This is a genomic window from Nocardia pseudovaccinii NBRC 100343 (assembly GCF_001613225.1).
In the GTDB taxonomy this organism is placed as follows: Bacteria; Actinomycetota; Actinomycetes; order Mycobacteriales; family Mycobacteriaceae; genus Nocardia; species Nocardia pseudovaccinii.
The window spans coordinates 1-57,671 of the sequence record NZ_BDBY01000184.1 but is presented as its reverse complement, the minus strand read 5'-3'; the positions used below and the strand labels follow the sequence as shown (position 1 = coordinate 57,671).

Annotated in this window: 53 protein-coding genes and 4 tRNA genes (1 of these 57 running past the window's edge); 15 read left to right on the top strand and 42 right to left on the bottom strand. The window is 66.0% G+C overall.

Going from position 1 to position 57,671, the window contains the following annotated elements; genetic code table 11:
• On the bottom strand, positions 1 to 26 hold the beginning of the coding sequence (locus NP3_RS23155; RefSeq protein ID WP_063043700.1) for an alkaline phosphatase family protein. It extends 946 nt beyond the left edge of the window; the window shows 26 of its 972 coding nt (coding positions 1-26); the start codon lies at positions 24 to 26; its stop codon lies beyond the left edge, outside the window.
• 215 nt (positions 27 to 241) lie between these two features.
• On the opposite strand from NP3_RS23155, the gene NP3_RS23150 reads away from it, so the two are divergent.
• The gene (locus tag NP3_RS23150) at positions 242 to 961 is read left to right on the top strand and encodes a metallophosphoesterase family protein (RefSeq protein WP_063043690.1); all 720 of its coding nucleotides are present in this window, start codon (positions 242 to 244) and stop codon (positions 959 to 961) included.
• 9 nt (positions 962 to 970) lie between these two features.
• On the opposite strand, the gene NP3_RS23145 is transcribed toward NP3_RS23150, so the two are convergent.
• The 8 genes from NP3_RS23145 to NP3_RS23110 form a co-directional block, all read right to left on the bottom strand.
• Entirely contained in the window at positions 971 to 1,597 is a 627-nt protein-coding gene (locus NP3_RS23145; protein ID WP_063043689.1) for an NUDIX hydrolase, read from the bottom strand.
• A 57-nt stretch (positions 1,598 to 1,654) separates the two neighbouring features.
• Positions 1,655 to 2,908: an adenylosuccinate synthetase gene (locus NP3_RS23140; protein ID WP_063043688.1), complete on the bottom strand. Its 1,254-nt coding sequence runs from the start codon at positions 2,906 to 2,908 to the stop codon at positions 1,655 to 1,657.
• Between the two features lie 224 nt (positions 2,909 to 3,132).
• Entirely contained in the window at positions 3,133 to 4,083 is a 951-nt protein-coding gene (locus NP3_RS23135) for a hypothetical protein (RefSeq protein ID WP_063043687.1), read from the bottom strand.
• 105 nt (positions 4,084 to 4,188) lie between these two features.
• A complete protein-coding gene (locus NP3_RS23130) occupies positions 4,189 to 5,148 on the bottom strand; it encodes an acyl-ACP desaturase (protein ID WP_063043686.1) in 960 nt (319 codons plus the stop codon).
• A 602-nt stretch (positions 5,149 to 5,750) separates the two neighbouring features.
• Positions 5,751 to 6,140: a DUF4345 domain-containing protein gene (locus NP3_RS23125; protein ID WP_281197479.1), complete on the bottom strand. Its 390-nt coding sequence runs from the start codon at positions 6,138 to 6,140 to the stop codon at positions 5,751 to 5,753.
• Between the two features lie 48 nt (positions 6,141 to 6,188).
• The gene (locus NP3_RS23120; protein ID WP_063043684.1) at positions 6,189 to 7,460 is read right to left on the bottom strand and encodes a hypothetical protein; all 1,272 of its coding nucleotides are present in this window, start codon (positions 7,458 to 7,460) and stop codon (positions 6,189 to 6,191) included.
• Positions 7,461 to 7,539: 79 nt separating this feature from the next.
• A complete protein-coding gene (locus tag NP3_RS23115; protein ID WP_157124472.1) occupies positions 7,540 to 8,817 on the bottom strand; it encodes a hypothetical protein in 1,278 nt (425 codons plus the stop codon).
• A gap of 56 nt (positions 8,818 to 8,873) precedes the next feature.
• Entirely contained in the window at positions 8,874 to 9,374 is a 501-nt protein-coding gene (locus tag NP3_RS23110; protein ID WP_063043682.1) for a winged helix-turn-helix transcriptional regulator, read from the bottom strand.
• Positions 9,375 to 9,454: 80 nt separating this feature from the next.
• On the opposite strand from NP3_RS23110, the gene NP3_RS23105 reads away from it, so the two are divergent.
• Positions 9,455 to 9,886, top strand: coding sequence for a nuclear transport factor 2 family protein (locus tag NP3_RS23105; RefSeq protein WP_063043681.1), 432 nt, complete (start codon positions 9,455 to 9,457; stop codon positions 9,884 to 9,886).
• Here the strand turns inward: NP3_RS23105 and NP3_RS23100 are convergent.
• The 8 genes from NP3_RS23100 to NP3_RS23065 form a co-directional block, all read right to left on the bottom strand.
• On the bottom strand, positions 9,857 to 11,437 hold the full coding sequence (locus NP3_RS23100; RefSeq protein ID WP_063043680.1) for an ABC-F family ATP-binding cassette domain-containing protein: 1,581 nt from the start codon (positions 11,435 to 11,437) through the stop codon (positions 9,857 to 9,859). The two genes, NP3_RS23105 and NP3_RS23100, sit on opposite strands and share 30 nt — an antisense overlap.
• A 273-nt stretch (positions 11,438 to 11,710) precedes the next feature.
• Positions 11,711 to 12,316: a DUF4291 domain-containing protein gene (locus NP3_RS23095; protein ID WP_063043679.1), complete on the bottom strand. Its 606-nt coding sequence runs from the start codon at positions 12,314 to 12,316 to the stop codon at positions 11,711 to 11,713.
• Positions 12,317 to 12,375: 59 nt separating this feature from the next.
• Complete coding sequence (locus NP3_RS23090; protein ID WP_063043678.1) at positions 12,376 to 12,948, bottom strand: adenine phosphoribosyltransferase; 573 nt, start codon at positions 12,946 to 12,948, stop codon at positions 12,376 to 12,378.
• Positions 12,949 to 12,985: 37 nt separating this feature from the next.
• Positions 12,986 to 14,692, bottom strand: a complete 1,707-nt coding sequence (locus NP3_RS23085; RefSeq protein ID WP_063043677.1) for an ABC transporter substrate-binding protein — start codon at positions 14,690 to 14,692, stop codon at positions 12,986 to 12,988.
• Between the two features lie 25 nt (positions 14,693 to 14,717).
• Positions 14,718 to 15,914: a protein translocase subunit SecF gene (gene secF, locus NP3_RS23080; RefSeq protein ID WP_063043676.1), complete on the bottom strand. Its 1,197-nt coding sequence runs from the start codon at positions 15,912 to 15,914 to the stop codon at positions 14,718 to 14,720.
• The gene (gene secD, locus NP3_RS23075) at positions 15,911 to 17,653 is read right to left on the bottom strand and encodes a protein translocase subunit SecD (RefSeq protein WP_063043675.1); all 1,743 of its coding nucleotides are present in this window, start codon (positions 17,651 to 17,653) and stop codon (positions 15,911 to 15,913) included. The genes secF and secD overlap by 4 nt, the downstream gene beginning before the upstream one ends.
• Before the next feature lie 115 nt (positions 17,654 to 17,768).
• Positions 17,769 to 18,116 (bottom strand): preprotein translocase subunit YajC, encoded by a 348-nt coding sequence (gene yajC, locus NP3_RS23070; protein WP_063043674.1) that lies wholly within the window; start codon positions 18,114 to 18,116, stop codon positions 17,769 to 17,771.
• A gap of 181 nt (positions 18,117 to 18,297) precedes the next feature.
• On the bottom strand, positions 18,298 to 19,788 hold the full coding sequence (locus NP3_RS23065; protein WP_063043673.1) for a flavin-containing monooxygenase: 1,491 nt from the start codon (positions 19,786 to 19,788) through the stop codon (positions 18,298 to 18,300).
• Between the two features lie 97 nt (positions 19,789 to 19,885).
• Between NP3_RS23065 and NP3_RS23060 the strand changes: the two genes are divergently transcribed.
• On the top strand, positions 19,886 to 20,536 hold the full coding sequence (locus NP3_RS23060) for a TetR/AcrR family transcriptional regulator (protein WP_245721073.1): 651 nt from the start codon (positions 19,886 to 19,888) through the stop codon (positions 20,534 to 20,536).
• A gap of 149 nt (positions 20,537 to 20,685) precedes the next feature.
• Positions 20,686 to 21,258 (top strand): DivIVA domain-containing protein, encoded by a 573-nt coding sequence (locus NP3_RS51160; RefSeq protein WP_063043672.1) that lies wholly within the window; start codon positions 20,686 to 20,688, stop codon positions 21,256 to 21,258.
• Positions 21,259 to 21,265: 7 nt separating this feature from the next.
• Here the strand turns inward: NP3_RS51160 and ruvB are convergent, their stop codons facing one another.
• From ruvB to NP3_RS23035, 4 genes are all read right to left on the bottom strand, one after another.
• Entirely contained in the window at positions 21,266 to 22,351 is a 1,086-nt protein-coding gene (ruvB, locus tag NP3_RS23050) for a Holliday junction branch migration DNA helicase RuvB (RefSeq protein WP_063043671.1), read from the bottom strand.
• A gap of 6 nt (positions 22,352 to 22,357) precedes the next feature.
• Positions 22,358 to 22,963, bottom strand: a complete 606-nt coding sequence (ruvA, locus tag NP3_RS23045; RefSeq protein ID WP_063043670.1) for a Holliday junction branch migration protein RuvA — start codon at positions 22,961 to 22,963, stop codon at positions 22,358 to 22,360.
• The gene (gene ruvC / locus NP3_RS23040) at positions 22,960 to 23,529 is read right to left on the bottom strand and encodes a crossover junction endodeoxyribonuclease RuvC (protein WP_063043669.1); all 570 of its coding nucleotides are present in this window, start codon (positions 23,527 to 23,529) and stop codon (positions 22,960 to 22,962) included. Before ruvC ends, ruvA begins: the two co-directional genes overlap by 4 nt.
• A 95-nt stretch (positions 23,530 to 23,624) precedes the next feature.
• Positions 23,625 to 24,110 carry an MmpS family transport accessory protein gene (locus NP3_RS23035; RefSeq protein WP_063043668.1) on the bottom strand — a complete coding sequence of 162 codons (486 nt, stop codon included), beginning with the start codon at positions 24,108 to 24,110 and terminating at the stop codon, positions 23,625 to 23,627.
• A gap of 177 nt (positions 24,111 to 24,287) precedes the next feature.
• On the opposite strand from NP3_RS23035, the gene NP3_RS23030 reads away from it, so the two are divergent.
• Positions 24,288 to 25,757: an alpha/beta hydrolase gene (locus tag NP3_RS23030; RefSeq protein WP_157124471.1), complete on the top strand. Its 1,470-nt coding sequence runs from the start codon at positions 24,288 to 24,290 to the stop codon at positions 25,755 to 25,757.
• A gap of 33 nt (positions 25,758 to 25,790) precedes the next feature.
• Here NP3_RS23030 and NP3_RS23025 read toward each other — a convergent pair whose 3' ends face one another.
• On the bottom strand, positions 25,791 to 26,786 hold the full coding sequence (locus tag NP3_RS23025; protein WP_063043667.1) for a GlxA family transcriptional regulator: 996 nt from the start codon (positions 26,784 to 26,786) through the stop codon (positions 25,791 to 25,793).
• Between the two features lie 70 nt (positions 26,787 to 26,856).
• On the opposite strand from NP3_RS23025, the gene NP3_RS23020 reads away from it, so the two are divergent.
• On the top strand, positions 26,857 to 27,804 hold the full coding sequence (locus tag NP3_RS23020) for an NADP-dependent oxidoreductase (RefSeq protein WP_063043697.1): 948 nt from the start codon (positions 26,857 to 26,859) through the stop codon (positions 27,802 to 27,804).
• A gap of 558 nt (positions 27,805 to 28,362) precedes the next feature.
• Positions 28,363 to 28,569, top strand: a complete 207-nt coding sequence (locus NP3_RS23015) for a DUF5988 family protein (RefSeq protein WP_040692396.1) — start codon at positions 28,363 to 28,365, stop codon at positions 28,567 to 28,569.
• Between the two features lie 293 nt (positions 28,570 to 28,862).
• Here NP3_RS23015 and NP3_RS23010 read toward each other — a convergent pair whose 3' ends face one another.
• Both NP3_RS23010 and pdxT read right to left on the bottom strand, forming a co-directional pair.
• Entirely contained in the window at positions 28,863 to 29,618 is a 756-nt protein-coding gene (locus tag NP3_RS23010; protein WP_063043666.1) for a YebC/PmpR family DNA-binding transcriptional regulator, read from the bottom strand.
• Positions 29,619 to 29,731: 113 nt separating this feature from the next.
• Positions 29,732 to 30,382 carry a pyridoxal 5'-phosphate synthase glutaminase subunit PdxT gene (pdxT, locus tag NP3_RS23005; protein WP_063043665.1) on the bottom strand — a complete coding sequence of 217 codons (651 nt, stop codon included), beginning with the start codon at positions 30,380 to 30,382 and terminating at the stop codon, positions 29,732 to 29,734.
• A 209-nt stretch (positions 30,383 to 30,591) separates the two neighbouring features.
• On the opposite strand from pdxT, the gene NP3_RS23000 reads away from it, so the two are divergent.
• Positions 30,592 to 32,283, top strand: coding sequence for an APC family permease (locus tag NP3_RS23000; protein ID WP_157124474.1), 1,692 nt, complete (start codon positions 30,592 to 30,594; stop codon positions 32,281 to 32,283).
• Between the two features lie 33 nt (positions 32,284 to 32,316).
• Here NP3_RS23000 and NP3_RS22995 read toward each other — a convergent pair whose 3' ends face one another.
• Entirely contained in the window at positions 32,317 to 33,138 is an 822-nt protein-coding gene (locus NP3_RS22995; RefSeq protein ID WP_063043664.1) for an acyl-CoA thioesterase, read from the bottom strand.
• Between the two features lie 110 nt (positions 33,139 to 33,248).
• On the opposite strand from NP3_RS22995, the gene NP3_RS22990 reads away from it, so the two are divergent.
• Positions 33,249 to 33,875, top strand: coding sequence for a nucleoside/nucleotide kinase family protein (locus NP3_RS22990; RefSeq protein ID WP_063043663.1), 627 nt, complete (start codon positions 33,249 to 33,251; stop codon positions 33,873 to 33,875).
• A 309-nt stretch (positions 33,876 to 34,184) separates the two neighbouring features.
• Here the strand turns inward: NP3_RS22990 and NP3_RS22985 are convergent, their stop codons facing one another.
• The 14 genes from NP3_RS22985 to NP3_RS22920 all read right to left on the bottom strand — a co-directional run bounded on the left by NP3_RS22985 (position 34,185) and on the right by NP3_RS22920 (position 49,832).
• Complete coding sequence (locus NP3_RS22985; protein WP_063824868.1) at positions 34,185 to 34,679, bottom strand: WKL family lipoprotein; 495 nt, start codon at positions 34,677 to 34,679, stop codon at positions 34,185 to 34,187.
• A 240-nt stretch (positions 34,680 to 34,919) separates the two neighbouring features.
• Positions 34,920 to 35,822 carry a pyridoxal 5'-phosphate synthase lyase subunit PdxS gene (gene pdxS / locus NP3_RS22980; protein ID WP_040692437.1) on the bottom strand — a complete coding sequence of 301 codons (903 nt, stop codon included), beginning with the start codon at positions 35,820 to 35,822 and terminating at the stop codon, positions 34,920 to 34,922.
• Between the two features lie 218 nt (positions 35,823 to 36,040).
• Positions 36,041 to 36,214, bottom strand: coding sequence for a hypothetical protein (locus NP3_RS22975; RefSeq protein ID WP_157124470.1), 174 nt, complete (start codon positions 36,212 to 36,214; stop codon positions 36,041 to 36,043).
• 110 nt (positions 36,215 to 36,324) lie between these two features.
• Positions 36,325 to 37,368 (bottom strand): NUDIX hydrolase, encoded by a 1,044-nt coding sequence (locus tag NP3_RS22970; RefSeq protein WP_063043695.1) that lies wholly within the window; start codon positions 37,366 to 37,368, stop codon positions 36,325 to 36,327.
• A 28-nt stretch (positions 37,369 to 37,396) separates the two neighbouring features.
• Positions 37,397 to 38,521 (bottom strand): glycosyltransferase family 4 protein, encoded by a 1,125-nt coding sequence (locus tag NP3_RS22965; protein ID WP_063043660.1) that lies wholly within the window; start codon positions 38,519 to 38,521, stop codon positions 37,397 to 37,399.
• Positions 38,518 to 39,516: a phosphatidylinositol mannoside acyltransferase gene (locus NP3_RS22960; protein ID WP_084508828.1), complete on the bottom strand. Its 999-nt coding sequence runs from the start codon at positions 39,514 to 39,516 to the stop codon at positions 38,518 to 38,520. Before NP3_RS22960 ends, NP3_RS22965 begins: the two co-directional genes overlap by 4 nt.
• 73 nt (positions 39,517 to 39,589) lie before the next feature.
• Positions 39,590 to 40,273 (bottom strand): phosphatidylinositol phosphate synthase, encoded by a 684-nt coding sequence (gene pgsA / locus NP3_RS22955; protein WP_063043659.1) that lies wholly within the window; start codon positions 40,271 to 40,273, stop codon positions 39,590 to 39,592.
• A gap of 1 nt (position 40,274) precedes the next feature.
• On the bottom strand, positions 40,275 to 40,874 hold the full coding sequence (locus NP3_RS22950; RefSeq protein WP_063043658.1) for an ATP adenylyltransferase: 600 nt from the start codon (positions 40,872 to 40,874) through the stop codon (positions 40,275 to 40,277).
• 69 nt (positions 40,875 to 40,943) lie between these two features.
• Complete coding sequence (gene thrS / locus NP3_RS22945) at positions 40,944 to 42,995, bottom strand: threonine--tRNA ligase (protein WP_063043693.1); 2,052 nt, start codon at positions 42,993 to 42,995, stop codon at positions 40,944 to 40,946.
• A 440-nt stretch (positions 42,996 to 43,435) separates the two neighbouring features.
• Positions 43,436 to 44,110, bottom strand: coding sequence for a (2Fe-2S)-binding protein (locus NP3_RS22940; protein ID WP_063824867.1), 675 nt, complete (start codon positions 44,108 to 44,110; stop codon positions 43,436 to 43,438).
• The gene (locus tag NP3_RS22935; protein ID WP_157124469.1) at positions 44,107 to 44,532 is read right to left on the bottom strand and encodes a TIGR02611 family protein; all 426 of its coding nucleotides are present in this window, start codon (positions 44,530 to 44,532) and stop codon (positions 44,107 to 44,109) included. The genes NP3_RS22940 and NP3_RS22935 overlap by 4 nt, the downstream gene beginning before the upstream one ends.
• A gap of 70 nt (positions 44,533 to 44,602) precedes the next feature.
• A complete protein-coding gene (locus NP3_RS22930; protein ID WP_063043655.1) occupies positions 44,603 to 46,858 on the bottom strand; it encodes a solute carrier family 23 protein in 2,256 nt (751 codons plus the stop codon).
• A 280-nt stretch (positions 46,859 to 47,138) separates the two neighbouring features.
• Complete coding sequence (locus tag NP3_RS22925) at positions 47,139 to 49,403, bottom strand: SulP family inorganic anion transporter (RefSeq protein ID WP_084508826.1); 2,265 nt, start codon at positions 49,401 to 49,403, stop codon at positions 47,139 to 47,141.
• Between the two features lie 357 nt (positions 49,404 to 49,760).
• Positions 49,761 to 49,832 (bottom strand) — tRNA-Val (locus tag NP3_RS22920).
• A gap of 518 nt (positions 49,833 to 50,350) precedes the next feature.
• Between NP3_RS22920 and NP3_RS22915 the strand changes: the two genes are divergently transcribed.
• The 4 genes from NP3_RS22915 to NP3_RS22900 all read left to right on the top strand — a co-directional run bounded on the left by NP3_RS22915 (position 50,351) and on the right by NP3_RS22900 (position 51,244).
• Positions 50,351 to 50,423, top strand: a tRNA-Gly gene (locus NP3_RS22915).
• A 44-nt stretch (positions 50,424 to 50,467) separates the two neighbouring features.
• Positions 50,468 to 50,538, top strand: a tRNA-Cys gene (locus NP3_RS22910).
• A 1-nt stretch (position 50,539) separates the two neighbouring features.
• Positions 50,540 to 50,614: transfer RNA gene (locus NP3_RS22905), tRNA-Val, on the top strand.
• 69 nt (positions 50,615 to 50,683) lie between these two features.
• The gene (locus NP3_RS22900; RefSeq protein WP_063043654.1) at positions 50,684 to 51,244 is read left to right on the top strand and encodes an SUKH-4 family immunity protein; all 561 of its coding nucleotides are present in this window, start codon (positions 50,684 to 50,686) and stop codon (positions 51,242 to 51,244) included.
• Positions 51,245 to 51,259: 15 nt separating this feature from the next.
• Here the strand turns inward: NP3_RS22900 and NP3_RS22895 are convergent, their stop codons facing one another.
• Positions 51,260 to 52,267 (bottom strand): MASE1 domain-containing protein, encoded by a 1,008-nt coding sequence (locus NP3_RS22895; RefSeq protein WP_063824866.1) that lies wholly within the window; start codon positions 52,265 to 52,267, stop codon positions 51,260 to 51,262.
• Positions 52,268 to 52,456: 189 nt separating this feature from the next.
• Here NP3_RS22895 and NP3_RS22890 point away from each other — a divergent pair, with 189 nt between their 5' ends.
• A complete protein-coding gene (locus NP3_RS22890; protein ID WP_245721072.1) occupies positions 52,457 to 53,707 on the top strand; it encodes a sigma factor-like helix-turn-helix DNA-binding protein in 1,251 nt (416 codons plus the stop codon).
• On the opposite strand, the gene NP3_RS22885 is transcribed toward NP3_RS22890, so the two are convergent.
• Complete coding sequence (locus NP3_RS22885) at positions 53,679 to 54,662, bottom strand: hypothetical protein (protein WP_245721071.1); 984 nt, start codon at positions 54,660 to 54,662, stop codon at positions 53,679 to 53,681. The genes NP3_RS22890 and NP3_RS22885 overlap by 29 nt on opposite strands.
• A 400-nt stretch (positions 54,663 to 55,062) precedes the next feature.
• On the opposite strand from NP3_RS22885, the gene NP3_RS22880 reads away from it, so the two are divergent.
• Positions 55,063 to 56,253 (top strand): hypothetical protein, encoded by a 1,191-nt coding sequence (locus NP3_RS22880; RefSeq protein ID WP_063043653.1) that lies wholly within the window; start codon positions 55,063 to 55,065, stop codon positions 56,251 to 56,253.
• A 5-nt stretch (positions 56,254 to 56,258) separates the two neighbouring features.
• Here NP3_RS22880 and NP3_RS22875 read toward each other — a convergent pair whose 3' ends face one another.
• Positions 56,259 to 57,209, bottom strand: a complete 951-nt coding sequence (locus NP3_RS22875; protein WP_063043652.1) for a LysR family transcriptional regulator — start codon at positions 57,207 to 57,209, stop codon at positions 56,259 to 56,261.
• Positions 57,210 to 57,671: the final 462 nt, after the last annotated feature.

Here is a 57,671-nt window from a genome sequence, read left to right as displayed (position 1 = left end):
GTGGTGGCTGCGGTTCGCGCGCTCATATCCCGAACGATCCGGTACGACAGTGCCTTTCGGTAGCGCACCGAGTGAGTGTTCACGGACGTTTCATCGGTCTCGCCATCGCCGGTCGCCTTGCTGAACAGCCATTGAACTCGCGATAGCCAATAGCTATTCATACTGCTCACGGGTGCGTATCGGTGAGGTGAACGGCAGAAGCCAGTTGACACGCCGTCCAGCGTGTGGCTGGCTGACCGCCATGTCCCCCGCTGCACCCCTTCGGATCGCCGCCGTCGCGGATCTGCATATGCGCGATGCCGTCGCAGGACGTTTCCGCCCTGACTTCCTACGACTGGACGCCGATGTACTGCTGCTCGGCGGCGATCTCACCGAGGGCGGTGGGCCGCACGAAACGGATCTGCTGTGCGCCGAGATCGCCGGACTCGCGATGCCGGTGGTCGTGGTGCTCGGCAATCACGATCACGATCGGCGGCTCGGGTACCGCATCGCGGCCATGCTCACCGCACTCGGCGTGCATGTGCTCGACGGCGATGCGATCACGCTCGAGCTGCGCGGGCGGCAGGTCGGAATCGCCGGGGTGATGGGTGGCAGCGGTGGATTTCCCGCATACCCGGGCACACCCGACGAAGGCAGCGCAGAGCACCGTGCCCGGATGCGGCGCGGGCCGCTCGACGCACTGCGGCTGCGTCAGGCACTGGATTCGCTGAAGTGCCGAACACGTATCGCCCTGACGCATTTCGCGCCGATCATCGACACGCTGGTGGGTGAACCGCCGAAGATCTATCCGGGGCTGGGCTGTCACGATCTAGGTGCGGCCGTGGACGCGGGCGGTGCGGTGCTGGCTATTCATGGACACGCGCACGGAGGCACGGAGTTCGGACGCACCGCGGGTGGTGTGCCGGTGCGGAATGTGTCCTATCCGGTGCTCGGACGCACATACGCGGTTTACGAAGTGTAGAGCGGTGCGTTATTCGCCGGGGGTGAAGGCCCAGACGGCGGCGGGGCGGCCGGTGGCCTTGACGCGGCGGCGTTCGGTGGTGCGTTCCAGGCCGGAGATGGCTGCCAGGGTGCGGTTCAGGTTCGCCGGGTCGGGGCGGGCGCCGAGAACGGAGGAGCTGAGTTCCACCGCGCGGGTCGCCGGGAATTCATCACCGGTCAGCGCTCTGGTGAACGCCATATCCTTCCAGAGCAGACGGGCCAGCAGGCCGCGAGCGGCATCGACGATGCGATTGTGGTCGAAGGCCAATTCGGGCACCGCATTGAACGAAACCCATTGCGCGGGCCCGTCATGCGGCCCTACCACCGCCCACATGGCAATCGACAGCGTCGGCCCGCGCGGGTCGCGATTGGGTTCGTCGAAGGTCACCAACTGCCCGACCGCCCCGATAGCCGCTTCCGGCACGCCCAACTTGGTGTGCACCGCACGCCGCGCCGCCGCGACCAACCGCTCCCCTCGCCCGAGCAGCACCCCCGGCAGCGCCAGCTGCCCGGTGAACGGCTCCGTCTCCCGCGGCGCGATACCCACGGTCACCCCGGCGTCGTCGGCCCAGAACCGCAATGCCACCACATCAACCGAAACCACGGATTGCTCCACGCCACCCCATCCTGCCGCACCCCGTCCGGCTTCGACCGAGTGGCACACCAACGAGTTCTAGGCGGCGGCAACGACCCTGGCCGGGATCCGGTTGCGACGGTCCGGGCCGTCCGCGGTAAGGACTATCGGGGTACCGAGTTGACATTCCAGCCAGGGCACCGGGTCGGCTGGCACGGCTGTCAGCAACGGATCGGCCGTGGTCAGCAGGGCGGTGAGGTCGCGTTGGTGGTCGAGGTCTTGCCAGCGGCCTGGTTCGATGCGGTCGATTACCCCGCGCGAAGTCGCGTATCCCGTTGCGGCGTAGCCGGTTCCGGGTGCGTCCAGGTGGGTGAGGGCCAGGCCGTCGATGCCGCCGGAGACCTCGATGGCGTAGCGGAGCAGGATGGGGTCGAGGTGGCCGCATCGGAAATGGCCCTGGTAGGCGCCGGTGGTGTTGTGCGGTTCGGGGATCGCCATGGTGGGGTCTTCGGTGGGGAACGGTCCCGCACCATGGCGGGTCATGTAGGTGCGGGTGACGCCGAGTGTGTAAGCGGGGGCGCCGATTTCGGCGAGTAGGGCGCGTGCGTTGCGCGGTTCGACGGTGGACCAGGTGGTGTGCGGATGGAAGCCGCGCCATTCGTCGAGAAGAACGCCTTGTGCGCCTTCGAAAATCAGGCGGCCGCGCTGCGCTAGGCGGGCGAGTTCGGTGCCGTCGGCGATGCGCACGGCAGTGGCGAATTCCCGGTACATATCGACCAGATCGCGAATCGCTTCGTATCGGTGCGTGCTCGGCGCGATCAGTGGCCCGTAGTGTGCCGCCATCGCCTGCAGCTTGGCGTGCAGCACGTCGGGGCGCAGGCAGTCCGAGACGGTCGGCGCATCGTATTCGAGTGCGTAACTTGCTGTTTCGCCGATGCCGCGGCCGCAGGAACCGTGCCGCGAGGAACCCCTCGCATCCTCGCGCGCACGGTTGGCGGCGATATGGATCGGGGTCGTGAGCAATGCGCGGCCGTCGATCCGCAAGAGCGACAGCGGATCCCGCACACCGAGTGCCGCAAGCTGCCGCGATTCACTCGCCAGCGCGATCGGCTCGACCAGCATGTGCCGCGAGAGCAGCGTCGGCACACCGGAAAAGGTTCCGGATCCGAACTGCGCGTAGGTGTGATGGCGACCGTCGGCGATGACATTGTGCGCGGCCTGCGCACCGCCGTTGAATCGCACGACCGCCGATACGTCCAGCCCCGTCTCCGGTGCGCACAGCCAATCGACCGTCGCCCCCTTCCCCGCATCCCCGAACCCCAGGTCGAGCACGATAATGTGCGACGGAATCACCTCTCACCCCTTACCTTTCCATTGATGCGTTCGAAAGCGCAGACATTCGACCCCCAGCCGCGCGGAGCATGCGCACCACGATTCGGCCCTGTGCATCGCCATCGGCGTGCCACTGCGACGTCGGCCACAGGCTCTCTGCGCTCCGGATCAGCAGCGTGCCCGCGCGATAGCCGTCCGGGGCCGAACGCCACATCGGAGCGGCAGCACTCCACCACTTGCCGGATTCAGCTCTGCCCCCGCGACAGGGCACGAAGACTCGGTCCCGCCTTGACGCCCAACGCCTTTCCGACCGAATCGGCCTCTGCCATCGACCCCACATCACGCAGATCCGCGAGTCCGGTATGCACGTCGACGCGGTCCTCCTCCAGCCCGATGGTGAGTGCGATGAGCTCGCAGACCGCGGCGGGATCGTCGAGCTTCATGAAGTTCTGGCCGAGCAACCCCCGCCAGTGTTCGGCGATCTCGAGATCGTCGAAGTAGTTCGACTGGTTCGGCAGGATGTAGTACACGTGCCAGCGCTGGGCCAGTTCCCGATAGATCGATGCGACCTCGATATCGGTGCGCACATGATCGCCGATGACGCCACGGATATGCCGCCCCGCCAACTTCGCCTTGTTCAACTCGTCACCGATGATGAACAGGTAGCCGCGCTTACCGCGCCGCTCCCATGCGTCCGTCGCGACATGGGTGGCCATGAAATACGCGGCCAGTTCATAACTTTCGGACTTCTGTCCGCCGCCGCCACCCTCCAGCAGGATATTGCGCAACTGCTCGTCCATCCGATTGTCGGATTCGAACTGCCCGACCTGCAGCGGCACGCGGTCGGTATCGGCGTCGCCGATGGCGCCGAACATGATCTGCGGATCCTCCGCATAGCCCTTGCGCCGCAGCAGACCGTGCAATTTGCCGAGCTTGTCCTGCATGATCCGCGGCACCCGCCCCATCGATCCGGTGACGTCGAACAGCACCGCGATCGGCAGCGAGTTGCCGTGCTCGGCCGAATCCCGGCATTCACGCATTGTGACCCCGAGCGGTTCGAGCGCGGGATGCGCCCGCCAATCCGAATACGGCTGCCCCCGCATCTGCGCGGTGTACCCGAAGTCGTCCAGACCTCGGCTGGCACGGAAGGTCTTGGCCGCGCGGTAGGCGGTGTCGTCCCAATGTCCGTATCCCATGTCATCACTTCCTCTCGTGAGCCTTGTTTTAGTGTATGAGACTAAAACTCGCCTCGTCAAGAGTCCGCTGGTCGCGACCAAGATCATCGATCCAGCGGGATCGGCTCAGGCGTCCTGCCACTCGCGCTTGCGCGCTTCGCGTGCCAGTGCCCGGTCGCGCTGTTCCTCGAACTTGAGCACATCTTTGCCGAGCTGCTCGAGGAATAAGCCGAGTTCCTCGCGCGCCTGTTCGCCGCGAGGCCCGAAGTCATTGCGCTCGAAGATATTCCACTTGCGCAGCACCGGTGTGACGACCTCCTCGAGGTGCTGGCGCAGATCGTAGATGCCGTGTTTGGCCATCAGCACGCTGTTACGACGCCAGTTCGGCATGCCCGCACCCGGCATCTGGAAGTTGCGGATGATCGCGGAGATCGCTACCAGCGCTTGGTCGGGAGCCAGATCTATGGCTGCACCGCAGAGGTTGCGGTAGAAGACCATGTGCAGGTTCTCGTCGGCGGAAATGCGCTGCAGCATCCGGTCGGCAGTCGCGTCGTTGCAGACCCGGCCGGTATTGCGATGGCTGACCCTGGTCGCCAGTTCCTGGAAAGTCACGTAGGCGACACCGGGCAGGAATCCGTTGTCGTCCACCCCGGTCGGGTGCTGCACCCCGGCCGTCATGCAGACCATTCGCGCATGTTCCAGCGCTACCGGGTCCACCCCGCGGGTGACGACGAGATAGTCACGCATGACGGTCCCGTGCCGGTTCTCCTCGGCGGTCCACCGCCCCACCCAGGTGCCCCAGGCGCCGTCCTGGGAGAAGGACTCGGCGATCAGTCGGTGATAGGACGGCAGATTGTCCTCGGTCAGCAGATTGGTGACCATCGCGGCTTTGGCCAGTTCACTCAACTGGGACTGCGCTGGTTCCCAATCGATTCCGCCCATCTCGGCGAAATTGCGGCCTTGGTCCCACGGCACGTAGTCGTGCGGGTGCCAGTTCTTGGCCATCGATAGGTGACGGTTGAGATTTTGTTCGGCAACGGGTTCGAGTTCGGTCAGTAACTCCAGCTGTGTCAAGGTACGTGTCACGATCGGATTCCTGTCATCGGATCAGGGGCTCCCTTCCAGAGTGCCCCGATTGCCGCGCCGCCGAAATCCCCTGCGGCGAATTCGTTTCGCCGGAGAACACAACGGCTCACTACTGGTTATCGCGAAGACAGGCCGACACGGTATCGCCACAGCGACAAATCGTCATCGACGGCGACCTGATAGTCCCGCCCATCCTGCAGGATGAATATCGTTTCCCCAGGTCGACCAATCGCACCTGCCGAACGATTGCCTCGATCGCGGCCTGCGCGGCGGCACGGAGCCCCAGCGTCGCGGGATAACGCGTTACCCGCACCGCGGCTTCAGTGCATCGGCGAGGCGTCACCGGCCATGACGATCAGAACCACCGCCGATGGCTAGGCGGCCGCGGCCCGTGGCGCGATCTTTCTTGTGCCTGAGCACGAAGATCCGATCCGCATCGACGGCTGAGGCTTCCGCGGCGCGTGCACGGCCGCGGCAGACATCATGGACGAGGGCTTCTGCACCTGCTGAGCCCGATCCTGTTTCCGCCGGTCCAGGCACCGCAGGGCGACGGGACGGGACGCTGACCGGATATGGGGTCAACCGCTGGTCCCGCGATCGGCTCAGGAGACCGACACCAGGGCAGCTGCGGCAACCGTCTCGACAATGCAGTAGAACCAGTTGGGATAGAAGGCGACGCGGTCATCGAAGACCGCGGATACGATGCGGCCGAATGCCATTCCGCCGAGTGCGACTCCGATGGTGATCATGATTCCGGTGCGCAGGGATCCGTCGTGGGTCGCCGCGACCGCCAGCATCGCCGCCATCGCCAGACCAAATCCGCCGTAGACGGCGCGGATCTCATAGCGCGCCTCGGGTTGTTCGAGACGAATCCCGAAGGGGCTGGTCAGTGCTGCGGGCGCCATGAGGGCATAGACACCCATCGCGAGGAAGAACACGCCCACGACGGTGTTGACGACAGTTGCCAAGGGAACCTCCTGTTCGAGTCGCACGGCCAGCATGCTCGACCGGAGCGGGCACCCGCTTCCACAAACGTGCGGTCAGTCGCCGTTGTACTGCAGCGAGCGCCAGGCCTCGATCGCCCAATCGAGTTGCGTCCCGGGAACACTGATCGTGACCAGCAGCAATTCACCATTGCGACGACTGGCGATCCCCTGCACGCCGACCTCCGCACCGTCCTCCGAGGGCAACCACCATCCGTCACCGGGACCGCCGCTGACGGGTTCGCCGCGATGACCGGCGGTCGCGTTGGCACCGTATTGCAGCATCGCCGCCGGTGGCGGCCCGGTTTTCGGGTCGCCGACACGCAGGATGGTGATCTCGATCTGGCGGGTGCCGTCCCAGGCCCACCACCGATCGCCATCCCAGCCGTAGGTGAAATCGCCGGGAATGCGCAGGCTCCACCCCGATACCGGTGTGGTGTGCACCGGGCGGCGGCGGTAGCCGAGCGGCACCTGGTCCGCCGCGACGGCCCGCGCTGGCAGATCGTCGGGCGCACCCGCCGCGGTGGCGGCCGAATCCGCGAGCAGCAGCCGTAATTCGTGCCAGGCCGCCCACGGCAGCTCCAGCGCCGCGTCGAGCCGGTGCGCCTCGGCGAGCAAGGCATCGGCCTGGTGCAGTGCGGGCGTGTCATCGGCGTCCGATGGCGCCCGCCAACGCACGTCGTTCCACATGATGCCCATCGCCGTATTGCGAATCGTCGGCGCCGTCCAACCGTCCTCCCACCAGGGAAAGAACGCGCGCGCGGCCACCTCGTCGCCATCGCGGACAGCCTGGAACCAGTCGCGATCGCGCGGCCCCAACCAGCTCGCGGCCAGCCCGTCGTAGTCGAAACGGTCACTGCCGAGCGACAATCCGATCGAAACCCAGGCACCCTCGGCAGGCACTTCGGTCAGGACCGTCTCCGCGAGACTGCGGATCCATACCAGATAATCGCGCTCGACCTCGGCACGGTCATCGCCCAATCCGAGCGGATCCTCGGTCCCCTCGTCCCACACGATGTCGAATCGCCGACCCATTTCGTGCAGCACCGCCGCGACGTGCCGGTGATAGCCCGGCCCGGCCGACGCACAACCCGCGCTCACCACCACCTGCCCGTGCGCCGCACGCAGATCGACCGGTTCGGCCGCCGGATGCAGCACGGCCAGCAGGCGATCTCCGGAGACCTCCACCGATTTCCGCAGCGGCGCGGACGTCGCGGTCCAGCCGACCCGCGCACCGGCGGGGCCGGTCAGCAGCCACTCCCCCACCTGATCGAGGAAGTCCGCGGTGGGCGCGCGGCATACCCCCGCCGCGTGCAACTCGATTCCCATGGATACACATCCTCGTGTCCGCGTTCCGGCGGCGAAAGTCAGGACCCTACACCCACTCTGCGGACGTGGGACCGAGCGGCTACTGCTCGACGAGCCGCCGGCAGCCGTCCCGCCCGCCGGGCAGGCCCGCGGTATCGAGCCAGCGTTCGAGTTGGCCGAGCTGCCACAGATCATCGATCTCCACCAGTACCGCGAGGAACGACAGCTGGGCGGCGGACAGCTCCGATCCGGCGCCGATGGTATCCGGAAAGGCTCTGTGCAGGAAGGAAATACAGTCGTAGTGCACGGTGCTCGGATTCGCCGCCCACGCGGCTTCGATCGCCGCGGGCAGCAGTGTCTCGAAATCATCGACCCGGCTGACGAGTTCGCGGATGACATCGTGGCGCAGCCAGCCGTCCTGTCCGGGCAGATGGCGATCGAACCACCGGTCGACGACCTCCGGATGTTCCAGCGCGGCAAGCAGTTCGTCGGTGGCACGCTGTTCGGCGGCGAATGCGGGCGCGAGGGCGGCGCAGGTGCGCACACCGGGATGGGCGTCGGCGAGCAATTGCTCCGGACGGCCGCCATTGAGGCCGGAAATCCGTGCGGCAGTGGCGCGTTCGACCGGATCCGACATGGTCGGTGCGATCTCGTCGAGCCGCTGCAGCACCGCGGCCCGCTTCTCGGCATAGGCCGGATGCGTGGTGAGTTCGATCATCGCGCGCAGCGCGGCCATGCGCACCGTCACATCCGGATCATCGATCAGGGGTTCGACCGCCTCGATCACGCCGGGAATGACCGCGCGACAGGCGATCTCGTCTCTTGCCCGCATCGCCGCGCGGAATTCGTGGTCGTCGATGGCGGCCAGCAAGCCCGGTGGCGTCGGAACATGTTCCACCAGAAGGGCATTCGCCGGATCGGGCCCCAATTCCAGTAGCCCGGCGCGCCGATTCGCCTTGACGCGCTGCAGATCCTCTTCGGTACGGCCGGATGGATAGGCCTCGGCATACAACTGCTCATCGGAGATCCCCGAGCAACACCCCTGCGCGAAGACCTCGAGATAGTCCAGCAGCGCGACGCGCAACGACCGCGGACCCGGATCCCACGGCAGTATGTCTTCGACCTTCATCTCGGTATGTGGACGCGCCAGCAGTTCGGCCACGATCGCGACGAACGGCGCGGTCGCGGAGTACACACTGCCCTGATGCAGTAGCGCGGCGTCGAGATAGCCGACCGCGTCGACACAGGACTCGGCATCACCGTCCATCAGCGCCCGCAGGTGCGCCGGAGCATCCGCCGCCGGGCCGTAAGCATGTTCCAGCTCGGCCCAATCGATATCGGCTATCGCCCGCAACACCGGATCCATCGGATTGATCATGCTGCAGCCGAGCACGTCGATCAACTCGAGCGAAACACTTGCGTTACCCGACAGAGCTAAGGCGCCGGTTCGAGATGATCGCCGATCAGCATGGTTCCCGGTCCGCGCCGCGCGCCGGGACCATGCCGCCAGTCCACATTGTCGGCGGTGAGCGGCCCGCCGCAGTCCCGGCAGACCACCACCCCGGAAGTGGGATGTCCGCAATCGCGATGCACGACCAGCGCGGGTGGCCCGGCGGGCCCGGCGAGCCACTTATCACCCCATGTGATGAGCATGGTGAGCACCGGATACAGATCACGCCCCTGCTCGGTGAGCACATATTCGTGGCGCACCGGATTCGACTGATAGGCCCTGGCTTCGACGATCCCGTACTGCCGCAACGCATCCAGACGCGCGGTCAGGACATTGGAGGCGATGCCGAGGTCGCGGCGGATGTCCTCGAACCGGTTCACCCCGACGAACAGGTCGCGCAGGATCAGCGGCGTCCACCGCTCCCCGACCACGTCGAGCGTTCGCGCGATCGAGCACACAATGTCGGACATGGCAGCTTTGGGCACCCGCCCATCCTAGTCCATTGCTTTTTACAAGTGACTCCGTTATGTTGCGAAACAACCAACTGTGAAGAGGTGATCGAGACATGTCCGATGCTGTGGCGCGGTTTCGCGAGGCTACGGAGGCCAGCGATTTCGATGCGCTGATGACGACACTCGCACCCGATGCCGCGCTGACCTCTCCGGTCTCCGGCCGGTTGGTCTTCCGCGGTCACCAGGATCTGCGCATCCTGCTGGCCGCGGCGTACGGCAGCCTCGGCCGACTGCGATGGACCGAGCACATCGGCGAGGGTGCGCGCCGAGTTCTGCTCGCCGAGGCCGCCGTCGGACCGTTCCGGATGACCGAGGCCATGATCCTCGAATTGGCCGCCGACGGCCGCATCCGCCGCCTCGAACCGCACCTGCGGCCCTGGCTCCCGCTGACCCTGCTGGCGGTGAAGCTGGCGCCGCGCCTACTTCGTCATCCGGGCGTCATGCGGCGCGCGCTGTCACGTTTCGACCAGCCCCGCACCGGTTAGCTCGAGTCGTCGGGTCACCCCGATATCATCGAGGAAACGGGCGTCGTGGCTGACGACGACCAGTGCGCCCTCGTAGTTGGCCAGGGCCTGGGTGAGGTGGTCGAGGCTGGGCAGGTCGAGGTTATTGGTTGGCTCGTCGAGCAGCAGGAGTTTCGGGGCCGGGTCGGCGAGCAGGAGCATGGCCAGGGCCGCGCGCAGGCGTTCACCGCCGGACAGTGCCGCCGCCGCGACATCGGCATCGGCGCCGCGGAACAGGAAGCGGGCCAGTTGGGCTCGGATCTGTTCGGCGGCGGCATGCGGTGCGGTCGCGGCGACATTCTCGAAGACCGTCCGCTGTTCGTCGAAGATGTCGAGGCGCTGGGGCAGTATGCGCCACGGCACCTGCGGCGGTTCGGCGGCGACGCGGTGCAGCAGTGTGGTTTTGCCCGCGCCGTTGCGGCCGGTCAGTGCGATCCGCTCCGGCCCGGAGACCCGCAATGTCACGGTCGGACCGCATGCCAATTCCACCTCCTCGAGATCGATGACGTCCTGGCCCGGGTAGAGCCGGGTGTCCGGCAGGTCGATCCGGATCTGCCGGTCGTCGCGCAACAGGTCCTCGGCCTGCTGCAGCTGCTCCTTCGCGGTGTCCAGCTTTTCGATGTGGCTATTGCGCAGCTTGCCCGCCGACACCTGCGCTGCGCGTTTGCGTGCGCCCATGACGATCTTCGGCTCCCGCTTGTTCTCGAACATCTTCTGCCCGTAGCGGGCTCGGCGATCGAGTTTGATCCGGGTCTCGACCAGTTCGCGTGCCTGTTTGCGAACATCACTGCGCGCGTCCCGGATTGCCGCGCGCGCCACCTCCTGCTCCGCTTCGACGATCCGCTCGTATTCGCTGAAATTGCCGCCGAACAAACGTAATTCACCCTGACGCAGTTCGGCGATGGTGGACATCCGCTCCAGCAGCTCGCGGTCGTGGCTGACCGCGAGGACGGTGCCGGAGAACTGGGCGACGACCTCGTAGAGGCGTTGGCGGGCAACGTGATCCAGGTTGTTGGTCGGCTCGTCGAGCAACAGCACGTCCGGATCGCGCAGCAGCTCGGCGACCAGGCCGAGCAGCACCGTCTCGCCGCCGGAGAGGGTTTCGAGGCGGCGGTCCAGCTGTTCGGTCGAGTCGGCGAGATAGTGCAGGCCGAGTCGGCCGAGCAGCGCGATGGCACTCTCCTCGACATCCCACTGCGCGCCGACGATATCGAAGTCGGACTCGTCGCCGATCCCGGATTCGATGCGGTGCAATGCCTTTCGCGTCTCGGCGATGCCCAGCACCGCGTCGACGCGCTGACCGTCGCCGAGTCCGAGATCCTGTCGCAGGTAGCCCAGCCGCCCGGTGAGCGAGATCGAACCACGCGCCGGGGCCAGCTCACCCGCGATCAGCCGCAGCAGAGTGGACTTGCCCGCACCGTTGCCGCCGACCAGGCCGAGGTGGCCCGGTCCGAGCACCGCGTCCAGACCGTCGAAGACGGGGGTGCCATCGGCCCAGGAAAAAGTGAGATCGGAAAGAGACAGATTGGTCATGTGGACCCCAGAGGTTGCGCGGGAATGCGGCGCACAGGATGCGGGCCGCCCGAGTGGCTACCTCATGAGAGCAACGACATGACTCCGATCAACGGGGATAAGACCCGTCTAGATTAAACACATCCGCGGATGTTGCGCCACTGATATTCGGATCACATTCTGTGTCCGGAACGCCGCGGCGGCTCCGACCTATGGGTGACAGCGCCACACCGAGACAGAGGAGCACTCGAGTAACCCACCTCGACTACCCGGTCCACCCCACTGAACGCCGAACTACCCGCCAATCCCGATCACCGCCGAGATCTCCGCCGACAGCGGATACGGCCGCTCAACCGGAAGAGCATCACCAGCCGCGGACAACTGCCCGGCGACCACCAGCTCGTGGATCCGCCGCGCCTGATCGGTTACGTCTCGGATGTCGGTGATCCAGGCATCCACATATGCATCGACGGCCTCCCCACCGAGACCGACTTGCAGCGACCGATGGCCGAGCGGCCGGTGATGCAGATCGCGTTCCGGATCCCATTGGATCCGAACCGGACTCGTCCGCAATCGCTGCGTCCACGCACGGCGATCCGAATACAGCTCCGGCACATAGTGACTCAGGCAGGCTCGGGCGAGTGCCCATTCGAATCCGGTGCGCGTCATGGTGATCGCGAGCACCCGCTCCTGCCCGGGCTTGCGGGCCCATCCGCAGCGATACATCATCCACAGGAACGACGGTTTGATCCACGTCATCCGCTCCCGCTTGAACGGGCTCACGAAAGTTCCTGCGACCAGTGCGGGTTCGGCAATCTCCGGCGAATACGCCTGATAGACAACTACTATCGAGTCGTCGTACGAAGCCCGAATCTGCCGCGTCGGCGCGGAAACATCCACCCCGCGATCCTCGCAGCTCGAATCCGAGCAGGCAAACCCGGCGAACCCGGCCGAACGACCTAGACCCGAACCACCGAGGTCAACGGGTAATCGCCCTGGCGATCCCGGCCATTGAGAAAACTCAACTCCAGCACCACTGCGGCCGCGATGATTTCGGCACCGGCGGCCTGGAACAGATCCGCGGCGGCAGCCAATGTGCCGCCCGTGGCCAGCACATCGTCGAGCAGCAGAATGCGCCGCCCCTTCAGCTCGACTCCCTCGGCCGGAATCTCGAGCGATGCGGTGCCGTACTCGAGGCTGTACTCACGCGAGATGACCGGCGGCGGCAACTTTCCAGCCTTGCGCACCGCCATGACACCGGTTCCCAGCGTCGCGGCAACGCCGGCCCCGATGATGAATCCGCGCGCGTCTACGCCCGCAACCAGGTCGGCATCGGGCGCGCACGCCGCGAGGCAGTCGATGACGGCCCGGAAACCCTCCGGATCGGCAAAGACCGGCGTGAGATCGGCGAAGCGAATGCCGGGAGAGGGGAAATCGTCGCGCCAGCGGGTCAGGCGTTCGACCAGCTCGGCCGCCTGACCTGTCCGCTCGGCTAGGACGTCGTCAGATTCCACCGCCGCGTGCTTGCTCATCGACACCTCTCCATGGTTACTCACCCACCAACACCTGTCACCGCTTCAACACCCAGCGGTCCATGTTCCAGCCGGTGCCCGCCTGGGTGGGCCCGGCTATGCCGTTCTGCAGACCGTTGCCGAACGCGATGGTGCGGGGTGTGACGAACAACGGAATGCTCGGCATCTCCGCCCACAGCAGGTTCTCGGCCTCGGTGCGCAGATTCAGCGTTGCGGTCGAGTTGTCGTCGCCCGCAAGCTGATCGGTGATCGAATCGTAGCGGCCGTTACCGAACCGACCGAAATTGAGCCCGCTACCGGTGCGCAACGCGCTGGTAGCGGCCACACCGGTCTCGGATCCGGCCGGACCCGGGGTCGATGCGGTGCTGCCGAGGACGGCGTCGACTTTGCCCTCGGTGAGCTGAGACGGCGTGAAATCGGCGGATCCGGCATCCACCACATTGATACCGGCCGGTTTGCATGCGTCGGCGATCATCTGCACGGTCTGCGCGCGCCGATCGTCCGGCTTCGCATATCCGATCCGGATGGTCGGCTTGGCCGCACCGGCGCTCGCGGCCGCCGCGGTCGCATCACCGCCACGGTACTTGTCGGCCGCGCCGATCACGTTCGGGTAGTACAGCGAATCCTGCTGTGTGATGCGAGAATTCAGCACCGCTGTGCCGAGCCCGGTCTTCGGCGCATCCTTGGCCTTGCCGAGCTTGTCGAACAGGTCCTGGCGCGGCACACAAAACGCGAAACCGCGCCGCGCATCGGCCGAGGCGAACACTCCCGAAGTAGCGAGCACCAACTGCTCGGCACCGCGCCCGGGCACGGTCCGCACCGAAAACCCGTCCAGATTGACGTCTTTCACCGATCCCGCGCCGATATCGATGACCCCGACCGCATTGTCGCCGACCTTTGCCTTCAGATCGGCCGTCTTCGGATACACGACGATCCGCCCGGTCTCGGGCTTATTGCCCCACCAGCGCTCGTTCGCGACCAGCACCAGACCGTCCTTGGCGGAGTAGGAATCGATCCGATACGGCCCCGACGACGGGAACCGTGAGAGATCCACCTTGTCCGCGCCGATCGTCCACCCGTTGTTCCAGAAGTCGGCGATCCGCTGCAACGAGGCCTGATCACCGGACTGCACGGCCGTCACCACGTTCGGCACATTCGCCACCCGAGCGGCGACATGCGCGGGCATCAACTCACCCGCGGTGAACAGGTTGCGCCACGGCAGGTAGTGGTGGTCGGCGCGGAATACGACGGTGGCGTCCTTGGATCCCGGCTGACAGTCCACCCGTTCGATATCGGCGTATCCGGCGGTGCTCGCGGCATCGAAGAGCGGAACCTGGCCGCGGTCACCGGGTTTGGTATAGCGGCCGCTGCGCGCGGCCCAGGCGAGCACCAGATCGTCACATGACGTCGGCACCCCGTCGGAGTACACCCCGTCCGCATTGAGCCGGTACTGCACCGTCTGCGCCTCGCCCGGCACCTCTTTCGCGGTGCCGACATCGGTGTCCGCGACCTGCTGACCGTCCGGTCCGGTGTAGAAGAACCCGGTCAGCACCCGTGCGAACACCGCATCCGAGCCGGTGCCCGCACCGAGCGTGGTGCCGCCGTTGTAGGTGGCGATCACGGCGTCGACGGCATAGCCGATGGAGGGCACCTGGTTCTGGCTGGAGCACCCGGCCATCACCGTGGCTGCCACGGTGCCCGCAGCCACCGCTCCGATCAGACGTGCCCCTAGCGACTGCTTCATATATGCAAACCCCTGCCGTCGGCTGTCAGTGCCTGCGCTTGCTCCGCTTTCCGCTCGGCCGTGCGCCCGGACGCGGAGCCTGTCCGGGTTCCCGCACGGGACGCGCACCCAGCTCCCGGCCGGTCGCCGCGACCGCGCGTCGCTCCGCCTCTGTTCCCGCACGCGCCGACGCAAGTCCGGCCCGCTTGTTGAGCACCTTCTTGGTGTGCGCCGCGACCGGACCCCACCGCTCCTTGATCGACACCAGCAGCGGCACCGCGAAGAAGATCGACGAATACGCGCCGACGATCATGCCGACAAGCTGCACCAGCGCCAGATCCTTCAGCGTGCCGACGCCGAGCAGCCACACCGCGATCACCAGCATGCCGACAATTGGCAGGATGCCGATGACCGTGGTGTTGATCGACCGCATCAAGGTCTGGTTCGCCGCGAGATTCGCCTGTTCGGCATAGGTGCGCCGGGTCGTATTGACCACACCGCGGGTGTTCTCCTCGACCTTGTCGAAGACGACGACATTGTCGTAGAGCACGTAACCGAGGATGGTCAGCAGACCGATCACCGCGGCCGGGGTCACCTCGAAGCCGACCAGCGAGTAGATGCCCGCCGTGACGATCATGTTGAAGAACAGCGAGGCGATCGCCGCGATCGACATATCCCGTTCGAAGCGGATCGCGATATAGACCATGGTGAGCGCGATGAACACGACCAGCGCGATCAAGGCCTTCTTGGTGATCTGGCTACCCCAGGTCTCGCTGATCTCGGCGATGCTGATCGCATTGCGCGAGACGTTGCCGTCCTTGTCCTTCGGCTGGAAGGCGTTGAACAGCGCGGTCTGCAGCGCGTCGGTCTGGGTGATGCTCAACGTGTCCGAGCGGACCTGAATGGTCTCCGCCGAACCGGATCCCACCTTCTGCACCGTCACCGGGGCGTGGCCGATGGTCTGGGAGTAGATATCCTCGACCTTCTGCGTGGTGGCCGTGCCCGCCGCGGGCAACTGGATGCGCGAACCGCCCGCGAAGTCGATGCCGAGGGTGAATCCGCGAATTCCGATGCTCAGCAACGAGATCAGCACGAAGGCCGCGGTCAGCGCGTAGTAGAAACGCCGTCTGCTGACGATCTTGAATCCGCCGGTACCGGTGTAGAGGCGCTCGAAGATGCTGTGCTTGGGCGTCTCGAAATCGTTCACCTCGTCGGCGAACGGCTCCAGGGTCGAGTTCGTCATCGTGCCGTCTCCTTAACCAGCGCCTCGCCGGCCCTACGCTCCCTGGCCACTTCCTGAATCGCACCGAGCCCGTTGACCGACGGCTTCGCCCAGAACGACGAGCGCGAGGCCAGCATCATCAGGGGCGCCGTCACCAGGTACAGCACGATGACGTCGAGGACGGTGGTGATACCGAGGGTGAACGCGAAGCCCTTCACCTGACCGGCGGCCAGAATGTACAGCACCACCGAGGCGATGAGGCTGACGGTCTTACCGGAGAGGTTGGTGCGCTGGGCCCGCTGCCAACCGCGCGGCACCGCCGAACGGAAGCTGCGACCCTCCCGCATTTCATCCTTGATGCGTTCGAAGAACACTACGAAGGAGTCGGCGGTCAGACCGATACCGATGATCAGACCGGCGATACCGGCAAGGTCCAGCGTGAATCCGATCCACCGGCCGAGCAGCACGATGATGCCGTACACCGCCACACCCGAGGCGATCAGCGAGAATCCGGCGAGGAAGCCCAGCATCCGGTAGTAGAGCAGGCAGTACAGCAGCACCACCGCGAGACCGATCGCACCCGCGAGCAGGCCCGCGCGCAGCGAGGACAGACCCAGCGTCGCCGAAACCGTCTCGGCTTCGGAGGTCTGGAACGACAGCGGTAGCGAACCGTACTTCAAGGTGTTCGCGAGTTCCTTGGCGCTGGCGGCGGTAAAGCTACCGGAGATGGTGGTGCGACCGCCCTGCTGCGGACCCGACTGCACGACCGGCGCGCTGACCACCTTCGAGTCGAGTACGAAAGCCACGCGCTTGTTGATGTACTCACCGGTCAGCGAGGCCCACGCATCGCTACCACCGGATTTGAATTCGAGGTTCACCTCATGGCGCGCCTGCTGCTGGTTGAGTCCGGAGGTGGCGTCCTTGATCTCCTGGCCGTCGATGCGGCTCTTGTCCAGCAGCAAGATTTCCTTACCGTCGGTGGAGCAGGTGACCAGCGGCAGATTCGGATCGTCGTTACCGGCCAGCGGGTCGGACTTGGTGCAATCCATCGCGGCCATCGCGGCCTGCTGCACCGTGGGATCGGTGCTCTGCCTGATCGCCTTGGCGTCCGCGATCTCCTTCTTCGCCTGCTCCTGCGGCGTCAGGCCGCCCGGCGGGGTCGGCGGCGAGGTCGGGGCCTGCGCGGGGAAGACGCGCGGCTGCGGGGTCGACTCCGCCGCGGGCGCGGACTCCGTGGTCGGCGCGGCCTCGGTGGTGGGCGCGGGCTGTGTCGGCACGGTGCCATCGGGGTTGAGCTGGGTGGTGTCCGGCACAGGGCCCGGTGTCGCCGTCCCCGCCGTCCCCGCGGTACCTGTCTGGGGCGTGGCCTTACCGCCGACCGCGGGCACCGCCGACAGCACCGGACGGATGTAGAGCTTGGCGGTCGTCGCCAGCGCCTTGGCCTGGCCACCGTCGTCACCCGGAACCGTGATCACCAGGTTGTCGCCGTCGATGACGACCTCGGAGCCCGAGACACCGAGACCGTTGACGCGGTTCTCGATGATCGTCTGCGCCCGGCGCAGGCTGTCCTGGTTGGGCTTGCTGCCGTCGGGGGTGCGCGCGGTCAATGTGACGCGAGTACCACCCTGCAGGTCGATGCCGAGCTTGGGGGTCGGGGAATGGTCACCGGTGAAGAACACCAGCGCATAGATCACGGCCAGCAGCACGGCGTAGACGCCGAGCAGCCGGAGCGGATGCGCCGATCCCTGGGAAGGTGGCACAGTTCGTCATCTCCTAGGCGGAAGTCGAGGGTGGAACAGGCGGGCGCGCACGGCCGGGCACCCGGACGGATGGCCCGCGGCGATCTGCAGCACGCGGGCCCACCGATATGACCGATCAGTCCTTGGTCAGCCGGGTCTCGGTCTGCTCCGCGGACTCCTCGACGGGACCGGCCTCGGTCTCGTCGGTCACGGTCTCATCCGTGGTCTCGTCCTCGGTGCGCACATCGCGGATGGCCTGACGCAACCACGTGGTGACGACGTCCTCGGCGATCTCGAGATCGACCGTGGTGTCGTCGAGATCGACCACGGTTCCGTACAGACCCGACGTGGTGGTGACCTGATCGCCGACCTTCAGGCTTTCCTGCATGGACGTGACCTTCTCGGCCTCGCGCTTCTGGCGGCGAACACCGAGGAACATGGGCACGAGCAGGGCTACCAGTAGGAGCGGAAACAGAAGTTCCATCGTCGAAGTCAGTCCCTAGTCTGTGGGTGGGAATGGGCTATTACCCCAACAGTCTGCCAGCTCATGTCGTCACCACCACACCGGCACACCCTCGAGTCCCGGAATCCGGAGCCGGAGCCGCTCCGGGACAGCACGAGCCCCGCGACCGAGCGATGGTCGCGGGGCTGCGCAGCGGGGCGTTCTAGGCGGTCTTGCCGTAGGTGTAGTCGTCGAGTGGGAAGCTGACCGCCTCGCGGTGGGCATTGACGGTGCTGGTCGGACGCAGTAGCGCGGCTTCGCCGTGCTGGTTGAAGTAGTAGCTGCGCGCGGTCGTGCAGTCGCCGCCGTAGAACACCGAGGAACCCAGCTTCTCGGTGACACGGTCCAGGAACCGGGTGTTGGCCTGCTCGGTCACCTCGAAGGTGGTTTCGCCGCGCCGGAACATCTCACCGAGCAACCGGCCCATGTGCTTCATCTGGGCCTCGATGGTGGTGAAGTAGGACAGGCCGCTGTAGGAGTACGGGCTGTTGAGACTGAGGAAGTTCGGGAACTTCGGCACGGTGATGCCCTCGTAGGCCTGGAAACGGTTGTCGCGCCAGAACTTTCCGAGGTCGACGCCGTCGCGGCCGATGATCTCGATGGCCGGGAAATTCACGTCCCACAGGTTGAAGCCGGTAGCCAGGATCAGGGTGTCGATCTCGGTCTTGTGTCCGTCAGCGGTGACGATGCCATCGGCCTCGATGTGATCGATCGAATTGGTCTCCAACCGGACATTGGGCTGGTTGAACGTCTTGAAGTACTGGTTGGAGAAGGTGGGGCGCTTGCAGCCGAAGTCGTAGTGCGGGGTGAGCTGCTTGCGAATCTCCTTGTCGCGCACCTGGGCCCGCAGATGCGCCTTGGCGAGTACGCCCGCGGCCATATTCAGGGGCTTGGCCTGCTTGAAGTGCAGTACGCCGACCACCATGAGCGCCTCGAGCATGCTGGTGTTGACCAGCCGGGCGGCCTTCTGCGTGGCGGGCACGCGCGCGAACAGCTTCTGCACCGGCGCGGGAATCGCGCTGTCGATCTTCGGCACGACCCAGATCGGGGTGCGCTGGAACACGGTGAGTTCCTCGGTCTTCTTCGCGGCCTCGGGAATCAGCTGCACCGCGGTGGCGCCGGTACCGATGATGGCGGCCTTGCGACCCGAGAGGTCGAAATCGTCTTCCCACGCGGTGGTGTGGATGATCTTGCCCGTGAAGGAATCGATGCCGGGAAACGGCGGCGTGTAGGGCTGGGACAGGAAGCCGGTGGCGGTGAGAAGGTAACGGCCGGTGACGGTTTCACCGCCCGCGATGGAGACGGCCCAGTGCTGGTGCTCCTCGTCCCACCGCGCGCCGTCCACCACGGTGCCGAAACGCATCCGGCGGCGCAGGCCGTACTTGTCGGCGACGTGGGCGGCGTACTTCTTGAGCTCCTTGCCTGGCGCGAACAGGCGCGTCCAATACGGGTTGGGCTCGAAGGAATACGAGTAGGTCACCGAGGCGATATCGACCGCGAGACCCGGGTAGTGATTGACATGCCAGGTGCCGCCGAGGTCGTCCTCCCGCTCCAGAATGACGAAATTGCTCAGACCCAGCCGGTCGAGCTCGATACCCGCTCCCATGCCGCCGAATCCCGCACCGATCACGACCGCGTCGTAGTGAGGCGCCACGTCGAACCTCCTGCTTGAACATTCCATCGGGAATGTAGGAACCACTCCTCACGGAATGACACATCATTCCGTTTGTGAACACCGTATCATCGGACAGGTGACGAAGCCATCCACGCGTGCGCCCCGCCCAGCGGCCGGAAATGCGATCCAGCGACGCAAGGCCGAACTACGGCAGGAAATCATCGACACCGCCTTCGTCTGCTTCGCCGAGAAGGGCTATCACGCCACCGGCATCGCCGACATCGCCAATGAATTGGGCATCGGCCACGGCACCTTTTACCGGTACTTCAGCAATAAGCGCGAGATCATCGACGTGGTCATCGACGATCTGGCCGCCCGGATCATCGAGGCGCTCGGGACCGACAACGCGCCCGACGCCGCCACCTCCCTTGACGAATATCGCGCCCAGATCGACCGCATCGGCGCCGCGCTCACCCGGATCCTCGTGGACGACCGCCGCGTCGCCCAACTGCTGCTGTTCCATGCCACCGGCATCGATGACGAACTCACCGCCCGGCTCTACGGTCTGCTCGATATGGCCGACGCGCTCACCGCGGGCTATCTGTCGCACGGTGTCGAACTCGGTTATCTGCGTGCGGATCTCGACACCAAGTACACCGCCAAGGCGGTCACCGGCATGCTGCTCGCGGGCATCGTGCACGGGCTGCGCAATCCGGACGAGGCCGCGGTGCAGGAGTTGAACGAGGCGATCCGGCGGCTGCTGATCGACGGCGTGCGCAAGGACTGAAAACCGGCAAATCTCCAGCGGTTACGTGAGCCGATTCCGGCTAGGGTGGACCCGGATCGACCGGCCGACGGGGGCAACACGTGTTCGGCAGAGACCGCCTAGTTCGAAAAAACCGCATTCGACGCGAGCAGGGCAGCGACCCTGGAACAATGTCGCGGGTGACCCCCGACGACGTGAGCCGAATCCACTTCGCCATGCCACCTTTGGGGCACCGCGGCTACCACGCCGATGAGGTCGACGCGTTCCTGGAGCTGATCTCGGCGACATTGGCCGGTCAGGGTGTGCTGACCGCCGACGACATCCGGCATGTCGCCTTCGACGCCCCACGCTTCGGTGGCCGCGGCTATCAGGCCGATCAGGTCGACGAATTCCTGGACCGGGTCCGCGTGGAACTGGAATTCCGGCAGCGCGGTTCCCGACCGGTCCCCGCCGGTGGCAATGGTTCCGGGCTCGCCGCATTGCTCACCCCCGACGATGTGCACCGCATGCAGTTCACTCAGGCTGCTGTCGGCCGCCGCGGCTACGACACCGAGGAAGTCGACGCCTTCCTCGACCTGGTCGCGGCCACCCTCGCCCACGGCGCTCCCGGCAGCCTGACCGTCACCGACGTCCGCGCCGTCCGCTTCACCGAGGCACGCCTCGGCACCCGCGGCTACAGCCGCGACGAGGTCGACGCCTTCCTGGATCTGGTCGTCACCGCCCTCGAACACAACCACCGCTAGACCACGGTCAGTCGAAGAGGTCGAGGGTGGGATGGGGTTCGCGACCGCGGACTTCGATGGAGCCGAAGACGAGATCGGGCGGCGGCACGAGGCCGAGATGTTCCCAGGCGGCGGCGGTGGCGACGCGGCCGCGTGGGGTGCGGGCCACCATGCCCGCCCGGACGAGGAACGGCTCGCAGACCTCTTCGACGGTCGCGGCCTCCTCCCCCACGGCGACCGCGAGGGTCGAAACACCAACGGGGCCACCGCCGAAGCTGCGGACCAGCGCGCCGAGGACGGCGCGGTCGAGGCGGTCCAGGCCGAGGACGTCCACGTCGTAGACCTCGAGTGCGGCCTGCGCGATGGGACGGGTGATCACGCCGTCGGCGCGAACCTCGGCATAGTCGCGGACGCGGCGCAGCAGGCGGTTGGCGATGCGGGGGGTGCCGCGGGAGCGGCCCGCGATTTCGGCGGCGGCATCGCGGTCGATGGTGACACCGAGAATATGGGCCGAGCGCTGCAGAATGCGCAAGAGTTCTTCGGGATCGTAGAAATCCATATGGCCGGTGAAGCCGAAGCGGTCGCGCAGCGGACCGGTGAGCGCACCGGAGCGAGTGGTCGCGCCGACCAAGGTGAACGGTGCGATATCCAGCGGAATCGACGTTGCCCCAGGACCTTTCCCGACGACCACGTCGACGCGGAAATCCTCCATGGCGAGGTAGAGCATCTCCTCGGCGGGCCGGGCGATCCGGTGGATCTCATCGATGAACAGCACATCGCCCTCGACCAGATTGCTCAGCATCGCGGCGAGATCGCCCGCGCGTTCCAGCGCCGGGCCGGAGGTAATGCGCAATGCCGTACCGAGTTCGGCAGCGATGATCATCGCCATACTGGTCTTGCCGAGGCCGGGTGGACCGGACAGCAGCACATGGTCGGGGGTGCCGCCGCGCTGTTTGGCGCCGCGCAGTACGAGCGCGAGTTGTTCACGGACGCGCGGCTGGCCGATGAAATCGTCCAGGGACTTCGGGCGCAGGCTGGCCTCGATATCACCATCGGACTTCAGATAGCTTGCGCTGACCTGGGATTCGGCGTCCGGTTCGGGATCGTGATCCATGACGTCTTACCGATTCTTCCCCAGCGAGCCGAGCGCTGCCCGCAGCGCCTTCGACGTATCGGCACCGGGATTTTCGGCGAGTACCGCATCGACCGCGGGTTCGGCCTGTTTGACCGGGAATCCGAGTCCGACCAGCGCCTCGACAACCTGCTCGCGCACCGGAGTGAGCACCGGCGTCGGCGTACTGCCGGGCGGACCCGCCTGCACCGGAACAAGATTCACCTTGTCACGCAACTCGACAACCATGCGCTCGGCCCCACGCTTGCCGATGCCGGGCACCCGGGTCAGCGCCGCGACATTGCTCTCCGCCAGCGCCTTGCGCAGCGCCTCCGGCTCGAGCACCGCCAGCACCGCCATGGCCAGCCGGGGTCCGACTCCGGAGACGGTCTGCAAAAGGCCGAACAGGTCACGAGATTCGGTATCGGCGAAGCCGAACAGCGTCATCGAATCCTCGCGCACGATCATCGCCGTGAACAGCCGGGATTCCTCGCCGCGGGTCAGGGTGGACAGCGTCGCCGGGGTGACATTGAGCCGGTAGCCCACGCCCGCCGCCTCGATCACCACATGATCGAGCGCGATCTCGAGCACCTCACCGCGTACCGACGCGATCACCCGCGCACCACCTTCCGTTGTTCGGCAAGCCGCTTTGTATACCGCCGTTGTGCCTCGGCCGCGCGTGCCTCCGCCTCCGCCATCCGCGCCATCAGCGGTGCCCGCCAACAATGACAGATCGCCAGGGCCAGCGCATCGGCCGCATCCGCCGGTTTCGGCGCGACATGGAGGCCGAGGATACGCGTCACCATCGCGGTCACCTGCGCCTTGTCCGCGGTGCCATTGCCGGTGACAGCGGCCTTCACCTCACTCGGGGTGTGGAAGGCCACGGGTATCCCCCGGCGCGCGGCGGCCAGTGCGATCACGCCGCCAGCCTGGGCGGTGCCCATCGCGGTGCGCACGTTGTGCTGCGCGAACACCCGCTCGATCGCGACCGCGTCGGGTTTGTGCGTATCCATCCAGTGTTCGGCGACGTCGGCGACGCCCATCAGCCGGTGTGCCAGGTCCATATCCGCGGGGGTGCGCACCACGTCGACGTCGAGCGCTGTCACCTTCCGCCCCAGCCCGCCCTCGACGATGCTGAGGCCGCACCGGGTGAGTCCCGGGTCGACGCCCATCACCCGCACACGATCCCCTCTCGAAGGCACGAACAACTGTTCGAGAGTCTAGTGGACGGCGCGGGCGGCCTTCACCAACGACACGGCGCCCGTCCGGGATTCGGCTAGTTGAAGGAGTGGTAGCAGCTCACATACGCGTAGGTGCCGGAGTCCGAATCCTCGACGACCACCTTGCCGTCCTGCAGGATTCGGCAGGTCACCGTGCCGCCGCTGGATCCGCTGACAGTCGCCGACACCCGGCCCGTGCGGACATATCCGGTCACGGTCACGGCCTTGGTCCACGGCAGCGGTGCATCGTTGGCATCGGCGGTATCGAAATCGCCACTGTTGTAGGAGATATCGGCGGTGCCGGAGCCCGAGACTTCGTAGGTGATCGAGGTTTCCTTCTTCGATTCCTTGTCGAGCCGGTAGGCGATTGATCCGAAGACCGCGACGCAGCCGCCGACGGTGAGCACGATCGCCAGGAAGACGCCGCCGAGCACCCACGGCCACACCGGCTTGCCCTTGGGCGGCTGCGGCGGATATCCCGGGTAGCCCGGATACCCCTGCCCCGGATAACCCGGGTACTGCGGCGGTGGTTGATAAGTCATGTGCACCCCTCCTGAATCCTGCACGACCAGCTACTGGACTCTACCGGACAAGAGGTTCGGAGCCCGGGTTCACCGATGTAGTTATCGACATGCGATCGACCGGCGTTTCAGGGTCGCCCAGGTTCATCGGAGCGAATTCACAGGCTTTCTCGAGGAACGGTCTCGACAATGCCGTAGGTGCCCGTAGTCCGTGCCCCGCTCGCCGCACCCGCGACCCCCGTGACACCGCCGCCACCACCGCGGCTGCCTTCGGCGAATCTGAATCCGAACTATCAGAACGGCTTTCATCACGGCATATCGCTGCTGCACGGCTGGCTGCCGGTGACCGTCGAACTGGTCGCGGTGGCCGCGTTGATCCTGGCGATCGGCTGGCGGACCCGGCGCTGGCGGCTGGTGCTGCTGCCGGTCTGCGTGGTCCTCGGTGCGGCGGGCGCGGTGGCCGCGTGGGCGTATGTGAACGATCAGGGGCTGGCCTCGGATCCGGCGCCGGTCGAGTTGTGGGCCTGTGTCGGCGTCGCGGTCGCGGCGATCGCGGTCGCCGCGCTCGGTTGGCGCAGTGCCAGGTGGTGGCGGCGTGGTGTCTCGGTGCTCGCGATACCGCTGGCTCTGTTGAGCACCGGCATCGTGCTCAATCAATGGGTGGGCTACTACCCCACCGTGCAGTCCGCGTGGAGTGCGCTCACCGCGGGTCCGCTGCCGAATCAGACCGATATCGATGCGCTGCCCGGACTGCGCAATACCGATGTCAGCACCGGCAAGATCGTGCCGGTGCAGATTCCGGACGCGGGCAGCGGTTTTCCGCATCGAACCGAATACGTGTACTTGCCACCGGCCTGGTTCGCCGGTCCGACGCCGCCGACACTGCCGGTCGTCATGATGATCGGCGGCGAATTCAATACGCCCGCCGACTGGATCCGCAGCGGTCAGATCATGCCGGAGGTGGACAAGTTCACCGCCGCCAACGGCGGCCGCGCCCCTATCCTCGTCTTCGTCGATTCCAGCGGCAGTTTCAACAATGACACCGAATGTGTGAACGGTCCGCGCGGCGATGCCGCCGACCATCTGACCCGAGATGTGCCCAGCTATCTGGAATCTCGCTTCGGCGCCTCGGCGGATCCGTCGAACTGGGCGGTTGTCGGCTGGTCTATGGGCGGCACCTGCGCGGTCGATCTGGCGGTCATGCACCCGGAATTGGTGCACACCTTCGTCGATATCGCGGGCGATCTCGGCCCGGCCTCGGGCAACAAGGAACAAACGATCCGAAGGCTTTTCGGCGGCGACGCAGACCGCTGGGCCGCATTCGATCCGCTCACCGTTATGGCCGAGCACGGTCCCTATACGGGCATGGCGGGTCTGTTCGACGATCTCACCCCACCCAAATCCGGCCCGGGATCCCGTGGTGCGCGCCAGCAATCCGCAGCCGCCGACGACGACAACGTGGGCATGGGCGGTCATGACGGAGTCTTCGACACCGGTGAGGTCGGCGCCGCCGAAAAGCTGTGCGACGCAGGCCACGAGGTCGGCATCGATTGCACCATTCACACCACCCAGGGTGGCCACACCTGGCAGTTCGCCTCGGCCGCGTTCGCCTCGTCGTTCCCCTGGATCGTCGCTCGCGTCGGTCTCCCGGTGCCCGACGCGACCTGAAACCGATTGCGCGGTCGATGAATCGAGCCGCGCTCAGCCCAGAGCTTCGACCGGGACGACCGACTCGGCGCGGAAGGTCCGGCGATAGGCCAGCGGTGATACGCCGATGGAATCGTGCAGGTGCTGGCGTAGTGAGCTGCCGGTGGCGAAGCCGACCTCGCCCGCGATGCGGTCCACGGTCATATCGGTCGATTCGAGGAGCTGGCGGGCGCGGAAGACGCGCTGCTGGATGAGCCAGCGGCCCGGGCTCATGCCGACCTCGTCACGGAAGCGACGGGCGAAGGTGCGCTTGCTCATTCGGGCCTGAACGGCGAGATCGTCCATGGTCAACGGCAATCGGAGATTCTCGAGGGCCCAGTGCCTGGCGGCGGCGGTGCCCGTCGAGGTCGACGGCGGCACCGGCTGTTCGATGTATTGGGCCTGGCCGCCCTCACGCCACGGCGGCACGACGCAGCGGCGCGCCACCGTATTCGCGACCGCACTGCCGTGGTCGCGGCGCACCAGATGCAGACAGAGATCTATGCCTGCCGCCGCGCCCGCCGAGGTGAGCACGTCATCGTCGTCGACGTAGAGGACATCGGTATTCAGCAGCACTCGCGGAAAGGTGCGCCGGAACAGTTCGGCCACATTCCAGTGTGTCGTCGCCGGACGACCGTCGAGCAGTCCGGCGGCGGCAGTCACGAATGCGCCGGTACATATCGAAACGATGCGGGTGCCCGGCCGGATGCGCGCGAATGCCGCGGCCACCGCGGGCGGCAGCGTGCCATCGAGCGTCATATCAATATCGCAGGCCGGTATGACCACGGTGTCGGCGGTCGCCAGCGCCCGGCTGTCCTGCTGGACGGCAATGGCGAAATCGGCTCGGCTCGCTACCGGTGCGCCATCGATCGAGCAAGTGCTCACCTCGTACAGATCCGCGGCGGTGCCGAAAACGCGGTTCGGAATGCCGAGTTCGAACGGATACACCCCGTCCAAGGCGAGCACGACCACCCGATGTCGCGCCGAGTGCCGATCCGAGGTATCGACCATGGCACGATCATATCGAATATTGGCAATCGCGCCATTTCCCCGCGTCACCGCCGACAGCAGGCTGAACGACATGAACGACACCACTATGCGCGCGATCAGCCAAGACCTGATCGGCGGACCCGAGGTCCTGACCGAAGTCGAACTGCCCGTCCCGACACCCGGCCCCGGCGAAATCCTGGTCCGGGTGCGGGCAGCCGGTCTCAACCCGACCGATTGGCGGCATCGCGGCGCCTCCGGACTTTTCCTCGGCGAACCGCCGTTCGTGCTGGGTTGGGACGTATCGGGCGAAGTGGTGGCCACGGGTATCGGCGTCACCCTGTTCGAGCCGGGCGACGCGGTCTTCGGCATGCTCCCCTACCCCTACGGACACGGCGCATTCGCCGAATACGTCGTGGGCCCCGCCCGCGCCTTCGCCCCGAAACCGGTCAACCTGGACCACATTCAGGCCGCGGCCATCCCACTGGCCGCCCTCACCGCCTGGCAGGCCCTCGTCGACACCGCGAAACTACAAGCCGGACAACGCATCCTGATCCATGCGGCAGCAGGTGGCGTCGGACACTTCGCCGTTCAGATCGCCAAGGCGCGCGGCGCGCAGGTCATCGGCACCGCCAGCGCGGCCAACCACGAATTCCTGCGCGAAATCGGCGCGGACGAGACGATCGATTACCGCACAACCGATTTCGCCGAGGCGGTCGGAGATGTCGATGTCGTGCTGGACTCGATCGATAACGAGAACAGCCTGCGCTCCCTGCGCACACTCCGCCCCGGCGGCCTACTGGTCTCACTGCGCGGCGGGACAGACGAATTGGCCACCGCGGCACAGGATTTGGGAGTCCGGGCGGTGCGCATGCTGGTGCAGGACGATCACGCCGGAATGATCGCGCTCGCGGAACTCGCCGAATCCGGGGCGCTGCGCCCGGCAGTCGCCGGGGTCTTCCCGTTCGAAGCGGCGGCGAAGGCGCACGCACTCGGCGAAACCGGCCGCACTGTAGGCAAATTGGTACTCACGGTGCCGTGAGTCAGCGCTTCTTGCCCGTGGCTGATCAGTATGTCGGCGCCCCACCAAGTCAGGCGTCCGGCGATCGCCACGTAGAGGAAGATCGCGAAGTACACCAGGCTCGCACCGTAGTCGGCAGCCCAGCCCGGCATCCGGTTCACCGTCACGAATGCGACGATGAGCAGGATCAGTCCGGTCGCGACCGCGAGCGGGGCGAGGGTGACATTCAGGTCGGTTGGATCGCCGGGACGCTCGTCGGCAAGGGATCGACTCATGATGGCTGGTCTCTTTCCGGGCGGGACAAGTTCTCGGTGCACAGAGCCTGATCGGGCGGCCGTGACGGTGTGTCGCGGCACTTGATTCGTATATCAGCAATCGAGCCGCAATCGTTACACCGCAGATATCGACAGCTGCGACCAGTTGCTCCGAACCCAGGAAATGCGATCAGCCGACTTTGGCAACCAGTAATCGGTTGCATCGGACTTTTTCAGGGCGCGGCATCGGAATTCCCCCACGACAACCCGGAACGTTCGGCCGCGTTTGTGGCATGCATCACATCCGAGACCTACCATCCGAAGGATGAGCAATGTTGTGAAGGCTGTCCTAGAAGGTGGGCCGAAAGACTTGCCCGCTCGCATCGTCCCGATCACGCCACCCGGCGTCGAGCTCAAAGTCGAATACCGCGGCGGATACGAGCACTTCAAGGTCACCAATCGGGAAGCCGATACGCCCGAGGGGCGGCTGCGGGTCTACGAATGGTCCGATCGCACGCGAATCGCGGAATAACCAGTTCACGCCGGGTGCGAAACGCACTGGGGGCGGTCCGCATATTTGCGAACCGCCCCGAGGCGCTGGTCGATGACGAGCCGCGTCAGTCCTGTTCCAGCTGAGAGCCGACCTCATCGGAGATATCCACCATCGGATGCAGTGACGTTCTGTCCGTCATAGCAGCCGATGCGCCGGACAATCCGGGCGTCAGTCCTGTTCCAACTGGGAGCCGACCTCATCGGAGATGTCCACCATCGGATGCAGTGACGTTCTGTCCGTCATAGCAGCCGATGCGCCGGACAATCCGGGCGTCAGTCCTGTTCCAGCTGAGAGCCGACCTCATCGGAGATGTCCACGTTGGTGTAGACGTTCTGTACGTCGTCGCTGTCCTCGAGCGCGTCGACCAACTTGAACACCTTGCGCGCGCCGTCGACGTCGACGGCGACCGATACCGACGGCTGGAAGCCGGATTCGGCGGAGTCGTAATCGATTCCGGCGTCCTGCAGCGCCTTGCGCACCGGGATCAGATCCGACGGTTCGCTGATGACCTCGAACGAATCACCGAGGTCGTTGACTTCCTCGGCGCCCGCGTCGAGCACGGCGAGCAGCACATCGTCCTCGGACAGCCCGTTCTTCTCGAGGGTCACGATGCCCTTGCGGTGGAACAGGTAGGAAACCGAACCCGGGTCGGCCATATTGCCGCCGTTGCGGGTCATCGCCACGCGCACCTCGCCCGCTGCGCGGTTGCGGTTGTCGGTGAGGCATTCGATCAGCACCGCGACACCATTGGGGCCGTAGCCCTCGTACATGATGGTCTGCCAGTCGGCGCCGCCGGCCTCTTCACCGCCGCCGCGCTTGCGGGCACGCTCGATGTTGTCGTTCGGAACCGACGACTTCTTCGCCTTCTGGATGGCGTCGTACAGCGTCGGATTGCCCGCCGGGTCACTCCCACCAGTGCGGGCCGCCACCTCGATGTTCTTGATCAACTTGGCGAAGAGCTTGCCGCGCTTCGCGTCGATCCCCGCCTTCTTGTGCTTGGTGGTGGCCCATTTGGAGTGGCCGCTCATTCCCTACTTCCTCCAGTCGACAGCACGTCTGATCGTGCGCACGGTACCCGCACCGGCCGGGTAGACAACTCTCTCAGCCTACTCGTCCGGTTACGGCCAGTTCCTGTGGGCGACTACTCGGCGGCGCGAACCAGATCGACGAACATCCGATGCACCCGCAAATCGCCGGTGACCTCGGGATGGAACGACGTCGCGACCACCTTGCCCTGCCGCACCGCGACAATGCGCCCGGCGGCCGGGCCACTGGGAACAGTGGCCAGCACCTCGACGCCCGCGCCGACCCGCTCCACCCACGGCGCCCGGATGAATACCGCGCGCACCGGGCCGTCGGTCACGCCCGCGAAGTCCAGATCGGTCTCGAACGAGTCGACCTGACGACCGAAAGCATTGCGCCGCACCGTCATATCGATACCGGACAGATGCTTGGCGTCGGGGCGAGTGTCGAGCACTTCGGACGCGAGCAGGATCATTCCGGCGCAGGATCCGAAGGCGGGCATACCTTCCCGCAGCCGCGCACGTACCGGTTCGAGGAGCTCGAAGACCTCCAGCAGCTTGCTGATGGTGGTCGATTCACCGCCGGGCAGCACCAGCGCATCCACTGCGGCGAGCTCGGACGCGCGGCGCACCAGCACCGGTTGCGCACCGCATTCCGCGAGTGCCGCGACATGTTCGCGCACGTCACCCTGCAGGGCCAGCACACCGATGGTGGGCCGGTCGGGACTGCGCTGCGCGCCCGTTGCGGGCGAGGCGACCGATGCGTTCACGCCATGAGCTTACGAGGCGCCGCGCTGTGGCCCTGCTCACGGTAGCCGTCAATGTTGCGTCAAGACCGGGTTCATTCGGGCGAAAGCGGTCGACACTCACAGATGTGATTACGGTGTTGCCACGCAAGGCGCCCGCGCCGCGTGCGGTCGGCTCGACGCGCCGGGGTTTGACCGTTTCGACCGGCTTGGCGGGACTTTCCCTCGATGCCATGGCATCGGTCTCCTACGGTCCGGAAGCGATCGTGCTGGTGTTGGCCACCGCCGGTGGCGCCGGACTCGGCATGACAGTGCCGGTAACCCTTGCGATCGCCGCCCTACTCGCGGTACTGGTCGCCTCCTACCGGCAGGTGATCGCGGCCTTTCCCGACGGCGGTGGCGCGTACGCGGTGGCGAAGCGGCATCTCGGCCACCGCACCAGTCTAGTCGCCGCGGCCTCGTTGATCGTCGACTACATCCTCAATGTCGCGGTCTCGATCGCGGCCGGTGTCGCCGCCCTGACCTCGGCATTCCAGGCGCTGCACGGGTATACGGTGTGGATCTGCCTCGCGATCCTGGTCGGGGTGACCGCGCTCAATCTGCTCGGCATCCGAGAAAGTGCGCGCGCCTTCATGATTCCCACGATCGTCTTCGTCGCGGGCATCTTCGCCGTCATCGTCGGCGGCCTGATGCGCTCCGATCCGGCCGACGTCGTCACCGGGGCGGCGGCCGTCGGCGATATTCGAACAGTCGGAGTGTTATTGCTGCTCAAGGCATTTTCCAGCGGCTGCGCGGCGCTGACGGGTGTCGAGGCGATCGCGAATGCGGTGCCCAGCTTCGAGGCGCCGAGGGTCAAACGCGCGCAACGGGCGGAGGTGGCGCTCGGGGCGCTGCTCGGTGTCATGCTGATCGGGCTCGCCGTGCTCATCGAGAAGTTCTCGGTGCGGCCGATCGAGGGCACGACGGTGCTTTCTCAGCTCACCGAGGCGGCACTCGGGCACGGAATCGGTTACTACATAGTGCAATTCGCAACCGTCCTGCTGCTCGCGCTGGCCGCCAACACTTCCTATGGCGGGCTGCCGACGCTTACCCGGATCCTGGCCGACGACAATTGCCTACCGCACCGATTCGCGGTGACCTCGCCGCGTCAGGTGTACCGCTACGGCGTGCTCACCCTCGGCGTAACGGCGGGGGTGCTGTTGATCGCGGCGCGCGGCAATATGAATGCACTCGTTCCGTTGTTCGCGATCGGTGTCTTCGTCGGATTCACCATCGCTCAGGCCGGCATGGTCCGGCACTGGTGGCAGACCAAGACCGCGGGCTGGCGCTGGCGGCTCGCGCTCAACGGCTTCGGTGCGCTGCTCACCGGCGTCGCCGCGATCGTCACCACAGCGATGAAATTCATCGACGGCGCGTGGTTGATCGTGCTCGTACTGCCCGCACTGGTACTCGGTATGGAGCGAATTCGCTGCGCCTACACCAGGATCGGCGGCCGCCGCGGCAATGGCGCGATTCCGGACCAGCCGCAGGCCACCGGTACGGCGATCGTGGTGCCGATCTCCGAGGTCTCCGAACTCAGCCGCGAGGCGCTCTCGGCCGCCATGTCGATCGGAAGAGACGTTGTCGCGGTGCATGTTTGCCTACCGGGTGAATCCGTCAAAGCGTTCACCAAAGCGTGGGAGGCATGGCATCCCGAGGTCAGGCTGGTTCTGCTGGAAGACAGCGACGCAACCGTCGGCGGCCCCGTCGCGCACTATGTCCGCGAGAACTTCTCCGGACGGCGCAAGGTCGTCGTCATCGCCGAGATCGATCCGCCGATCGGCTGGGACCGGGTGCTGCCCAGTCACCGCAGTGACGAACTCGAACGCGAACTACGTCGGATGACCGACACCGTGGTATGCCACCTCCGCGTCCAGGTGGTCTGAGCCCGACGAGGCTCGAGTGGGCGTTCGGGTCGCTCACTCCCCGCGCAAAGTGCGAATCAGGCCCTCTTGCACAACCGCCGCAACCAACTCGCCTTCGCGGTTGAAAATCTTGCCGCCGGTCAGTGCACGACCGAAACCCGCAGACGGAGAGGACTGGTCGTAGAGCAGCCACTCGTCGGCACGGAACGGGCGCAGGAACCACATGGCGTGATCGAGCGAGGCGTTCTGCGTCGGCTCCTCGGGGTGGGTGACCTTCGAGGAACCGAGCAGGGTCATGTCGCTCATGTAGGCGAGGGTGCAGACGTGCACAACCGGGTCGTCGGGCAGCGGATGCCGGTAACGGAACCACACCTGCTGCGGGGAGACCACGCCGTCGCGGCGGGTCACCACATCCTGCGGCACGGTGCGGATATCCCAGTGCTCCCATTCGCGCATGGCCCACAGCCGCTCGGGGCTCATCGTGGTGCTGGCGTCGGGCAGCTCATCCGGACCCTGCACCGACGGCATCTCGTCCTGATGTTCCGGACCCGAGTCTCCGACGTGGAACGACGCCGACATGGTGAATATCGCCGCACCGTCCTGCACGCCGGTCACCCGGCGGGTGCAGAACGACCGGCCGTCGCGAATCCGCTCGACGAGGTACACGGTCCGCTCTTCTGGATTTCCCGGCCGCAGGAAGTACCCGTGCAGCGAATGCACCTGGAACCGCGGCTCCACCGTCCGCACCGCCGAAACCAGCGCCTGGCCGGCAACCTGTCCGCCGAATGTGCGCACGAGCTGGGTCTTGGTGGACGCGCCACGGAAGATGTTCTGCTCGAGCCGCTCGATCTCCAGCGCCTCTTCGATTGTCGCCATGAGGGCGAGATTATCCCGAGCGCCGCCGCGACTTCTCGGCGACCTCTGAGCAATGGCCACGTCCGCCGCCCAGAACCGGGGTCCGCGGCACAGTTTGATGGAATGGAGCGGTGCCGCGTTTCGATCCGATCACCCGGGACGGCCTCGTCGAACTCATCACCAACCGCGTCCTCGAGCTCGACGGGCGGATGCTGACCGCCGTCGACGGAGCCGACGCGGCCGAACCCGTGGCGATCGCCGACCGAGTCGCCACTGCACTGCGTGACACCGGACGCGCCGCCGAGGTCGTCGCACTGCACGATTACATCCGCCCGGCATCGCTCCGCATGGAATTCGGGCGCACCGACGAAGTGTCTTATCGCACCGCCTGGTTCGACTACGCCGCACTCGACCGTGAAGTCATCCGGGCGCTACGCCACGACGCCCGCTGGCTCCCCGCGCTCTGGGACGAGGACCGCGACCGCTCGGCCCGCTCCCCCATCCGCACCGCCGCCCCCGGCACGGTTTTGCTCGTCGCCGGTCCCATGCTGTTGGGCCGCGGTCTCGACTTCGATCTGACCGTCCACCTCGACATGTCCGAAGCTGCCCTGCACCGCCGTACGCCACCCGACGACCAATGGACCATCCCGGCCCTGCTCCGCCACGACCGCGACAATTCCAGCGCCCCAACCTTTTTCATCCGCTGGGATCACCCCGATCGTCCGGCGCTCCGCGTAGACGACACCGCTCGTCGGTAGGCTTACCCCGTCCGAAAACACCGGCCCCCTCTTTTGCAATTTTGTTGGAAGACAGACAGTTCCACGCTAGGCTGCTAAGGTGAAAAAAATATATTTGAATGCGCATATCCGCGTATCACTATGCATATGGTTGCCTAGTTAGCCACATCTACTTCTCGAGATCCGTACGGCAGCCCACACCGGACGCGAATCCCTAGGAAAGGTGCCGACTATTCGCGATGTGAGACGCAGCGAGGCGGCGAGCACAAATGCTCGCCGCCTCGAATCGCCCACTCCTCCAGCCGAACCCACCACGGCCGGGATCAGGGATTAGCCGCAGGCCGTGGACTGCTGACCGAGATTGGTCAACATAGTGCAGGCCCAACTCTTTTCGACCTTCCACTTGCCGTCCTCGGCGACGAAGGGCACATCGACGATGTTCTCCTGGCCGTTGATGGTGAACTTCGCCTTGGCATCGAGTGCGTCACCGAAGGCACTGACCTCCGTGACCTCGGACCTGGCGCCCGCTTGCTGATATGCCTGCGCCAGACGGTTCGGCAGTTCCGGATCCGCCTGCGCGCCTTGTACCAGGTCCAGCTTCTCCGAACTCGGCACCGACGGGTCCAGCGCGCGGAGCAATTGAGCGTTGAGGTCGGCGACGCTCGGGGTCGGCGGGAGGTTCGCATTCGACTTCGTGACGCTGGTCGAGGTCTTGGTCGGTGTGGTCGCGGTCTTCGAGTCGTCGCTGCCACACGCCGACAGGCTGAGGGCGGCCACGGCGGCCAGACCCGCGATCGCGACACGTCCGGTCTTACGAAGCTTCAACTGATCATCCTTTGCCATTCGGACAGGTCCGTGACCCCGACGGTGCCGCGCTAATTGCCCGCGCGGCCGCCGACGCGCACCGAATTCCGAAGCTAGCCACCAACTCTGTGGCAGGTATAAGACAACCATGAGGGCCGCGACAGCTTCTCCACCAATCGCCCAGGACGCGCAACGCCCACGGCAGTGGATCAAGCAATCCCGGTGCCGCGGGCGTCGACTCGATTCAGCGGTAGTGCCGAATCACCAACCGCGCTCGGCCAGCCGGTGATCGACCGGCAGCTCCTCGACATTGATGCCGACCATGGCCTCGCCCAGACCGCGCGAAACCTTGGCGAGCACATCCGGGTCGTCGTAGAACGTGGTCGCCTTGACGATGGCGGCGGCGCGCTCCGCCGGATTGCCGGACTTGAAGATGCCCGAACCGACGAAGACACCCTCGGCGCCGAGCTGCATCATCATCGCGGCGTCGGCGGGGGTGGCGATACCGCCCGCGGTGAACAGCACGACCGGCAGCTTGCCGGTCTGCGCGACCTCGCGCACCAGCTCGTACGGCGCCTGCAACTCCTTGGCGGCGACGAACAGCTCGTCCTCGGGCAGCGACGACAGCTTGCGAATCTCGGCGCGGATCTTGCGCATGTGGGTGGTGGCATTGGAGACGTCACCGGTGCCCGCCTCGCCCTTGGAGCGAATCATGGCCGCACCCTCGGTGATCCGGCGCAGCGCCTCGCCCAGGTTGGTGGCGCCGCACACGAACGGCACGGTGAAGTTCCACTTGTCGATGTGGTTGGCGTAGTCCGCGGGGGTCAGCACCTCGGATTCGTCGATGTAGTCGACGCCGAGGCTCTGCAGGATCTGCGCCTCCACGAAGTGGCCGATACGCGCCTTGGCCATGACCGGAATCGAGACGGCGGAGATGATGCCGTCGATCATGTCCGGATCGCTCATCCGGGAGACGCCGCCCTGTGCGCGGATATCGGCCGGAACACGCTCCAGGGCCATCACCGCGACCGCGCCGGCGTCCTCGGCGATCTTGGCCTGCTCTGGGGTGACGACATCCATGATCACCCCGCCCTTGAGCATCTCGGCCATCCCGCGCTTCACGCGGGCGGTGCCGATGGTGTTGGTGGTCTCGGGCGTGGTCACGGCAAACTCCTGAGTCATGTGCGCCAATCGGGTCGCTTGGAACTAACGCCACCGATTCTAGGCGGGCCGATCAGGCCACTTGATAGCCAGTTGCACACCACTGGCCTTGCCCCGACCAGCGGGTCCGCGTCCGGTCCGCAACCACTGGACCGGTCCTGACACGGATCCGTCGGGGCCGACGCAAGTCTTGCCCCGCCCCGACGAACACCCGATAGGACCTACAGCGGGCCGACCACCAGTAACTGAGCCCAATACCCCGCGGCATCGGAACCCAACAACGGCAATAGGAAATCGAACAACAGGTAGGACATGTACTGCTTACCTTCCACACGCCAACGGACCATCTCACTGCAGTGGAAGTACCACCAGAACTCCCGGTAGCGCTCCCCCACCAGCACTACCCAGGCGGCACGAATCCAGTCGCGACGCTATCACGATCGTGAAACACATCACAGCCGAAAGATCCAGGCGCGCACGCTGTTCGCGCTCAGGGCAGCCCCGATCACCGGATAGACCGCACCTCGGGATCGGAATCACCCGACGCGGCTTTGGCAGCTTCGGGAAGCAGTTGGTCCAGGTGGTAGGGGTAAACGGTCTCGCCGGTGTGGTCCAGGCTGACGATATCCGACCCGGTGCACCACTTGTTGCCGGTGATGCTGCGTCGCTCGACCGCGGTGAGATTGCCCGGCTCGGGGTCGAAGGCCGCGACACGCAGGGCGAAGAACAGCTCCTCGGCCCGGATGAGTTCACCGTCGAACGGGAATACCGCGACCCGCCGCCAGATGGGACCGCGCAGCGCGGTCGGATCCGCGGTGTGCCCCGTCTCCTCCCAGAGCTCGCGCACCGCCGCACTGCGCAGGGTCTCCCCGGGTTCCACACCGCCACCGATGGTGAACCAGAAGGAGACGTCGGGGGTCTTGGGGTCGTTGCCGCGCATGAGCAGCACGCGGTCCTGCTCGTCGAGTAGCACCACGCGCGCCGAGGTGCGGACCGTATCGACAGCCAGGCCGGTCGACGCGGCCGGGGTGGCGCGTTCGCTGATCTCGAAATATGTCGGTAGCGGCGCGGTACCGCCCAGGTGCAGGATGCGGACCGGGCGACGAGTGCGCAGAGCGAGGGTGTCGCGCACCGCGTCGTTGTGGAAGCGACGCGCGATCAGCACTCGAGCCTCGGCATCGGCGAGTTCGGCGACCTGCTGTGGGCGCAACTTGGCGATATCGATCGCGGAAAGCGCTGCGGAGAGCTGATTTTCGATGGTTTCACGGTCGGCGCGGCCCGCCCGCTCGGCCCGATCGGCGAGTGTGGTGAGCTGTTTGGCCTGCTCGCCCAGCGCGGCATCGGCAGTCGGGCCCGCGATGGCCACGGCAACCGATCTGGCCACCACCGCCCGTCGTGCCAACGCACCGTCGAGGGCCTGCCAGGACTGATCCGACCGCACGTGCAACCGGTCGAGCCGGTTCGCCGTCGAGGCCGCCCACAGACCGATCGCGACGACCACCGCGGCGATGAGCGCGAGTACGAGAACCGTCGTGGCGGAGAACGTAATCATCCAGCAGCCCTCACCGTGCTATCGATCATCCAGCGGCCCGCACGCGCGTATCCCCCACCGTGACGGTTTCGTAGACGCGCAGGATCTGTTCGGCGACCACCGGCCAGTCGTATTCGCCGACCACCTGATCGGCGGTGTGGATCAGGGCTTCGCGGCGCACATCGTCGGTGAGCAGGGTGTCCAGCGCCGCGGCGAGTCGAACCGAATCACCCACCGGGACGAGCATTCCCGCCGTGCCATCGCGCAATACCCGACGGAAGGCGTCCAATTCGCTTGCCACCACGGCGGTTCCGGCCGCCATCGCCTCGATCAGGATGATGCCGAAGCTCTCCCCACCGAGATTCGGCGCGACGTACACGTCCGCGCTGCGCATCGCCGAGGCCTTCTCCTCGTCCGACACCTGACCGAGGAAACGCAGATGCCGGGCGAGCGGCCCGGCCTCGCGGCGCAGCCGCTCCTCGTCACCGCGCCCGACGATGAGGATCTCGACATCGGGATGTCTGCGCACCAATTCGGGCAGCGCGCCGAGCAGGACTTCCATCCCCTTGCGCGGTTCGTCGTAGCGACCGAGGAACAGCACCGTTCGGCCCGCGCGCGGATATCCGGGCAGCATCGGGGCTCGCGCAAAGGCGGGCACGGCGACGCCGTTGGGAATCTCGACCGCGTCCGAACCGAGCGCCTCCACCTGCCAGCGCCGGGCCAGCTCGGAGACCGCGATCCGGCCGCTGATCTTCTCGTGATAGGGCCGCAGCACACCCTGAAAGGTGCTCAGCACCAACGATTTCGTGGTCGAGGTGTGGAAGGTGGCCACGATCGGCCCCTCGGCGATCTTCAGCGCGAGCATGGACAGGCTCGGCGCATTCGGTTCGTGGATGTGCAGCACATCGAAATCGTTGCCGTCGATCCAGCGCCGAATCCTGGTGTAGGCCATGGGACCGAAGGACAACCGGGCGACCGAACCGTTGTACGGAATCGCCACCGCGCGACCGGCCGAAACCACGAAATCCGGCAGCGGCGTGTCCTCCGATGCGGGCGCGAGCACGCTCACCTTGTGGCCGCGTTCGATGAATACCCGCGCCAACTCCACGACATGGGCCTGCACACCACCGGGGACATCGAACGAATAGGGGCAGACCATGCCGATTTTCATGGTGTCTTCTCCCCTTTGGCGCTGTCCAACCCGGCCTGCGCCGCGGCGATCCTGGCTCGCCGCTCCGCCGAAAGGTCCTGCTCCCATTGTGGCTGCAACATATGCCAATCGGCGGGATGCTCGGCGATATTGGCCGCGAACCGGTCGGCCAGCGCCTGGGTGACCGCCGCGACACCGTCCGAAACATCCAGCGGCGCTTCTGTCTTCATCCCCCAGCCCTCGCGTCCATCGGCAGCTACGGTGAACCAGACGTGCACCGGAATAAGCGCCGCACCGGTCTCGATGGCCAGCTTCGCCGCCCCCGCGGGCAGCCAGGTGCGCTCGCCGTACATGGTCACCGGGACACCTTTACCGGTCAGATCCCGCTCGCCCATCAGGCATACGACGTTGTTCGCGCGCAGGCGGGCGGCCAGCGCGGTGAACGGCGGCTGCTCACCACCGGTCAGCGGGAATACCTCGAAACCCAGGCTCTCCCGGTAGGCGACGAACCGCTCGAACAGCGATTCCGGCTTCAACCGTTCGGCGACGGTCGCCAACGTGCCGCTGTGGCCGACCAACCAGACTCCGGCCGCATCCCAGTTCCCGGAGTGCGGCAGCGCAAGCACCACACCGCGTCCCCGCGCCAGGGCGGCGTCCAGATTCTCCACGCCCTCCACGAGCGATCCGGTCAGTGCCGAGTGATCCATCGTCGGCAGTCGGAAGGCTTCGCGCCAGTAGCGGGCGTAGGAACGCATGCTCGCGCGGATCAGTTCGTCGGGGACCTCGGCCGGAGTCACACCGAGCACGCGAGCGAGATTGCGCCGCAACTGATTCGGTTCGCCACCGGCACGGAAGGCGCGATTCGCCTTGTCCGCGACCCGATTACCGCCCCAATCGAAGGCCCGCCGCGCCGTCGATTCGGGCAGCGCACGCACAACCCGCCAACCCGCCGCATAGGCCCAATCCGTCAGTCCGGACTTGATCCGTGAGCCGACGGCTTCGGACTGGGAACTCACGACTGCGCCTCGCTGGCGCTCGGCTCCGTCGTGCGTTCCGCACGCTGGCACATGGTTCCCTCGCTTCGCTCGGTCACGAGGGCAACTCCGTCGCGTCCGCGGGATTCTGCGGCGGCGCGGGCGGAATCACGTCCCGCGCTCCCGGCGAATTCCGGACCGCCAGCACCCGCTGGAACACCGTGATAATGCTCAACACCGCCAGAACCCACATCGCTACGTGCACGGCCCAGGTCAGCCATTCGATCCCCCAATACCCGCCGATACCGGTCAATCCGGCGCCGACCAACACAATGATCAGCCGATCCGGCCGCTCGATGAGTCCACCGTCCGCCGACAGGCCACTGGCCTCGGCGCGCGCCTTCGCGTACGAAATCACCTGGGAGGTGATCAGAACCACCAGGGTCGCGAAGAACAGCGGCCTACTGTTCTCGTGATACACCGCCCACCAGGCCAACCCGGCGAAAATGGCGCCGTCGGCGACGCGGTCGCACGTGGCATCGAGCACCGCACCATATTTCGTGCCGCCGCCGCGCGCTCTCGCCATGGCGCCGTCGAGCATGTCGAACATGACGAACAGCCAGATCACCATGGTTCCCCAGAACAGATGTCCGCTGGGGAACAAGGTGACCGCGGCCGCGATCGAGGCGACGGTGCCGATCACCGTCACCGCGTCGGGGGTGAGTCCGGTACTGACGAGCGCTCTGCCCAGCGGCGCAGTCGCTTTGGAGAACGTCTCGCGGCCGAAGAAGCTGAGCACCCTACTCGACTTCCTTCCACGCCGCCGAAAGCAGCGCCCGAGTTTCCCGCAGCAACTGCGGCATGACCTTCACACCACCGACGATGGTGATGAAGTTGGCGTCCCCGCCCCAACGCGGCACGATGTGCTGATGCAGGTGGTCGGCAAGTGAACCACCTGCCACCCCGCCGAGATTCAGACCGACATTGAAGCCGTGCGGCCGCGAGACCCGCTTCATCACTCGAATCGCCTGCTGGGTGAACGACATCAGTTCGGCGCTCTCCTCGAGCGTCAGATCCTCGAGGTTGGCCACCTTGCGGTAGGGCACCACCATCATGTGCCCCGGGTTGTACGGATACAGATTCAGTACCGCGTAGACGTGCTCGCCACGGGCGATGACCAGACCGTCCTCATCCGACATCTTGGGAATATCGGTAAACGGATGGCCCGTGGTGTCTTTCGGATCGGCGGTGGCGGCCTCGGCGATATAGGACATCCGGTACGGAGTCCACAGCCGCTGCAACCGATCCGGCTCACCGGCACCGGTATCCACGATGCTCCCCTGTTCGTCCGAGTCCGCGTTCAAATCCACGAGCCCGTCCGGCACCGTGCGCTCAGTCATGCTCTGTCCGATCTGGTATGTGCGGGGCCCTCCGTGGTACGCCCGCTGCCTCCTCCGGGCCCTGACTGCTCATTCCGGGCCCTTCACCACAAAACCCTCGGCGGTCGGCGAGGCGTTCTCCCGGTTCGCGATCCATTCCACGATCGTGGCCACCGCGGCGGCGACCTGCACGCCGTTGACCTGGGTGCCGTCGCGGAAGCGGAAGCTGACCGCGCCCGCGTTCACATCACGCTCACCGGCGAGCAGCATGAACGGGATCTTCTGCGCGGTGTTGTTGAAGATCTTCTTCTGCATCCGGTCGTCGCTGCGATCGACCTGCGCGCGGATACCCGCTTCCTGCAGCTGCTCGATGACCGAATCCAGATGCGGCACAAAGGTTTCCGCGACCGGGATGCCGACGACCTGGACCGGCGAGAGCCAGGCGGGGAAGGCGCCTGCGTAATGTTCGGTGAGCACACCGAAGAAGCGTTCGATGGAACCGAACAGTGCGCGGTGGATCATTACCGGCCGCTGCTTGGTGCCGTCGGAGGCGGTGTATTCCAGGTTGAAGCGCTCGGGCAGGTTGAAGTCGAGCTGGATGGTCGACATCTGCCAGGTGCGCCCGAGCGCATCCTTGGCCTGTACGGAGATCTTCGGTCCGTAGAAGGCGGCACCGCCCGGATCCGGGACCAGCTCCAGTCCGGAGTCGGTGGCCACCTTGCGCAGAGTCTCGGTGGCCTCCTCCCACATCTCCTCGGAGCCGACGAACTTCTTCGGATCCTTGGTGGACAGCTCGAGGTAGAAGTCGTCGAGGCCGTAGTCGGCGAGCAGCCCGAGCACGAATTGCAGCGTGCTGGTCAGCTCGGCGTGCATCTGCTCCTTGGTGCAGTAGATGTGCGCATCGTCCTGGGTCATGCCGCGCACCCTGGTCAGGCCGTGCACGACACCGGACTTCTCGTAGCGGTAGACCGAGCCGAACTCGAACATCCGCAGCGGCAGCTCCCGATAGGACCGGCCGCGCGAGCGGAAGATCAGGTTGTGCATCGGGCAGTTCATCGGCTTGACGTAGTAGTCCTGGCCGGGCTTGCGGACGGTGCCGTCTTCATTGAGTTCGGCGTCCAGGTGCATGGCCGGGAACATGCCGTCCTTGTACCAGTCCAGGTGACCGGAGACCTCGAACAGATGTCCCTTGGTGATGTGCGGCGTATTGACGAATTCGTAGCCCGCGGCGACGTGGCGGCGGCGCGAGTACTCCTCGAGTTCCTTGCGGATGATGCCGCCCTTGGGATGGAAGACCGGCAGGCCGGAGCCGAGTTCGTCCGGGAAGCTGAACAGGTCCAGCTCCAGACCGAGTTTGCGGTGGTCGCGGCGCTCGGCCTCCTCGAGCAGGTGCAGATGCTCGTCCAGGGACTCCTGCGATTCCCAGGCGGTGCCGTAGATGCGCTGCAGATCCTCGCGGTTCTGGTCGCCGCGCCAGTAGGCGGCGGAGCTGCGGGTCAGCTTGAAGGCGGGGATGAATTTGGTGGTCGGGATGTGCGGACCGCGGCACAGATCGCCCCACACCCTGTCGCCGGTGCGCGGATCCAGGTTGTCGTAGATGGTCAGCTCTTTGCCGCCGACCTCCATGACCTCCGGATCGTCGATACCGGACTTGTCGCTGATCAGCTCGAGCTTGAACGGCTCCTTCGCCAGTTCGACACGCGCGTCGTCGACCTCGACCACTCGGCGCGAAAACCGCTGCGCGCCTTTGACGATCTTCTTCATCCGGGATTCCAGCTTGGCCAGATCCTCGGGGGTGAACGGCCGGTCCACCTGGAAGTCGTAGTAGAAGCCGTCCTTGATGGGCGGGCCGATGCCGAGCTTGGCCTCGGGGAACTCCTGCTGCACGGCCTGGGCCAGCACATGCGCTGCCGAATGCCGGATCACGCTGCGGCCGTCCTCGGTATTGGCGGCGACCGGCTCGACCTCGGCATCGGTGTCGGGGGTCCAGGACAGATCCTTGAGCCCCTCCGCATCGCGTACCACGACGATGGTGTCCGGCCCCTTCGTCGGCAGCCCCGCCTCGCGCACCGCGGCACCCGCCGTCGTCCCGGCCGGCACCCGAACGAGGGCGACAGGGCTGATAGGTGCTGAGGTGGTCACGGCGAGAGACTCCTTGGCGTTCGCTGGCGGGCGTGTTCCCGCGCTGGTGCGGGCGGTTGCCCACGGGTCATCGTCGGAGGCGAATTCCTCCGGCGCGACCATGCTATCGGCACCCTGGCGGCCCCGCGTCGATGGACTCGGATCGCCGCGTCGCGGGTCGACCGGCGCCGTTGCGCGAGACCAGAACGTGACATCAGGCAATCGGTTCCGTCATGCGACTGCCGCCGGTTCGATGCGGTGCGCCCGTCGGCGCCGCGGACCCGCCTCGTCCGGACCGACGCCGGGTTCGACGGATTGCGCCGAGTGCGCTCTGCTCGGCCGATCCGGCGATTTCTGCCAGGTTCGCGCGAACAGTCTCGCTCCCATGCCGGGAAAGTGCGCGCGCCGCCGATCCCGGATGTTCGGGTACCTTGCGTGGACGCTGAATACCTTGCGGGCGATCAGCTTTCGGCGGCGAGCCGAGCCAGGAGTGCCTTGCGTTCAGCGGCGGGCCGCTTCGGGCAGCTGGTGCACATTTCGCAGCCGGGCACTTCGAAGACCAGGCAGCACGAGATCCGGCGGACAAAGGTCCGCCCGCCGACATCCACGAACCGCGGTACCGGCAGCTTCCCACCGACCTCGCCCGCGAGCCGCGTCCCGGCCTCGGGATTCCCCGCGTCGAGGGCCCGGTTCCCGATGGCATCAGCGGCAATCGCCCAGAGTGCGGGCACTCCCGCACCGGAGACCCCCGCTACGGGGCCGATCACGGCCGCCAAGGTCTCCCGCAACGCCTGCGCGCAGGCATGGCCGAGCGCGGCGTCGGAATCGTGCGGTGCACCGCTGTCATCGTCGAGGCCATGCCCTACGCCCACACCTGCGACGGGGTGGATATGGACTCGTTCGATGCCGCCGTCCGGGCGGACCTCACAGTCGAGGTGGTCCAGGAACGGCACCGGCGCCGGTTTCTCGTTCGCGTAGGCGCATGCGAGTTGTTCGACCAGTGCCGATGCGACCATGCACCACCAGAGCGTGCCGGAAACGCGCGGTTCGGCGGTGCCCCAGGAGCGGCCCATTTCCGCGATGCGGGCCGACAGCCAGTCCGGTTCGGTCAGGGTGCGGCCGGGGACCGTGTTCACCGTTCCAGGGGACTGTGCAACCACTGCCATTCGACTCCGATCCAGCCGCCGACCAACCCGAATGTTCCCAATACCCATAGTGTCGCGAGGACCAGCGCGAAGGTCGCCACCGCCGCGAACACCCGCATGGCCGGGCCCCGTGCGGCGTACCACGCCATACCCTGCCGGTACTTGTCACGCAGCCAGCCGAGCGCCCGGCGCGCCCAGGCGAATTCGGTGGCGAGAATGCCAAGTCCGGCGAATACGATCGCCCAGCCGGGGCCGGGATAGGGAATCGCCAGGATTCCGACGACCAGCACCGCGATGCCGACCACCGCGACCCCGATCCGGTAGGCGAGGTTCAGCGTAGGCCGCGCGGCCAGCCGGGCGCGGAAGGCGCGCCATCCGGTGCGCGTGGGTTCGGATTCCAACTCGACACTCATCTCCATCAGCCTACGAGCGACATGCGTGGACCCGCCCGAGCGAGGTCGGGCGGGTCCAGCTGTCATCGGCTCAGACGAGTTCCGGCGTGACCCGCGCGCCGGTGTCGTCGATATGGGCGAGGCCATTCACGGTCACCTCGATGACGCGCGCGCTGGCGATATCGAAGAACAGACCCGACACCGTCACGCCACGCTCGGCCACCGCCGCACGCACGGCGGGATGCCGGTGCAGCGTTTCCAACTGCACGGCCACATTGACCATGCTCAACTGGTCGACCTCACCGAAGCCGACGGCCGCGGCCGCCTGCGCCACCGGGTGCCCGAGCCGGAACTGCTCCATGCTCGGGTGCGCATGCGCGAGCCACGGCCCGATCCCCGGTCCGTCATCGGTGCCGGAATGCAGCGCCTTCATGGCACCGCACGACGAATGCCCGCACACCACGATGGACCGGATATTCAGCTCGTTGAGCGCGAAGACCAGTGCGGCCTCCACCGACGCGTCGCCGCTGTCCGGCACCAGATTGCCCACATTGCGCACCGTGAACATGTCACCGGGACCGCTGCTGGTGATGATGTTCGGAACAACTCGGGAGTCCGCGCAGGTCAGGAAGAAGGTATCGGGATCCTGGCGGTCACGCAGTTCGTCCAGATGCGGACGTACGACATGGGCGTGGCTGCGATGGTAGGCGGCGACACCCGAGGTCACTCGGTCGGTATTCGCGTCGTCGCCGCGCCACGGGCCGAGGATCTCGTCGAGCACCGCGCGCCCGAATCCGCGGGCGGGCGGACCGGCGGTCGCGTGCGCCATCCGCGCACTGCCGATTTCCACGAAATCGACGGCACCGCCGGTGCTTTCCTGCTGCCGCACCCAGTCCTCGATGGCTTCGAAGGCGGCATGGTCGAGGAAGTCGACCGTCATCTCGACGGTGACGTCCACGCCTGCGGGCACTTTCGCGAACTCCGCGGACAGCTTCGGCAGCGCGAGAAAAGTGCAGGAACCATCGATGGTGAGCAGCCAGCGCCGCGAATCGGGAATCCGCTCGGCCGCCACGGCGACTCGAACGACACGCCAAAGCAGCAGCCCGAAAGCCAGTGCCAGACCGATGATTACGCCTTCCAGCAGATTCAGGAAGACCACGCCGAAGATGGTGACAGCATAGATGAGCAGATCGCCGGTGCGCCTGGCCATCTTGATGTGGGCCAGCTTCACCAGCTGGATACCGATGACGATCAGCAGACCAGCGAGCACGGACTTCGGAATCTGCTGCACCACCCCGGCCAGGACGACCGAGAACAGTAGTATCCAGCAGCCGTGCAGCACGGCCGAGGCACGGCTGCGCGCACCCGCCTGCACGTTGGTGGCACTGCGCACGATCACGCCGGTGACCGGCAGGCCGCCTAGTAGACCCGAGAGCACATTTGCCGAGCCCTGACCGATCAGCTCGCGATCGAAATTGGTGCGCTTACCGGTGTGCATCTTGTCCACGGCTACCGCCGATAACAGACTCTCGACGCTGGCGATGAGCGCGACGGTCAGAATCATCAGCGCCACCGCCGACCAGTTACCACTGGGGATCCGCGGTAGGCCGATTGCGTCGAACAGCGAGCCGTTCAACACGATTCGCTCGGCCTCGAAGGGCAGCACCAGCGACAGCACCGTGCAGACCAAGACCGCCACCAGCGGTCCGGGCACCGCCCGCACCTTCGCGGGCATCCGGCGCCAGCCGAGCATGATCGCGATAACCACCGCGCCGATGATCGCGTCATCACCGTCCAGCGACAACAACTGCGAGGGCAACTGGGCGATGTTGTTCCAGGCAGAACTGTGCGAGGACCCACCGAGCAGCACGTGAACCTGTTGCAGCGCAATGGTTATGCCGATGCCCGCGAGCATCGCGTGCACCACCACCGGCGCGACGGCCAACGCGGCCCGCGCAATCCGGCTGAGCCCGAATAGGATTTGCAGCACACCTGCCGCAACGACAATGAAAGTCGTTGTGCGCCAACCAAATTGGTTGATGGATTCGGCGACGACGACGGTCAGACCCGCGGCAGGGCCGCTGACCTGCAGTACCGAACCACCCAGCGTGCCAGCGACGATCCCGCCGATGACAGCGGCGATGAGTCCGGCGGCGACGGGCGCGCCGGAGGCGACCGCGATGCCGAGGGACAGCGGCAACGCGACCAGGAAGACCACGATAGAGGACGGCAGATCGTGGCGCAGGATCGATGTCAATCGATCGGACAGAGGTTCGGAACTGCGATGGCCCTCGCCCTGTTCGGCGGGCGGTAACGGTGGTGCGGCTACAGCGCTATCAATAGCCATTGACTTCTCCTTCGCCGACTCGGCGCGAACGCCGAGGTCGGTTGACGATCAAAATGTCCAGCAGGGCACAGACCGCGAACCGGCATCTCGCGGTGAAGCAGTTCCCGACACAGCGATGGGTCGAGACGTAAATCGCATCAAGGCTATTAGTAAAGACTTAGCAAAGCCTGAGAAGTTGCCTCGAAGTGCTCGAATCCATACCTCCGAATCGGTGTGAAACGTGACACATTCGTGCCGAGTTCGCCTGTCGGGCCGCATCATTCGGCCCGGCACTCGGCGGCTAGACGGGCTCGGCAGCCACGCCGCGCACATCGGCCAACTCTTCGAACGCTTCGACCGTCAGCTCGTCGTCGAACTCGGCAATGCCGTCCATGGTCACCTCGATGACCCGGGCCGTCGCGAGATCGAAGAACAGTCCGGACACCGCCACTCCCCGTTCCTCCACCCCGCGCCGGACCACGGGATGGGCGTGCAACCGCTCCAGTTGCAGTGCCACATTCACCATGCCCAGCTGATCGACCGGGCCGAATCCGGCGAATGCCGCGGCATCGGCGACCGGATGTCCGAGCCGGAACCGGTCCAGGCTGGGCCGTGCGTACGCGAGCCAGTCGCCCAGGCCAGGCCCTGTGCGAACCTCTCGGTGCAGTGCGTCCATCGCCCCGCAACCGGAGTGCCCGCAGACCACAACCGCGCGTACGTCCAGCTTCTCCAGCGCGTAGACCAACGCGGCCTCCACCGAGACGTCGCTGCCACCGGACGGGACCAGATTGCCCACGTTGCGGACGGTGAACAGATCCCCCGGCCCGCTATTGGTGATGACATTCGGCACGATACGGGCATCAGCGCAGGTCAGAAAGAAAGTGTCGGCGTCGGGCCGGTTGCGCAATCCGTGCAGATGGGGACGCATCAGATGGGCGTGGCCGCGATGATAGGCGGCGATACCCGCCGCGATCCGATCCTCCCGGTTACCCGTGCGCCGCCACGGCCCGATGACCTCATCGATGACCTGACGCGAGCGCCCACGTTCCGGCGGGCCCGCCACCGCGGTCGCCATCCGCGCACTGCCGATTTCGACGAAATCGACTGTGCCACCCGCGGCCTCACGCAGACCGGCCCAGTCGGCGATCAGCTCATAGGAGGCGTGGTCGAGGAAGTCGACCGTCATCTCGATGGTCACGTCCACCTCGGCGGGGACCTTCGCCAGTTCCGCGGTCAGCTTGGGCAGCGCAAGGAAGGTGCAGGTGCCATCGATGGTGATCAGCCAGCGGCGGGTATCGGCCACCGGTTCGGCATGGATGCTCACCCGCACCACCCGCCACAGCAGCAGGGCGAAGGCGAGTACGAGTCCGATCACCATGCCTTGCAACAGGTTCAGGAACACCACGCCCAGTACCGTGGCCACGTAGACGAACAGATCGCCGTTGCGGCGAGCCAACCGGATATGGGCCAGCTTCACCAGTTGAACGCCGACGAGGATGAGCAGCCCCGCGAGTGCCGCCTTCGGAATCTGCTGCACCAAGCCGGCCAGCGCGACCGCGAACAGCAGGATCCACACACCGTGCAGCACTGTCGCGGCCCTGGTCCGCGCCCCAGCGTGGGCATTGGTAATACTGCGGACGATCACGGCCGCGATCGGCAGACCACCGAGCAGACCCGACACCACATTGGCCGAGCCCTGCCCGATCAGCTCACGATCGAAATTGGTTCGATGGTCAGGGCGCGTCTTGTCCACGGCGACCGCCGAGAGCAGGCTTTCTATGCTGGCGATCAGCGCGATCGTCACCATGGCCGTCGCGACGGCGAACCAACTGCCGGACGGTATCGCGGGCAAACCGATCGAATCGAGTAGCGAACCATTCAGCACGACGCGCTCGACCTGGGTCGGCAGTACCAGCGACAGGATCGTGGCGACCACCACGGCAACGAGCGGCCCCGGCACGACGCGGATCATGGGCGGGACGAATTTCCACCCGATCAGGATGATGATCACCACCAGGCCGACGAATAAATCGCCGCGGTGCACCGACATCAACTGATGCGGCAGCTGGGTGAGGCTGGCGTACGACGAACTCAGCGAGTTGCCGCCGAGCAGAATATGGACCTGTTGCAGCGCGATGATGACGCCGATACCGGCGAGCATTGCATGGACCACCACCGGTGCGATGGCGAGCGCGCCGCGCGCAACGCGACTGAGCCCGAACAGAATCTGCAATAGGCCCGCACCTATGGTGATGAAACAGGTAGCGGCCCAACCGAACTGGTGCACGCTCTCGGCAACGACAACGGTGAGACTGGCCGTCGGCCCGCTGACCTGCACGGCCGAGCCACCTAGTAGCCCGGCGACGACACCGCCGACGACGGCGGCGATGAGTCCAGCGGCAACCGGTGCGCCCGAGGCGACCGCGATGCCTAGTGAAAGTGGTAGTGCGACAAGGAAAACCACAACCGAAGCGGGTAGGTCGTGGCGGCCGACGGCGGCGAGACTCGCTGGAAGACTTGCGCGAAGCGGCGACGTCCGTGGTACGGGATCGGTGTCGGTGGACATTATTCTCCTTCGCCGAAACGGCGTGGAGCCGATCGGTTCATCGGTCGAACATGTACTGGCATCGAAAGCGAGCGGCGGGCGAAGCTTTCTGAGAACGCTGGGTGCTACATCTGCTCTGCATGGAGCAGCTTCGTGAAGCAGTGACCCATGACGCGAAGGTCAGCCGCAATAGTAAAGACTTCGCAAAGCACATGGAAAGGCTTATGTTGCAAATGGGACTAACTGCTATCAAAATGTGACCCAAGTCACAGCATGACAGGAGGTATCCCGGGTCGGGATCGATCGGAGATGCGGCGGACACTGTGCCGATACGAAAGAAGGCCGGGCACTCGCTGTGCACCGACCTCGTTCAGTGGGTGGTCCCAGCTGGTTTCGAACCAGCGACCTTCCGCGTGTGAGGCGGACGCTCTCCCGCTGAGCTATGGGACCGAACTTGGTGTTCGAGCGGCGGCAGAGCAGCCGTTCGAACGAGATGGAACCTTAGCACGCACTACCGGCGTCCCACCAAATCGCCACCCCGACACGGGCGATCAGCCGTCGAGATTCGCGGCTGGCATTGCCGCGGGGTCGTGAATTGCAGAGTGGCGCAGTGAGTCCCGGAGTAGCCGTTCACGTGCACAGCCGCGGGACCACCCATCAGGGCTCGCGGGCTTTGCCATCCGAGCGCGCGAGGTTCGGCTTCGATCCCGCCCGGCGGCATGGTTGGCCAGGGCCGACCCCGATACCGCTTGCCGACGCCCCTGCCCTACGGCGGGTTCGGATGTGGCGCAAGCGAAAGGCACGGCTCGGGCACGCTCACCCCAGGATTCGCCCTACCCCACGTCGCGAACAACACCCGTGTAATTCAACTTCAGGCTCTTCTACCAGCGGATTTGTAGGTTGCGCCGAACGTCGGCTAATGTTCTGTCTCGCACCACGGAGGGCCGCAAGCCCCCAGAGATGCAAATGCGGATGTAGCGCAGCTGGTAGCGCATCACCTTGCCAAGGTGAGGGTCGCGGGTTCGAATCCCGTCATCCGCTCGAGGAGTAGGGCCAGGCAATAGTAAAGCCTTCCCCCTTCGCACGGTGGAGTGGCCGAGTGGTGAGGCAACGGCCTGCAAAGCCGTGCACACGGGTTCGATTCCCGTCTCCACCTCGCGCGATTAGCTCAGCGGGAGAGCGCTTCCCTGACACGGAAGAGGTCACTGGTTCAATCCCAGTATCGCGCACCACCGTTTTACCAGGTCAGCCCCGGTTTTTACCGGGGCTTTCTTGTTTTTCGCGGGGAGAATTGGCGGAGGATGACAGGGAACAACGACCAGAGCCGTGTCGGCAAGGTCACCGCGGAGGAGATCCGTCGGGTCTGGGGTGATCATCTTCAACCGGTGCCACCCGAACTGGTCAGCCCACGGCTGTCGGTGCCGACCCGTGAATTCCTCTCGACCGTGGGCCTGCCTGCGGTCGAGACAGTCGACTCGGCGGGCCTCATTCCCGTCCGGAACCTGCGGCTTTCGTTCCGGCAGGAAGACTGCGAATACATCGTCGTGGCAGAGGATATCGATCCTGGATGCGGCGTAGCTGTGGAGGTCGCCACCGATCAGGTGTTCTTTATCTGTGCGGAGGATCCGTCCGACCGTCGGTTGGTCAATTCCGACATCGCCCTGTTTGTGTTGCTCCAGGGGCTTTTTCAAACCACCGTGCGGGAGCTGGCTGGGGCGGACCGTGATATCGGCGAACGTCTCCTGGCCGACCGATGGCACCAGTCGACGATCCGCGACCCTATGGCGATGAAGGACGACCGCAACTACTGGGTTGGGATGTGGGACAACCTCGCCGACGATTTCGCGTGTGGCACTCCATAGCGGGTGGGAATGGCCTCAGCTCGAGGCGGTGCCGGGCGTGGGGGGTTGGGTTTGGAGGCGGGGGGCGGTGTCGATGACGCCTTCCAAAGGGCGGCCCTGGCTGATGGTGAGGACGGTTTGGGCCAGTTGGGTGCAGGTGTCGTCTACCGCTCGGCGGGCGCGGTCGCGTTGAGCGGTGATGGTGGCGTGGATGAGGGCGGTCAGTGCGACCGAGCCGTTGAATGCTTGCAGGGTGATCATTTTGGCGGTCAGGTCGAGGCCGCTGAAGGCCGGGAAGTCGCGGGTCACGGCGACGATGGCGACGGTCGAGGCGATCAGGGCACACGGCAGGGCGCCAGCCAGGTGGAAGCGCATCGCGGCCCAGGTCACGAACGGGAAGACCAGGAAGAGCAGGTTCGCCGACACCACGGTGGCCGATACCGCGACGACGAATGTGCCCATCGCGAGCATCGCGGCCTCGATTACCCGTAATGGACTGCGGACCTTGGGTATGCGAATACCTTTGCCGATAAGGATGAGCGGTGCGATCAGCAGCACGCCCACGGCGTCGCCGGTCCACCACACCAACCAGGCGCCCCAGAAACCGTGTGCGGAAACCACACCGGCCACGAGCAGAGTGACAGTACCGACCGTCGCGCTGATCAGCATTGCGGCGAGGGCGCCGAGGAAGACGAGTTCGAGTACGTCACGTACTCCGACGAAATCGCTGCGGAACCCGACCCTTCGGAGCAGCAGGTACGCGACCACCGGAGCGACCGTGTTGCCGAGAGCGATCATGAGGACGGCAGGAAGCGTCGGCCCGAGCAAGGCATTCACCGCCAACGCGCCGAGCGTGATGCCCGGCCAGGCACGCAGGCCGAATAAGAACAGACATGCGAGGGCGACCCCGGTCGGCGGCCACAGCGGCGTGACCTGATTGCCGACCAAGGCAAAACGCAACCCGACCTCGGCGGCCGCAAAATACGCGACCGCCGCGACAATGATCCACAGCGCCAACTCGGCGTTGCTGCGGAAACGACCCACGACGTGAGCATAGAACCGTTTCCCACGACGATCAGGAAATATCGAGGACAGCGCGGACTAACACCGAGCGGGCAGAGACGGATGCGGCCGATCGGTTGGGCGATCGGCGGGATGGGCCGGGTTGTCGGTGGTCGGCGTTAGGCTACGGCGCACATATCGAGTGGAGCCGAGTCGTGGTCAGGGGTGCAGGTGACGGCAAGTGAGGCCGATGGGCGGGATCGGGCTACCGACTATGCCGATCCCGAGGTGCTGGACGATATCGCCGGGGATGTGTCGTTCGATCTCGAGGAGATCAACGAGCTATTGGGCGAATTGATCGAGATGCGGGGGGATCGCAAGCGGCGCGATGCCGACATCGTGGGATTTCGGCTCGGGGTGAGCGGGGATGCGCCGGAGACGTTGGCGCGGATCGGTGCTCGATTCGATCTGTCGCGGGATCGGGTTCGACAGTTGCATACCCGGGCAGTAGCGCAGATTCTGCGGGAAGCGCAGTTGAGTGGACATCGGGCAGCCGAGGTGTTCGGGACGCGGTACCCGGTGGGGGCACGAGATCAGCAGTTGGTGCGGGCGCTGTTGGTAGAGACCTATGCGACGGATACCGATCTGGCCGCCAATGAGCTGGCTTATCTGAAGCTGCGCCTGGCGGGGCATGCGGGCGAGGATGCCAAGCGGGTCGCCGGATATGTCATGCAGCGGATCATGGGGTGGCAGAAGAAGACGAACCGGCGGTTGGCGAAACTGCACGAGCCGCTGGCGACGAGTGAGCTGAATTCATGGCTGGGACAGGTCGATTGGCCCGCCTCCGCGCCAGGACCCGCTCCCCTGCCGATCGCCTCGGCGCGCACCGTCGACGGCGACGACGAAGGACGCGGGCGGTTCTATCTCGGTAAGGTCGGACGCGATATCGGGTTCGATTCCGGCTTGGAGGCTCGGCTGCTTCGGACGGTGAACGCGAGCGATCTGGTCGAGACATTCCAGGAGCAACCGAGTGCGGTCACCTTCGAAATAGACGGCACGGAACGAAGCTACTACCCCACCATCGCCGCACGGCTGGCCGATGGCCGCGTCGTCCTGATCGATGTCGAACCGCTGGGACATGTCGGCTTCCACATCAATCGGATCAAGTCGGCGGCGGGTCGCACACATGCGCATGCCAACGGCTGGGGCTGGCTGGTGTGGACGGGCAGCAAGATCGGGATCCCAGATCTATTGCGGCGCAAAGTAGCTGCTGAGGCCGAGAGTCGACTGCGGGAGTCGGTCGAACGCGGGCCGGTGTACTGGTCCGCGGTGCGGCAGTTGCGTGCGGAGGTCGAGCTGGATCTGCTCGACCTGATCGCGCTGGTGCTGCGCAACGAATGGCGTTGGGACCGCGCGCCGTTCCGGCTGACCGGCAACCATCCGGCCGACCACCTCAGCGCACGAACATCGCTCCCGCGATGAATGTCACGATAAGCATCATCGCGCAATAGGTGATCAGCTGCCAGTGTCCGATCGCCTTCTGCAGACTCACGATGGTGGCACGCAGGCTGGCGTCGACGCGGTGGTGGTTGTCGAGCTTGCGCTTGACCTCGGCCAGCGAGTCCGCGCGATCCTGTGCGGACTCCTCGGCGCGTTCCAGCCGGGTGGTGAGCTTCAGGATCTGTTTCTGCTTGTCCCGCACGGACTTTCGAGACAGGGCCAGCGTGGTGCGTTGGTTGACCAACTCCTGGCGCTGCCGAGCGATGACGCTGGCCTGCGTCCTCGTGTGGTGTTCCCAGTCGGTCACGGTGGCCCATCCTCCTGTCATCACATCGCGGTGGCCCCATACGATTTCGCCCCGCACCCAGCCGTACAGGAAATCGCGCAGTTCATAGGGTTCACGGCGCGGCAGGACGACCGCGCTGTTCGAAGTGTCCAACATGCCCTCTTCGGCCCGGTAATCGCAGGCGGGCGGGGCGAAGTCGGCGATGCCGAGCGCGGGCAGATGCCCGACCCAATAGCCCGGCGGGCACAGCCACAACACCCCGTCACATCCGGAGGTGCGCAGCCGCGTCGTGTGGTGCTGGGCCGACTCCCGATCCAGCGGGCCGGTACGGACCTCGATGGCATACTGCCGATCACCGCTGCGCCAGAACACGTCCACCGGGACGTCACCCACCCGGCGGTCCACCTCGGCCACCTCCGCACCGTAGGACGCGAGCCGACCGCACAGCCAATACTTCAGCCGCTGGATATCCCATTGCGCGGCGGCACATTCCGGACATGTGCAGCCGTATCCCCCTGCCCCCACCGCTCCGCCGACGGGTGCGCGACCATCCGGCACCCGGGTGTCCGCGACGCGACCGTCCGACAACCCCAATTCGGCGAGCATCGCCCGACGCCCGCACGCCCGCTCAACGCGCTGCTTCGTTCTCACGCGACCTCACCCCTGCCCAAAACCACCGCAGGTCAGGTACGACCTACGCCATAGATCAAGAGTGCGTCAGCTTTGGCCCGCCCGCCAGCCCCCTATACCCCGCGCTCGGGTGCGCCACAACCCGCGAACACGCTCCGACCAGCCGATGTGCGCTGTCTCACAAGCGATTTCATTGCGACACGCGAGAGCATTGCCATAGTTATTCCGGTGATTGATAGTTGCGGCCATTCCCTGGACACGGCCGATGCAGCCGAACGAGCGACCGAGAGCCGCCGTGTAACCGGACGAAAGGTGCACGGCGCGGCCACGGCCGGTCCTCGAACCGCGTCGGTACCGATCGACAGATAGAATCGGCCGGCCACGAGCGGAGTTTCGGGCGATACGGGGAAGAAGGTATGGGATGGACCACGACGAGCGGAGTGGCGAATCGATCGGCGCACTCTTGTCGAGTCTCGCGACGACCCTGCGCGAGGTGAGCAATAAACTCGACGCGGTCGCCGCCCACGTGGATGACGACCGTAACCTGGCCGGTCGCCTGGCCAAGTTGGAGGCGTGGGCTTTCCGTACCGGGGAGGATGTTTCGAAGATCGGGTCACGGTTGGAGCAGGTCGTCACCGTCGAGCCCAGTGACGAACCGGCCGAACCCGCGCTGCGGGTCCGCCCGGAGCCCGTACCCGCGACCAGGGAACGGCGCGAACCGATTCCGTCACGTCGCGACCGTCTCGATGCCGTAAACGGGCGAGCCGACACCACAAGCGCGCACACCGAGACCGGCCGCAACGACCTCCCCGACATCACCACCGTACTCAGCCAAACGCCGACCGGACGCAACAACCGCCCCGACACCACCGGAACCAGCGAGCGCCTCGAGCCCAAGACCGGCCGCAACGAGCTCATCACGCCGACGACCGGAGCCAACGGGCGCCTAGCGACCCCGACCGGACCTCTGGACGCCACGACCGGGCGCAACGAGCGGCTGAAAGCGCCCGAAGACATCGCGCCCCGCCCCGCACGGACCGAATTCACCGCGCCGATTACCCGCACCGAACACCTCGAACCCTTCGGCCCCGCAACGCCCAACGACTCTCCGTCCCTCCCCTCACGGACACCGCAGCCCGTGCCACCCGCGGTCCCCCCGACCTATCGCAGCGAGCCGCTCTCCGCACCCACCTCGCGCCCCGAATGGCTCGACTCGGCCATACCGGCCGGCACGGAACCTTCCGCGCCGACCTACACCAACTCCCAACCCACGACCACCGGCGACCGGCTCGACTTCGGCTCGGTCGGCTCGAGCAACGGCCGCTTGGAGCCGCTCACCTCCCCGCCCCGCAATGGCTACGAATCCCCAACGCCGACAACCCGTCCCGACACCGGTATGACCGCACCACGCACCGAGGACAACGGCGCACTGTCCCCTGGCGCGCACCGCGCGGGGACCGGTGAGGACACCTCGCACGTCGACAAGTTGCAGGCCATGCTCGACGAACTCAAGCGCAACCCGCACGGCCCCTTCGGTCGCCCGGACCCGTCCTCCGTGCCGAACGAACTACCCGGCGTGGATCCGAACTTCGCGATCCGCACCGAGGGCTGAGCTGGTCACCGGCCGGACGAGTCCAGCCCGGTGAGGGTGCCGCGGATCAATTCGCGTAGCCATCGGTGGGCGTTGTCGGCGGTATTGCGGGGGTGCCACGCGATGGCGATGGCGATTTCGGGGAGGGGCAGGGGGATTTCGAAGGCGCACAAGCCGAGTGCGGTGCGCGTTGTCGCGGTGAGGGCGGCGGGGACGGCGCAGATCAGATCGCCCGAGCGGACCGCCAGCAGGGCGCTGGTGAGGTCGGGGACAGTGGCCACGACGCGGCGAGTGCGGCCGTGCAGGGCCAAGCGGTCATCGATGGGGCCGCGGGCGCGACCCCGGCGGGAGATGCCGAGGTGGGCGGCAGCGGCGAACCGCGCCACGGTCACACGATCGGTGATCAGCGGATGTTGCGGTGCGGCAACGCCGATCACGCGGTCGCGCAGGACGCGTTGCACGGTGGTCTCGGGATCGGTGTGCTCGATGACGCCGACCTCGATATCGACGCGACCGTCACGCAGCGCGGCGGTGCCCTCGTCGCGATCCGGGAGTAGGTGCAGTGTCACGCCGGGCGCCTGTGCGCGGACGGCGGCCAGCAGCGGCGTCGTCAATTCCCCGAGGACCATATCGCCCGCCTGCACGGCGAAGTCGCGCTTCAGCGTGGTCGGGTCGAGTGCGCCGCGCGGGGTGAGCAGCGTCCGCCCCCGATCCACCAGAACGCTTACCTCGTAACGCAATTCGAGCGCGCGCGGCGTCGGCACCAGATTGCGGCCCGCGCGCACCAGCAGCGGATCGCCGAGCACGTGACGCAGCCGGGCCAGCGTTCGGCTCATCGCGGGCGCCGAAGTGTGTAGCCGCTCGGCGGCCTGGGTGACGCTGTTGGTCTCCAGCAGCGCATCCAGAGCAACCAGCAGATTCATGTCGAGGGCGTCCACTCCTGGATTATCCAGAACGGAAAGGCTGGTAACCAACATTGCATTGGTGATAATCCGCGGCGGCGACCTCTACGGCGCTGCCCGGCCCGATTGCCGACTCCGGCCGGGATGACGGCACGCCCATGCGACGCCGGTCACACTGTGAACTTCTTCGACTCGAAACCCACAGTCGCACTGGGTAAATCGAGGTGCCTCGCAGAGGGAAGCGGACTTTGTTCCTATCCCGCATCCCCGGCGGCTGCCCATCCCCGGGGCCATTGGCCAGCGAGAGCCGGATCCCCCGCCAGTGATCGTCGACGTCGATCGAACCTGTATGTGCTCCATACGCGACGCCAGGTCCGACCTACCACACGTGAGCGCCGAGGAGAACGCCCGCAATCCCCAGGCGCACTCCGGGCAATCGACCCTACGGCGTGCGCTGTTCGGCGGAGACCTGAGGCGCCAATTCCGGCGCCGATGTCACTACCGGCCCTTTCGACCGTTCCGCGAGCCCACGATACG

Excerpts from the sequence above, each read along its gene's own strand:
- NP3_RS23150 (WP_063043690.1), top strand. The coding sequence starts at position 242 with ATGTCCCCCGCTGCACCCCTTCGGATCGCCGCCGTCGCGGATCTGCAT.
- NP3_RS23135 (WP_063043687.1), bottom strand. The coding sequence starts at position 4,083 with ATGGGATACGGACATTGGGACGACACCGCCTACCGCGCGGCCAAGACC.
- NP3_RS23120 (WP_063043684.1), bottom strand. The coding sequence starts at position 7,460 with ATGGGAATCGAGTTGCACGCGGCGGGGGTATGCCGCGCGCCCACCGCG.
- NP3_RS23115 (WP_157124472.1), bottom strand. The coding sequence starts at position 8,817 with ATGATCAATCCGATGGATCCGGTGTTGCGGGCGATAGCCGATATCGAT.
- NP3_RS23105 (WP_063043681.1), top strand. The coding sequence starts at position 9,455 with ATGTCCGATGCTGTGGCGCGGTTTCGCGAGGCTACGGAGGCCAGCGAT.
- NP3_RS23100 (WP_063043680.1), bottom strand. The coding sequence starts at position 11,437 with ATGACCAATCTGTCTCTTTCCGATCTCACTTTTTCCTGGGCCGATGGC.
- NP3_RS23090 (WP_063043678.1), bottom strand. The coding sequence starts at position 12,948 with ATGAGCAAGCACGCGGCGGTGGAATCTGACGACGTCCTAGCCGAGCGG.
- NP3_RS23085 (WP_063043677.1), bottom strand. The coding sequence starts at position 14,692 with ATGAAGCAGTCGCTAGGGGCACGTCTGATCGGAGCGGTGGCTGCGGGC.
- secF (WP_063043676.1), bottom strand. The coding sequence starts at position 15,914 with ATGACGAACTCGACCCTGGAGCCGTTCGCCGACGAGGTGAACGATTTC.
- yajC (WP_063043674.1), bottom strand. The coding sequence starts at position 18,116 with ATGGAACTTCTGTTTCCGCTCCTACTGGTAGCCCTGCTCGTGCCCATG.
- NP3_RS51160 (WP_063043672.1), top strand. The coding sequence starts at position 20,686 with ATGTCGCGGGTGACCCCCGACGACGTGAGCCGAATCCACTTCGCCATG.
- ruvB (WP_063043671.1), bottom strand. The coding sequence starts at position 22,351 with ATGGATCACGATCCCGAACCGGACGCCGAATCCCAGGTCAGCGCAAGC.
- NP3_RS23035 (WP_063043668.1), bottom strand. The coding sequence starts at position 24,110 with ATGACTTATCAACCACCGCCGCAGTACCCGGGTTATCCGGGGCAGGGG.
- NP3_RS23025 (WP_063043667.1), bottom strand. The coding sequence starts at position 26,786 with ATGGTCGATACCTCGGATCGGCACTCGGCGCGACATCGGGTGGTCGTG.
- NP3_RS23020 (WP_063043697.1), top strand. The coding sequence starts at position 26,857 with ATGAACGACACCACTATGCGCGCGATCAGCCAAGACCTGATCGGCGGA.
- NP3_RS23015 (WP_040692396.1), top strand. The coding sequence starts at position 28,363 with ATGAGCAATGTTGTGAAGGCTGTCCTAGAAGGTGGGCCGAAAGACTTG.
- NP3_RS23010 (WP_063043666.1), bottom strand. The coding sequence starts at position 29,618 with ATGAGCGGCCACTCCAAATGGGCCACCACCAAGCACAAGAAGGCGGGG.
- NP3_RS23000 (WP_157124474.1), top strand. The coding sequence starts at position 30,592 with ATGGCATCGGTCTCCTACGGTCCGGAAGCGATCGTGCTGGTGTTGGCC.
- NP3_RS22995 (WP_063043664.1), bottom strand. The coding sequence starts at position 33,138 with ATGGCGACAATCGAAGAGGCGCTGGAGATCGAGCGGCTCGAGCAGAAC.
- NP3_RS22965 (WP_063043660.1), bottom strand. The coding sequence starts at position 38,521 with ATGAAAATCGGCATGGTCTGCCCCTATTCGTTCGATGTCCCCGGTGGT.
- NP3_RS22950 (WP_063043658.1), bottom strand. The coding sequence starts at position 40,874 with ATGACTGAGCGCACGGTGCCGGACGGGCTCGTGGATTTGAACGCGGAC.
- NP3_RS22935 (WP_157124469.1), bottom strand. The coding sequence starts at position 44,532 with ATGAGTGTCGAGTTGGAATCCGAACCCACGCGCACCGGATGGCGCGCC.
- NP3_RS22930 (WP_063043655.1), bottom strand. The coding sequence starts at position 46,858 with ATGGCTATTGATAGCGCTGTAGCCGCACCACCGTTACCGCCCGCCGAA.
- NP3_RS22925 (WP_084508826.1), bottom strand. The coding sequence starts at position 49,403 with ATGTCCACCGACACCGATCCCGTACCACGGACGTCGCCGCTTCGCGCA.
- NP3_RS22900 (WP_063043654.1), top strand. The coding sequence starts at position 50,684 with ATGACAGGGAACAACGACCAGAGCCGTGTCGGCAAGGTCACCGCGGAG.
- NP3_RS22880 (WP_063043653.1), top strand. The coding sequence starts at position 55,063 with ATGGACCACGACGAGCGGAGTGGCGAATCGATCGGCGCACTCTTGTCG.
- NP3_RS22875 (WP_063043652.1), bottom strand. The coding sequence starts at position 57,209 with ATGTTGGTTACCAGCCTTTCCGTTCTGGATAATCCAGGAGTGGACGCC.